Origin of the sequence: Micromonospora sp. U21, from assembly GCF_018070045.1 — a bacterium.
Lineage (GTDB): Bacteria > Actinomycetota > Actinomycetes > Mycobacteriales > Micromonosporaceae > Micromonospora.
Map to the genome: position 1 here is coordinate 1 of NZ_JAGPYK010000033.1, position 57671 is coordinate 57671.

Consider the following 57671-nt stretch of genomic DNA (forward strand, 5'->3'; position numbering starts at 1 on the left):
AGGGAAGGCATGTCCAAGAAAGAGATCATCCGCTGCCTCAAGCGCTACGTCGCCCGCGAGCTCTACCAGCTCATCACAGCAAACGATCTTCAACTCGCGGCTTGACATCTATAGGAGCATCTTTGCCGGGGCCCTGGTCCGCCACCGCGGTCCGAACACGCGACGGGGAAGCGGTCACGGCGCTGGCCCGCGAGGCGGTGGCGCTGCAGCCCACCCCCGGCGCGCCGGCCGGCTGACCATCGCCACCTGGTATCCGAGCCACTTCAGGGCAACCCGTACCCGGCGATAATCCCACTCGGGCGATAAGTAGTTTTAACTTCCAGCGGTGAAGGGGCGATCGCGCTGCAAGCCTTCGCGTTTGCTGGGTTTCACTGCGTAGCGGTTGGCCTCGACGTGGTGCAGAACGAGGATTGCCTGCACGATCGCGGTGGCTCGGCGTGGGCAGCAGCGCAGCTTGGACAGGGTCTTCCAGCCTTTGAGGGTCGCGTTGGCACGTTCACCCCCGGGCGCGTACCCGGGCGTGGCCGCGGTCAGGCGCATCCAGAACCTCACCCGGGAAGCCCGTGAACTGGAATACAGATCACCGCGGTCATCGACGCCCACGCCCCGCACCTGCTGCAACGCAAAGGCGTCGGTCCCGACAGCGCCGCCGCCCTGCTCATCACCGCCGGCGACAACCGCGACCGGATGAACAACGAAGCATCCCTTCGCTGCCCTCTGCGGCGTCAGCCCCATCGAGGCGTCCTCGGGCAAAACCCGCCGACGTCGCCTCAACCGCGGCGGCGACCGCCGCGTCAACGCCGCCCTCTACCGCATCGCCCTGACCCGATCACGCTGCGACCGACGCACCCGCGACTAACCTCGACCGACGCACTGTCCAAGGCCTCACCCGCCGCGAAACCATCCGCTGCGTCAAACGCTACGTCGCCCGCGAAATCTACAACCTGATCCGACAGCTCAACCCCACCACCGAGTTTCCCCGAACAACTTGACAAACATAGGGGCATCGGCGCCCCAGCAACTACCCGAAGTAGATAGAGAACGATGACCGCTACGCCGGTAGCGGCCATCGTTCTACACCAGTTACCTAGTCCCGGTCCCGGCCGGGCTTCCACTCGGTGGCAGCGATCCCGTTGAGGTCCCAGACGACGTTGCCTTCCCGCAGGGTCAGCTCAGCGGTCAGCTTCTCTTTTCCGTCCAGCCGGAAGCCGAAGGAGTCGACGAATCCGAACCGTCCCCGGTCAAGGCTGAACACCGCGACGTCGGCAGGCGCCCCGACCGACAGATGCCCCAGGTCGGGGCGCTGGATCACCTGTGCCGGCGTCAACGTGCTCGCCTTCACCACGTCTTCCAGCGACATGCCGAGGGTCACCATCTTGGACATCACGTTCGCCATGTCCTTCATGCCGCTGTTCATCGACGTGATGTGCAGGTCCGTGGAAATCGTGTCCGGCGGCAAGTCTTCCTTCATGCCCTGAACCGCCACGTCCCACGAGAAGCTTCCGCCGCCGTGGCCGACGTCGTAGACGATTCCCCGCTCCCTACCCGCATGCAGGGCAGGATTGAGGCGACCGTCGTCGCCAAGCTCCCGACGGAGGCCGGAATACACGTGCGTGTAGACGTCACCCGGCCTAAGCTCCTGGGTCAGCAGCTGCTCGATGGTGCGCTGTTCCGAGTCCAATCCAAAATCGACCATGACCGGAACATCGGCGATCTCGCCGGCCTGGACCGAGCGGCGCACCGGATCCCACTCCGGACCGGAGTAGTGCGCCGTCTTGATGCCCACGATGTGGTCCGGGTTTTGCAGTGCTACTTCGGCGGCCGGCCCCGCCTGCATGTTCTCGAGATCCTGCTCCCGCTCTCCCCCGGCCATGCCCTTGCCGACGATGTTGAGGAACGAAAGCACCCGGGTCTTCGATCGATCGATGACGTTCGTCTTGAATTCCTCGAAGTTCTCCCAGCCTGCGGAACCGGTGTCCACTGCGGTGGTGACGCCGGCCCGGAACGTGAAGCCGTCCGGGGCGACGCTGTTCCAGCCGGCGGCGTAATCGTTGGCTGGTCCGACGAACATATGGGCGTGCATGTCGATGATGCCCGGCGTGACGTACTTGCCCCGGGCGTTGACGACCTGCTCGGCGTCTTTCGGGTTGAGGGACTTGGCGACGGCCACGATGCGTCCGTCGCGCACCGCGATGTCCCGGACACCGTCGATGTTGTTCTTGGGGTCGATCACGTGACCGTTGTCGAGGATGAGGTCGTAGCGGGGCTCGGCTGCGGTGCCGGCCGTGCCAGGCTGCTGGATCGGTGTCGCACTCGCCTGGGTGACCTGCCCAGCCCCGACCAACCCCATCGGGAGGATGACCGAGGCGGCCAGAGCGGCCTTCCGACGCCATGAATTCAGTTTCATCAGCTGACTCCTTCTCCGAACGTTGCACCTGCGGCGCGTTCTCGCCGCTGGTGCTGATCGGACGCCCGGTGCGGTTCACCGGGCGTCCGAAATGACCCCATGGGATGTGTCAGATGGCGGCGATGCAGTCGATTTCGACCAGGGAATCGCCTGGGATGCCCGCAGCAGCCGCGATGGTGGTCCGCACCCCGGGCCTCTTTCCGAAGCGACCGAGGTAGACGGCGTTCATGCCGTCGTAGTCGTCCAGACTGTTCAGGTACACGTTGACCTTGAGCACCTTTTCCATCGACGACCCGACCGCTTCGAGGTTGCGCTCGAGCTCGTTGAGCACGTGCTCGGTGTGCGAGGTGATGTCACCGTCAAAGTGGGCGCCGATACCGGAGAGGAACACCAGGTTCCCGAAGGTGACGACCGGGCTGAAGAGCGGGTTCTTCGGAGGTTCCCCGCCTGGCCAGTGGGCCTCCTTGACTGGCGGCTTGCACTTGCACTTGTTGCGGTGGTCGTCCTCCTGTCGGTCCAGGGCGACGGCGCCCGGTACAACGGCAGCCACGGCGGCCACCGCGGGAGCTCGGCGGATGAACTCCCGCCTAGTCGACTCGCTCATGTTCCTCCCTCTTGCTGATTTTGTGCGGTGCTATTTGGTGTATGGCGTGACGGACTGACTGGCCCGCGCCGCTCGGCAACGCCGTCACCCACGTCGTTTGGCGGACCACTTGGCGGCCAGGTACTCCCCCATGTCGAGCGCGCCGGCCATCGCCTGGCCGCCGGCCGTGCCGGTGAAGGTGAAGCTGAGGGCGTCGCCGTTCGACTCCGGGTAGTTGCTGCGGAACCGGACCTGGCGGTCGCTGATCGTCCCGGAGAGTGTTCGCGAGACGAACTCGCCCTGGTGTGTACCGGTGACCTCGTTGCCCTGCTGAGTCAGCTCGAAGACGTGGGTGGACGAGCTGGCCAGGTACTCGATCTGGACCTCCCACCGACCGGTGAGGTCGACCGCCGGCGGCAGCGTCGGCGTCTCCGGCTGGGGTGGCGGGTTCTTCAGCAGCTTGTAGAGCTCGTTCGCCACCGTCCGCTCATCGCCGGGCATCATCATGTACGGGGTGATCGAAACCCCGGTCAGTCCGTCACTGCTGGTCGAGCTGCAGGCGATCCGGGGTTCGCCGGCGTCGAGCGCGCTGACGGCGGTACTGCCGGACAGGCGGAGCTCCTTCTCGTTCCAGAGCACCCGAAGCGACGGTGTCCGATTGGACAGGCCCGTTGGCTGCACGAGCCTCGTCGTGACGCCCCGGACCTTTTCCACCCGGCTGGCGATGTGCTCGAGCCATGACGTCCATTGCGCCCACTCGGCGTCGTGGTCACGCCGTACCCACATCTCCACGGCCATCAGCATGCCGACGGCCTCCTCCTTGCCGACCTTGAAGCCGCGGGCGAAGCCGTGGTGCGGGGCGCTGTGCACCCAGGCCGCGCGCACCAGGTCCTCGCGGCCGAGCACCAGCCCGGCCGATTGCGGGCCCCGGATGGCCTTGCCACCGCTGTACGCGACGAGCGTCGCGCCGTTGCGCAGGTGGACGTTGGGGATGGTGAGGATCTCGGCGGCGGCGTCCACCAGGAGCGGCACCCCGCGCGGCGCGGTGATATCCGCGATCGCCCGGGTGTGGAGTTCGCTGTCGTCCACCCGTGGTCCGGCCATCACGTAGACCATTGCGGTCTGCGGCCCGATTGCCGCCTCGAGCTCGGCGCGGGTGTTCACCTCGACCACGCGTACGCCGACGGCGCTGACCGCGGCCTCGTAGACGTTGCGGGAGTGCCGAGGGATGATCACCTCGGTCTTCTGGAAACCCGCCAGGTCGGGAATGCGAACGTGCAGGTCGGGGTTGCCGCCGGCGACGCAGGCGGCGGTCGCATGGGTCAACCCCGCCGAACAGCCGGAGCTGACCAGGCCGAACTCCGCGCCGGTCAGCTCCGCCAGCCGGGCGCCGACCGCGTCCGCCAGCTCGTCCAGGTGTACGTAGTGCCGCGCGGCCGCGTCGATCGCGTCCCGCACCTCCGGCAGCATCAGGGATCCGCTGATGATGGTGAACGTGCCGCGAGCGTTGATCATCGGCCGCACGCCGATCGACTCGTAGATTCGCTTACCAATGCGGAGTCCGTCGCCACCTGCCGGCGCGCTCGCCATTGTGGGGGCCGCCATTGCCACTTCCTGCAGAAGTGGACTCAGGGCGAGTACGCCGCCCACGACGCCTCCGCGTTTCAGCAACTCACGTCGGTTCAGTGTGCCTACCTTTTTCACAGCTCCTCCAGTCCATCGCGCGGACGCGGATGCTTGTGCCGGCTCCTACGGGGCTCAGAAATTGTGCGGCGCCTCCACGGCGCGCCCGCAGCGGACAATCGAGACGGCGGTTGGCGACCACCGTACGATGGCTTTGGCGAGGCGTTAAGCGCATCTCCCTGATGCGAGTATCAGCAAATCTGATCCACACGCTGAGTTGCGTTGATCAATGGCTCGTATTGTTTCCGAAGGGTGATCGGCATCGACCCTGCCCGCCCCCGCACGGCCCCTGCAACGGCCGGGAACTGCGGAAACACCCCCGTAGGGGTCCGCGCACCCAGCGCGTGAGGGTCCACCGGACGGCCGCGACCTCGTCGGGCAGGCGTTCATCAGTTGCCTGGATGGGTTCATTCCATTTTCGTTATTCATTGCGGACGACACCTCACCTACTGTCGTCCGCGCCCCGCTCGGCGCACCGGTCGCCATGAAGGGAGCGGATGGGTACGACGGATGGGCGGCACCCTCGGCGCTCACGCTTCGCATGGTCACGCCATCGCGCCCGGCCATATCCACGGCGACATTCCCGTTTGTCCACGGCGGCTGGCGGTGTCACTCAGGACGTGAGCGAAGGCAACGGGACGGGCACGCCGATCACCCGTACCGACCGGGGAAGCCGTCGGTGGGCCCGCCCTCACCGCTGGACGAGACGACGGTGAAGGCGGGCCGCCGCGGGCACCTGGCGCTTCACGCGACGCCCGGCAGGCGTACGGACTGGGTGTGCCGGAAGGTGTTGGTCGGATCCCAGCGCCGCTTCACCTGCTGGAGCCTGGGGTAGTTCTCCTTGTAGTAGAGGTCGTGCCACGGCACGCCCGATCTGTTCCACTGTGGATCATTGAGATCGGCATCCGGGTAGTTGACATAGCACCCGTCGGTCACCCCGTTGAAGACGGGAACGCCGCCAGTGCCGCGGTAGACGTCGCGGTAGAACTCGCGCAGCCAAGCGACTTTACCGGCCTCCTCGGCCGGATCGCTCCAATAGTTCTGATACTGCAGCTTCAGGATCGAGTTGCGGTGCGCCACCGCGGTCGCGCCCGCCTGCACCGCGTTGATCTGACAGCCGTACGAGCTGACCTGGAGCAGATCGCTGCTGTTCTCGGTGTTGGTCAGGTGTCGGTAGATGGTGGCGATCTGGTCGTCCGGAAAACCGGTGAGCATGTACGTCGACTTGTAGTCTGAGCGTCGCGTCCAGCTGCCCCCACCGCCGGAAGATCTGATCGACTGGTACCACTGCACCGCCTGCGGAACGAAGAACTCTGGCCTGGCCTCCTGCTCGCCGGCCCGAACCCGCATCGGTCGCGGCGCGCTCAACCCCGCGCTGACCGCACTGATGAACGCCTCCAGCCGCTGCGCCGCGCCCAGCGTGCTGGCCTCCATCTGAGTAGACATCGAGATCTCGCCGCTCGCCGCCGTGTTCAGCGCCAACGAGCTGTGCAGTCCCGCATAGGGCGAGCCCGGGGAACTGTTGGCCTCGTGCCAGGTCCCGAAGTTCTTCAGCAGCGTACGGAACCTGCTCTCCGTCATGTCGGCCCATTCCCAGGAGAGGGAGTGCGAGTACACCTGTCCTGGTGGCTTCGGCAACTGCTCGCTCGGCGGCCGGTTCTCAGTGCCCGGGGTGCGGAGGAAATAGCGGGTGACGATACCGAAGTTCCCCCCGCCGGCACCGGTATGCGCCCACCACAGGTCGCGGTTGGGATCACCCTGGTCCCAGGTGGCGATCACCGAACGGGCCCGGCCGCGCTGGTCCACCACCACGACTTCGACCCCGTACACATGGTCGACGGTCAGCCCGTGCAGCCGGGAGAGCAGCCCGAAACCGCCGCCGCAGATGTGGCCGCCGGCGCCCACCGAACCACAGGACCCGCCCGGTATCGTCACACCCTGGGACCGATACAGCTCCAGGTAGACCTCGTAGAGCGTCGCGCCGGCCTCGACGACAAATGCGCGTCGCGCGTCGTCGTAGTACACGGCACGCATGACCGACAGGTCGATGACGACTTCCACGTCCGCGTTGTAGACGAAGTCCTCGTAACAGTGCCCGCCGCTGCGTACCGACAGGCGCTTGCGGGCTCGTACCGCGTCCTGGACCGCGTCGACCACCTGCTGAGTGTTCTGCACCACCCGGATGTACTCCGGGCTGCCGGTCCACCGCCGATTGCTCCCGTAGACCATGTCTGCATATCGGGCGTCGCTCGGAGTCACCGTGACCGCTTCTCCCGAGCTGGTGAGCTGCGGTGCGCCCACCGGCAGGCCGGCTGCGGCGGGGCGAGCTGGCGCGCCGGCGCTCAGGCCGATCCCGGCCGCGCCGCCCAGCGCCGCCGCGCCACCCAGAAGCACTTTCCGACGGGACACGTCACTCATCCACAACTCCCATCCATAGGAGGTAATCGGGCCGCACCACAGCCGACGGACGACAGCGCCGGCCTGGGCTCCTGATCCGTCATTCATCAATCTGGCCGGAATTTCGGTCGGCCTGATGTCGATGCCCCGGCCAGCTATTTCCGAACGCTGCAGTTCGAATGCTGCCGGACGTCCGCGCTTGGCTCATTTCCTGGCGCAGCCAGATTCTTGAACCGGCCCGGGTCCCGACTCTATTACGTCCCACCCAACGGGTAAATAGTCAATTATTGATGTCTACATCAGGCACTCTGATAATGTCCGGCACACCAGGCGTGGCGACCGCAGAGCGCAAGCGGCAGCGGCCGACGCGCGCCGGCAGCGTCAGAAGGCAGCAGCGCCACGCCACGACCTAGACGGGTCTCGAACTGCTGACCGTCCGCGAGCATATGAACCACAGTGGCTGCGGACTCCACCGCCGAACGTGCCAGGCTCGGGTGCGCGTACACCGGTACCCAGGCCCGCGCATCGGCGAGTAGTACGGGCAGCGTGTGCAGATGGTCGCCATGTGCACCGTCAGATGCTCCATGCGCTGCCTGCAGTCCTGGGCACCGCGGTCGCGGCAGTCCTGACCGGTGCCCGCTCCGCGGCGGCGGTCGCGCAATGGGCCGCTGACGCGCCGCAACAGGTCCTCGCTGAACTGCGCGTGTTCCGGGATCCGTTCACCGGGGTGTATCGGGCCCCGGACGAGTCCACGTTCCGGCGGGTGCTGGCCGGTGTCGACGCCGAGGCCCTGGACGACCCGGTCGGCCGGTGGGTTCTCGCGTGCCGACCGGCGGCGGAAACCGGGCGACGGGTGTACAGCGTGGACGGCAAACCTTGCGCGGCAGCGGCCCGGCCGGCGCCCAGGTGCATCTGCTCGCCGTGCTCGGCCAGCACACCGGGACGGTCCTGGGTCAGGTCGACGTCGACGTCGACGGCAAGGCCAACGAGCTGACCCGCTTCCAGGCCCGCGCCTGATCGTGCGGAACCGCGACATCGAGATGGATGCGGCAGGGCGATCGCGGCCGCGTAATCGAGGGCGAAGCCCTGACCGGCGCAGAGGTGGATGAGGAACCCGACGACCGGGCCGGTCGGAATCCTCGGTGACGAACGTCCCGAGTACCAGGGGAAGGGTCGAGACGAGTGAGGCTGGCCGGTTGCGCGGTGATCAACGTTGCCGTGAGCGCCGCGCTGGCGACCAGCCCGACCTCAGCTGGAAGACGTCAAGGCCCTACGGCTCGGATCCGGGCGCGCGCCGCGCATCAGCAAGGACCACAATGGCCGCGCTGCTTCACCGTAGGCCACCCGCCCAGGGGAACTTGGCTGCTTGTTGAGGTGCGAACCAGGGTTAGGTGCGTCCACACACGAAGAAACTACTTTCGTCCGCATCGGACGAAAGTTCAGTTGATCCAAACGAAAGTTATAGACATGTGGTCATGTCTTTTGTAGCGTCGGCCAGGTCGATGGTGTTTCGTCGCGGTTAACCGCCACGTTGGCGGCCCTGGCTACCGGCCGACATCTGACCGCATTTGTCCCCCTACCTCTGTCCTCCGCTCCTTCCCGACCACGCAGCCGCGAGGCCGTCGACAACCTGCTCGACACCGCGGTGGCGGCGTGCCTCGCGACGAGCGACTCAGCCATGCCCGCACAGGTCCATCAAGGAGTTGTTGGCTTCCTCGACCTGCCCCGACCAGTCCCGAGCAAGGAGAGGCAGATGAAGAGACGACCCGCGCTCGCAGTAGCCGTTCTGACGACCATCGCGCTCATCGCCACCCCCACCGTCGCGACGGCCGCGCCGACCAGCCCGCCGCCCGAGAGCGACTTCCAGAAGGTGACCCTCAACGACAGCCCGGGCGAGCCGATGGACCTCGCGGTGCTGCCCGACCGCCGGGTGCTGCACGTGACCCGCGCCGGTGAGGTCCGGCTGCACGACCCGGACACCGGCCGCAACACGATCGCCGCGACCCTGGACGTGTACCGGCACGACGAGGAGGGCCTGCAGAACGTCGCGATCGACCCGAACTTCGGCAAGGCCGGCAACAACTGGGTCTACCTGTACTACTCCCCGCCAATGAACACCCCGGTCGACGACCCGTCGACGCCGACCGTCAACGAGGGCGACGCACCGGCCTGGGGCACCGCCGCGGACTTCGCGAAGTTCAAGGGCGCCCTCCGGCTATCCCGGTTCCGGCTGGTCAAGGACAAGCTGGACCTCACCACCGAGCAGCAGATCCTCGACGTACCGGTCGACCGGGGCATCTGCTGCCACGTCGGCGGCGACATCGGCTTCGACGCCGAGGGCAATCTGTACCTGTCCACCGGCGACGACACCAACCCCTTCGAGTCCGGTGGCTACGCGCCACTGGACGAGCGCCTGGGCCGAAACCCGGCGTACGACGCGCAGCGCACCTCGGCCAACACCAACGACCTGCGCGGCAAGATCCTGCGCATCAAGGTCGGCGCCAACGGCGGATACAGCGTCCCGGACGGGAACCTGTTCCCGCAGGGCACGACCGGCACCCGTCCGGAGATCTACCTGATGGGCCTGCGCAACCCGTTCCGGATCGAGCTGAACCGCGAGACCGGCGACCTGTACGTCGCCGACTACTCGCCGGACGCGCGCCAGGCGGACCCGCTGCGCGGGCCGGCCGGGCACGGCAAGTGGCTCGCCGCCCGCGAGGCCGGCAACTACGGGTGGCCCTACTGCGCCACCGCGGCGCTGCCGTACACCGACTACGACTTCGCGACGGGCGTGTCCGGGGCGCCGTTCAACTGCTCCGCGCCGGTCAACGAGTCGCCGCACAACACCGGCCTGCGGGAACTGCCGCCGGTGGCGCAGCCGCAGGTGTGGTACACCTACGGCCAGTCGGCGCGGTTCCCCGAGCTGGGCACCGGCGGCATCGGCCCGATGGCCGGGCCGGCGTACCAGTTCAGCCCGCCAGGGACGCAGGGACATGCGCCGGTGGCGTGGCCGGCCTACTACGACGGCGTCCCGCTCCTGGCCGAGTGGACCCGTGACTACGTGAAGGGCCTGCGGCTGGACGCCGGCGGCGACCTGACCGGAATCGAGCCGGTGCTGCCGTCGTTCACGTTCGACAACCCGATGGACCTGGAGTTCGGTCCGGACGGGGCGCTCTACGTGCTGGAGTACGGCGACGGCTACTTCAGTGAGAACCAGGACGCGCAGCTGGCCCGGATCGACTTCACGGGCTGGACCGGCAACCACACTCCGGCGCCGCAGGTCTCGGCCACGCCCACCGCCGGGCTCGCGCCGCTGACCGTCACGTTCTCCAGCGACGGCACCACGGACTACGACGGCGACCGGCTGAAGTATGCGTGGGACTTCGACAACGACGGCAAGGTCGACTCGCGCGCGGCGGACCCGACGTTCACGTACCGGGACAACGGGCTCTACAACGCCACCCTGCGGGTGACCGACCCGGGTGGGCTCTCGGCCGCCGCTTCGGTGCGGGTGGTGGTCGGTAACGCCCCACCGGTGGTGGCGCTCGTCAAGCCGGTCGCGGGCCAGCCCTTCGCCTTCGGCGACACCGTGCAGTTCGAGGTACGGGTGACCGACGACCAGCCGGTGGACTGCTCCCGGGTCAGCGTCACGTACATCCTCGGCCACGACACCCACGGGCACCCGCAGACCACCGCTAACGGCTGCACCGGCTCGATCCAGACGACGGTGCCGTCCGGTCACGACCCGGCGACCGACCACCTGACCGGGGTGTTCGTCGCGTCCTACACCGACCCCGGCGGCGACAGCCTGCCGTCCCTGACCGGCACCGACGAGGTCGTCCTCGTCCCCAGCGCATAACGTTCGAGAAGGAGAGAGCATGTGTTACGGACATGACGGGATGGCCGCGCTGCGGCGCTCCGTCGACCGGCGCAGCCTGCTGCGCGGCACGCTGGCCGCCGTCGGCGTCGGGCTCGCCTCGTCCGGCCTCGGCGCGACGGCCGCGTCGGCCACCGCCCACCGGACCGGACGGCACCACGTACCCCCGGGTCTGATCAGCATCCAGCTGTGGACCGTGCGCGACGCCCTGTGGGGTGCGCCCGGCTACGACGCCACCCTCACCCACCTGGCCCGGATCGGATATCCGCGCGTGGAGCTGGCGCTCGGCTACTTCGGTCGGACCGCCGCCCAGCTGCGCCAGTTCCTGGACGGCATCGGCATCAGGGCCAGCTCCAGCCACGACGGGATCAGCGGTACTGCCGCCGAACTGGAGCAGAAGGTCCAGAACGCGGTCACCCTGGGTCAGCAGTTCATGGTGGTGCCTTACCTGTACTCCGAGAGCACGGACGACTGGAAACGCTGGGCGGAGCAAATGAACGTCGAGGCCGCCGCGGCGCGGGCAGCCGGCCTGCGCTACGGCTACCACAACCACGCCCACGAGTTCACCATCGACCTCGGCGGCGGCAAGCGGCCGTGGGACGTGCTGACCGCCGAACTCGACCCGACACTCGTGCATCTGGAGGTCGACCTCTACTGGGCGGTCACCGGCGGCATCAACTCCGGTGACGGCGTCGCGGACCCCGAGGGCTTCACCCTCGACGTCATCCGCTCCGCGCCGCAGCGCGTCCTGCAGTATCACGTCAAGGACCGGGACGAGATCACCGGCGACATGGCCGACCTGGGTACTACCGGGACCGTCGACTTCGCCCGGATCTTCCGCGAGCACTCGGTTCTGGAATACATCGTCGAGAACGACACGCCCGACGTGACACCGCAGCAGACGGCCGAGATCGGCTACCGCTACCTGCGCAAGCTGCGGTTCTGAGGGACGGCTGAGGGGAGTGTTGACGGGCATCAGGGCCGGCGGCCGGAAATGTCGGCTCTGGTGCCCGACCAGCATTTAGTGTCGATATCAAGCTAGCCGCGATAACCACTCCCTCTTCGCGAGGAGAGTGGTTATCGGCATGCCATGAAACGGCAGCAGGAAATGCGCCGACGCCGAGTGCGGGCGCCGCCAGAATATTGACCTATCAAAATTGGTCTCGTAGGGTTCAGGGCACGTGGAAAGCGCTTTCTTACCACCGACCCTCGCCAAGGAGCGCGTGTATGAGACGCCAACGCACGCTACTGTTCGCCCTGCTCGTGGCCGTCACACTTCTGTTGCCGAGCACCGCAGCGACCGCCGCCGAATCCGCGACCGCCGCCAATTTCCGGGTGCTGGTCTTCTCCAAGGTCACGAACTTCTACCATGACTCCATCCCGGCCGGCGTCGCCGCCATCCGGCAGCTCGGCGACCAACAGGGATTCGCCGTCGAGGCGACCACCGACGCGGGCGCGTTCACCGACGCCAACCTCGCCCGCTTCGACGCTCTCGTGTTCAACAACACCAACTCCACCCCGGCGTCCGGCGACCTCCTCGACGCCGACCAGCGGGCCGCGCTGCAGAGGTTCATCCGTAACGGCGGTGGCTGGGTCGGCCTGCACGCCGCGTCGGCGAGCGAGCGGAACTGGACCTGGTACGAGGGACTGGTCGGGACCATCTTCGATCAGCACCCGGACTTCTCCGCCACGGGCGGCACCTTCCCGGGCCGGATCAAGGTCCTCGACCACGCCCACCCGTCCACCAAGGACCTGCCGGAGCTCTGGGAGCGCAGCGAGGAGTGGTACAACTGGCGGACCAACCCCACCGGCAAGGTCCACACGCTCGCCCAGATCAAGGTGCGCGACGGCATTCCCGGGCTCGACGAGGGCACCGACCATGCCTACTCGTGGTGCCAGAACTACGACGGCGGGCGCTCCTGGTTCACCGCCGGCGGGCACAGCTCCTCGTCGTTCCAGGAGCCGGCCTTCCTCGCGCACCTGCTGGGCGGCATCAAGTGGGCCGCCGGCGCTGCCCCCGGTGACTGCGGCGCCACCAGGACCACCAACTTCGAGCGGATCCCCCTGGTCAACCAGGACCTCTCCGACCCGTTCGAACTGGCGGTGGCGCCGGACCGCCGGGTCTTCTACATCGAGCGCACCGGCGCGCTGAAGGTCGTCAACCAGGACACCCTCGCGGTCACCACGCTGCTGGACTTCGCCTACACGCCGGCGCAGACCAGTCAGTCCGACGGGCTGCTCGGCATGACTCTGGACCGACACTTCGCCGACAACAACTGGCTCTATCTGCTCTGGTCCGACCGGGTGGAGAAGCAGCTGAACCTGTCCCGCTTCATCGTCGACGGCGACAGCGTCAGCCTCGCCTCGGAGAAGCGCCTGCTCACGATCCCGACCTGGCGCGGTGAGGCTCGCGCCAACTCGCACATGGGCGGCTCGGTGACGATGGACCAGCAGGGCAACCTGTACGCCGCGATCGGTGACAACACCGACCCCTTCGAGTCCAGCGGCTTCACCCCGATCGACGAGCGGACCGGCCGTCGCGCGTACGACGCCCAGGGCACTGCCGGCAACACCAACGACCTGCGCGGCAAGATCCTGCGGATCAAGCCCCTGCCCAACGGCAAGTACGCCATTCCCGACGGCAACCTGTTCGCCCCGGGCACGGCCCGCACCAAGCCCGAGATCTATGCGATGGGTATGCGGAACCCGTTCCGCATCACCGTCGACTCCAAGACGAACGCGCTGCTCGTCGCCGACTACGGCCCCGACGCCCGGTCCGCCAACCCGGCCCGCGGGCCGGAGGGCACGGTCGAGTTCAACCGGATCACCAGCGCCGGCAACTACGGCTGGCCCTACTGCATCGGCAACAACATCCCGTTCAACGACTACGACTTCGCCACCGCCACCTCGGGGCCGAAGTTCGACTGCGCCGCGCCGGTCAACGACTCTCCCAACAACACCGGCCTGACCAACCTCCCGGCAACCCGGCCGGCCCTGGTCTCGTACGCCTACTCGGCCTCCGCGCAGTTCCCGGAGCTGGGCACGGGCGGCGGCGGCCCCATGAGCGGGCCCGTCTACGACTACGACCCGTCCAACAAGCGGCTGACCAAGTTCCCCCAGTACTACGAGGGCAAGTGGATCGTCTACGAGCTGACCCGCAGGTGGTTCAAGACGCTGTCGATCCACCACACCGCCCAGACCTTCAGCGATCCCCGCTTCGGCCACACCAACGCCGGTGACCTGCAGTCCATCAACGGGATCCTCGGCAACATGTCGTGGATCCAGCCGTTCGAGGCAGAGTTCGGGCCGGACGGCTCCCTCTACGTCATCGACTTTGGCGAGGGCAGCGGCAGCGGTCGGGGCGGCAGCAACGAGGGCGCCGGCATCTACCGCATCGACTACGTCGCCAACAGCCGGCCGCCGGTGGCCAAGCTGGCCGTCGACAAGGACAGCGGCCCAGCGCCACTGACCGTCGCCTTCTCCAGCGCCGGCTCCAGCGGGCCGGACGGCACCGCGATCCAGTACGCCTGGGACTTCGACGGCAACGGCAGCGTCGACTCCACCGCCGCCAACCCCAGCCACACCTACAGCACACCCGGGCGCTTCACCGCCCGGCTCACCGTCACCGCCACCAACGGGCAGACCGCCGTCGCCGTACAGGAGATCACGGCCGGCAACACGCGCCCGACGGTGACCCTCAGCGTCCCCGACGGGGCCTTCTTCGATTTCGGTGACCGCATCCCGTACACGGTGACGGTCACCGACCCGGAGGAGAGCACCATCGACTGCTCCAAGGTGGTCGTGCAGACCCAACTCGGCCATGACTCACACGCCCACCCGCTGGACAACTACGTCGGGTGCGCCGGGGTCGCAGTGACCGAGAGCAACGGCGGCGACGGGCACGGCCCGGGACAGAACCTCTACACGCTGCTCTCCGCCCAGTACACCGACGGCGGGGCGAACGGGGCACCGAATCTGGTCGGCTCGACCCGGGCCGAGCTGCAGACCAAGAGCAAGGAGGCCGAGCACTTCGACGGCCAGAGCGGCATCCAGGTCCTCGACCGCGCGACAGCGAGCGCCGGCAAGCGCATCGGCGACATCGACAACGGCGAGTGGATCAACTTCGGCCCGGTCAACCTCCGCAACATCGACTCGGTCACCTTTGGAGTCGCCTCGGGCAGCAGCGGCGGCGACATCGAGATCAGGGCCGACTCCCCCACCGGCCAGCTCCTCGGCCAGGCCACCATCGGCGGCACCGGCGGCTGGGACAACGTCGTCTCGCCCACCGTCGAGCTGACCGATCCGGGCCGCACGACCACCCTCTACCTCGTCTTCGTCAACCCGAACCAGACGGGTGGCACCCCCGACCTGATGGCGCTGGACTGGCTGCGCTTCAACGGCGCCGGGGTACGCGAACAGACCGACGCCACCGTTTCGGCCTCGGCCACGCCCACCACCGGCACCGCGCCGCTGGCGGTCGCCTTCGCCGGGACAGCCTCGCCGGCGGCTGGGCGCACCATCACGGATCACGCGTGGGACTTCGGCGACAACTCAGCCGTCGTGCACGGGGCGTCGGCCAGTCACACGTACGCCCGCCGAGGCACGTACACGGCACGGCTGACCGTCACCGACAGCGTCGGGGCGACGACGTCCTCGATCGTGGTCGTGACGGTGAGCTGAGCGTCACGGGTGGCGGGGCGGAACGCCGCCCCGCCACCATCGACCCGGCGCGGCCCCGACAGCCTCCAGCAACCGCCATCCGTGGCGCTGCCCTCGGTGGCCTGACCACCTGCCCCTCCGACTTCCGGGAGACACACGATGAACTCCAGCTCCTCCCGCCCGTCCCACCATCGACCGCGAGCCCGTCACCTCGCCGTGTTGCTCGCAGCGACACTCCTGCCGCTCACCGCGGCGCCGGCGTCGGCCGCCGAACCCGACACGTCCGCCGCGGAACAGGTCGCCGCCGACCTCTGCCCGTGGGGCTACACCACCTCGTCCACGGTCTTCTTCGGCAGTGCCGGTGCCGACTCAGGCGTACCCAACCGCGACCTCGGCAACGGGTGCACCATCCTGGACGCCGTCTGGGCGAAGGCCCCGTTCACCGACCACGGCAGCTTCGTGAGCACCGTCAGCGGCTTGACCAACACTCTCCGGCGGGACGACGTCATCACACCGCGGGAGAGCGCGAGCATCGTACGAGCGGCGGCCGGCTCCGAGATCGGCACACCGCAGCCGGCATCGGGGACCCGCGCGCTACCCGACGACCGCATCGGCCTCGTCCTCTACACGGTCCGGGCCACCATGTCGGGCGCACCCGAAGCCACCCTCGGCGCGCTCGCCGCCTGCGGCTACCGCAACGCGGAACCCTCGGGCGCGGTCAACAACTTCTACGGCAAAACGGCCACCGCGCTCGCGCCCCTGGTGGCCGACGCCGGGCTGTCCGTTCCCTCCATCGGGATCGGCCTCGGCGACCTCCAGAACAACCTCGACGGCGTCATCGCCAACGCCAAGGCGTTCGGCGCGAAGTACGTCCGCATCTCCGGATCGGGCTCCTGGACCCTCGCCGACTACTCCAGGGTGGCCATGACCCTCAACACCGTCGGCGCCACGCTCAAGCAGGCCGGCATCACCGTCGCATATCACAACCACGGCTTCGAGCTCACCGCCCAGAACGGCGTACGCGGCTACGACGTGCTGGTCCGCGAGACCGACCCGAACCTGGTGGCGATGGAGCTCGACCTCTACTGGGCGGCCAGCGTCGGCGTCGATCCGGTGGAGCTGATCAAGCAGTACCCGGGCCGGTTCTCGCTGTTCCACGTCAAGGACATGGCCGCCGACGGCTCCTTCGCCGACGTGGGCGAGGGCACCATCGACTTCGCCCGCATCTTCGCCTACAGCCAGATGAGCGGAGTCGGCCTCTACCTGACCGAGAACGACAGCCCCCGCCCGGACGGCGTCTCGTCAGCCTGCGACAGCTACGCAAACCTCCGCGCCCTGCGCTACTGACAACTCCCACAGATTCGCCCGCTCCGGCCGACGCGGCGTGTCGGCCGGAGCGGGCGATCTCCTGCCTAGCGCCGCCGACCCTGTTTGACGCGCTTACCCGACCCCTCGCTTGTAAAGGTGCTTCCGTCGAGAGTCGTAGTGTCCGCTGACGTCCAGGGGTTCGGGTCGAAGTCGACATCCCTTCGCACTCATCCAGCTTCGGCCACCACCGTTGATGTCAACGACTGATGTCAGCGGCAACTTCCGGCTCCCTGCCCGCTGCTGGTAGAACCGCCGGATGGATCAACCAACCGACCCGCTGGCCGGGCTTGACGACGTCCCGTGGGAGTCGCTGCATCATGCGTATGGGCCGGCCGTCGACGTACCGGACCAGTTGCGAGCGTTGCGCTCGGTGGACGTGTCGGTCCGACGTCGTGCGTTGTCCGAGCTGTTCGGCAACGTCTACCACCAGGGCGCGCGGTGGGGGGCGAGCTGCCATGTGGTGCCGTTCCTGGTAGCGCTCGCCGTCGACCCGGACACCCCGGACCGGGCAGCGGTGGTCGACCTTTTCCGTTCTGTGGTGCTCGGCGACCGGCGCGACGACGAGCTGCCGTTTGATCCGCGGCGGACCTTTGCCGCCGCCGAGGGGATCACCGACGAACAGGCAGCGCTGGTGGAGCGGCATCTGGAGGCCGAAGACCTGTTCGAGCACGAGGAGGCCGCAGGGCTGGCCGACAAGGTGGCGGTCCGTTGGGACGCCGACGCCTTCCATGCCGGAGCCCGGCACACCGACCGGTACGTCGGCTGGCTGACCGATCCGGACCAGCAGCTGGCCGGATACGCCGCCGAACTACTCGCCTGGTTCGCATCCGACGAGGCCGCGCTGGCCGGGCTCATCGCGGTCCCGGGTGATGACGTCTGCGCCGCCACCCGCGCCAGCGCCAACTTGACGCTCGGCCACTGTCCGGTCGGTTCGGAGCGGATCGACGCACGCCTCAGCGAGCTATTGTCCGCGAATACTGCGGTCGTCCGGGTCACAGCGGCGGTGGCGTTGGCGTACCGGCGCGGCGACCAGCTACCCGACCTGGCCCTCGACGTCCTCGCCGACGCTCGCAGCTCGGACTTCGATGCCGACGTACCCGGCTGGGACCGGTCGGTGCGCGGGTTCGTGGCCCTCGGGTTGCACCGGCTCGGTCTCGGCTGACTTGCCGCTATGGCACACGGTTTAGGAAGGAGGTAGCGGCTGGTCACCACTAGCTAGGCCTGGCCTGGGCTTCTATGCGGCTCGCTCGTACTCGGTGATCAGCCCGCCGAGGACGGACCGGCGTTTGATCCGCTCGTGGGTCAGGTCAACGACGGGACGGTCGGATCGCGGGGACTGCAACTGCAGGGCTCGGTGTGGCCGCCGCCCGTTGTAGTGACGGGCGTATTCACCAAGATGTCGTTCGCTGAAGATAAGCATGCGGTCGGTGACCTCGCTGCGACGAGCAGAGTCGGCTCGAACTGGTACGAGGTCACCATCGCATTGAGCTGCTGTACGAGGTCCGGCTGGAGGCAGCCGCCACGTACGGTCGGACTGTCGAGGACGTGGGTGACGACGCCACGGACTCAGACGATGATCGACCAGGTTCCGTCCGGGTTGACGGTGGTCGAGCCACCGCCAATGGCCTGCCCCTGCCGTCACCAGGTACAGGCAGCAGCGCCGCCGGCGACGCCGAGCCTGCGTCCGGCGCTGATTCCGTGCGCGGTGACCGGACACCGGTCCAGCGCGGTGGTCGAGGCGGACGACCACGCCTTGGGCGGCCCGCGCGGCTGGGTCATCGTCAGTGCCAGAACGCGCAGGAGCAGGCACCCAACTCGGCAGCGGTCCCTCGACTTCTGCGCGGGACCGTTGCCGAGTGTGATCCCGACCCTTCATCTGCGCGGGACCTTCGTATCGGTTGCAACCAACAGGTCTGACACGCCAGGCGTTTTTCGTCAAAGCGCCGTATCGGTTACGTCAAATCTGACCGTCAACTGGCGCGTTGCCCGTGCGCTCAGTGCGCGTTGGCCTTTACCACGGGCGGGGACTTCAGGGCCGGGACGATGAGCAGCGCCAGAACAGCCGAAGCCGCAGCCGTCACCGCGGCGAAGGTGAAGCCATGAGTGAACCCGGTGCCGCTGCTGCCGGCGATACTCGCCGCGGCGATGCTGGATACCAGCGAGACTCCAAGGGCGGCGCCGAACTCGTGGAAGGTGCTGAGGAGTCCAGAGGCGACCCCGGCCTCGTCGTGGGCGACATGTGCCAGGGCAGTAGCGGAGGAGGCGACGAAGGCGACGCCAATGCCCGCGGCGCCGATGCTGATCCCCGTCACCACCGCGGCAGAGTCGTCCCAGATTGCGGCGACCGCGGTGCCGAGCGCCGCGACCGCAAGGCCTATCCCTGCTACCGCCCGGGCGCCGAGGCGGCCGACGACGTGGCCAGCGACCTGGGCTCCGACTATCGTTGCCACGGCGACGGGCAGGAACAGCAGCCCGGTGCGCAGCGGCCCGTAACCCATGTGGTGCTGAAGGAAGAACGACCCGAGGAAGAACACTGCGATCATCAACGCCGTCGCTACCAGGATGAGGAAGGTGCCTGCGGCCACCGGCCGGCGGGTCAGGATGCGCAGGTTCATCAGTGGCGATCGCACGGTGCGTTGCAGGATCGCGAACACGGCGTACAAGGCGACGGCGCCGGCCAGAGTCCCGAGGGTCGAGGCAGTTGACCAGCCCCGGTCCCCCGCGTTGATCAGCGCGTAGATCGCCGTGCCGGTGGCGGCCGTGACAAGAATGGCGCCCGGAACATCGAGACGTGCACGGCTCCCCTGCGGCAGGTCCTTCGGCAGCATCCGGGTTAGTGCCACCAGCACGATTAGGCCGATGGGCACGTTGATGTAGAACACCCACTGCCAGCCAGGGCCAGCGGTCAGGACACCACCGAGCAGGACACCGATTGCTGAGCCTCCACCGCCGAGCGCGGACCAGATGCCGAGTGCCTTGTTGCGCTCCTGGCCGTGGAACGTTCTCGCCACCACCGACAGCGCTGCGGGCGACAGCATCGCGGCGCCGACGCCTTGCGCGATCCGCCCACCGATCAGCATCGCGGGACCAGCGGCCAGGCCGGTGACCAGGGACGCAATAGTGAACAGAAGCAAGCCGAGCAGCACCACGCGGCGGGAGCCGAACAGATCCGCCGCCCGCCCGCCGAGCAGCATCAGGCCGCCGAACATCAGGGTGTAGGCACTGACCACCCAGGTCAGTGTGTCGCGCTCCAGGGCGAGGTCCGCGCCGATGTGCGGCAGCGCGATCGCCACCACGGTGACATCCAGGATGAGCATGAACTGCGCGATGCCCAGCATTGCCAGCATCCGCCAGCGGGTTGGATTGGCGGCGGTGGTTTCCGGTTGGTCGACGGCCTGTGCGGACACGGCGCCCCCTCCATCTCGAACAGGACTGTTTGACTTCCGTCGGGTACAGTAACTCGTACAGCACTGTTCGACAAGGGAGTTCGTGTGACGGGAGCGAAGCAGGCGAAGGGTCCGGCCAGGCGAGCCGATGCGCAGCGCAGTATCGCGGCGATTCTCGAGGCCGCGGTGAGCGCTTTGAGCCGCAACCCGGAGGCCAGCGTCAGCGAGATCGCAAAGGCGGCCGGCGTCGGCCGAGTCACGCTCTACGGCCACTTCCCGAACCGGGTCGACCTGGTGGAGGCGGCGCTCGCCAGCGCCATCGAGAAGGGCCACGCGGCGCTCGATTCAGTTGACCTGACCGGCGATCCACGGCAGGCGCTCGCCCGGCTGATTGACTCCAGCTGGCTGTTGGTCAACCGGTCCCGCTCCCTGTTGCTCGCGGCTCAGGGAGTTCTTCCACCAGGACGGATCCGTATCCTTCATGCCGGCCCTGTAGAGCGCGTCGAAGGCCTTGTGGAGCGTGGCCGGGACGAGGGTGTGTTCAGGAGCGATCTCTCCACTCCCTGGTTGGTCGGAGTTTTGCATAGCGTGATGCACAACGCCGCCGACGAGATCAACGCCGGCCGTCTGGACTCCGAGAAGGCGGGCGCGTTCATCACCGCGACCGTGCTGGCGGCCTTCACCCCGCCGGGAAGTCGTGTTCCCGGTTGAGTCGGCAGCTCGGCTAGCGGTGTGGTCGCGCCGGCTTCAGGTCGATGGATCCCGGTCGGTGTGCCGCTTCGCGCTTGCAGCCCCTGACACCGCCGGGCGTCCACGGAAACCAACCGCCACATCTATCGACTCTGATGCTTTGCGCGCCCTCCGGCGCGTCGAGCTAAGGGCGCGGACCGGCGATCGTGACGGCGATCGTCGCCGACGGTGCGACCGGGTCCGCCGAGACCGGCGGACCCGGTCAACGGTCTGCGAGGGCGCGGCGGATTGGACGCGTACGTTGGTGCGGTGGCTACCATCGCGAGAGTGCCGATCACGGCCCGTACGGTGCGGCTGCTCATGCCGGTGGCCGCGCTGCTGTTCCTGGGCCTCGCACTGCTGATCCGCGTCGTCGACGACGGGGCACTGCGGCAGTATTCCGGCACCGCGCTGTACGCGTCGATGGTCTGGGCCGCGGTGCTGTTCCTGCGGCCGCGGACGGCGCCGGTGCCGGCCGGGATGGTCGCCACCGTCTTTAGCTCGGTGGTGGAGTGCGCGCAGCTGACCGGGGTGCCGGCCGAACTGTCGGCGCAGAGCCTCGCGGCGAGACTGGCGCTCGGTGTGCAGTTCGACCCCGTCGACCTGGCCTGGTATCCGGCCGGCGTGGCTCCCCTGGTGGTGCTGCACCACCTGCTGCGCGCCCGAACCCGCCCCGCGTCGCGACTGCCGCGCAACGTCGTACCGCCACCGGCGGCCCTCCCGGTTGACACCCGCCCGTAGCTGCCATCGGAGCTGCCCCGGCACCTCGCGGCCCACTTGTCGCAGGAATGGCGCGTACGCGCTCCATCGCCCGCAGCGCAAGGCGCCTGCAGTTCTCGAACGAGACATCGGACTCGTCCGCATCCTCCGTACCGGTCTCGGGCAGCGGCGGCTCGCGTCCGCCAGCCATCCATGCCTCGCGGTGCGGTGCCGGCAGGGCGGGCCCGACGGTGTCCGGCCAGCCCCACGAGTGACTACTGCGCGATCAGCCTGCGTCCGGTGTCGACGTCAACGCAGGTGGAACGCCCGTACCCGGTCGAGCTCGGCCTGGGTGACCGGCAGGACCGTCCCGTGCCGCGGGCGGGAGGGCAGTGCCCGCGGCGGCCCACGGAAGGCACTGAGTCAGCGGCGGGGAGCCTTGATCACCAACCAATGTGAGCGCTAACTCTAAGGTCGGCAGTGCCGTCGGGAAAGCAAAACTCTCGATTGACACGTGCGGGAAACATCCCTATGTTAGCGCTCAACCGGCCTGGCTGGTCGGCCGTCAGCCGTCCGCTCCGAAGCCAGACGCACGACGTGGTGACCAGGCGTGCGCCATCCGACGGGATGCGCAAGGCGACCGGAGCACACAGTGCACTTCCCGCTCATGGAGGCGACGTGGCCACCGAGTTCGGCGTCTCGGAGTTGTGGGATCCGGTGGTGCGCCGTGACCCGCACAGGTTCTACGACCGGGTGCGAGCCACTGGCAGGCCGGTTCTTCAGATCGATCCCGCAGGCAACCGGTTCTGGATGATCGCCGGACATGCCGATGTGCTGGAAGGGCTGCGTCACCCGGCGATCGGACACGAGGTTCACCGGCGTTGCCCCGGCGGTAGGCAACCCGCCCGGCACGAACTGTCGGAGGTAGCGAGGATCGAGGCCCGCCAGCTCATCAGCCTTGATCCGCCCGACCACACCCGCCTGCGAGGGCTGGTCAGCGGCGGCTTCACGGCACGGGCAGTGGCCCGGTTGGAGCCGTGGATCAGCCAACTCGCCGACCGGCTGGTCGCGCGGGCGCGCCAGCAGGGACGGATCGACGGGATCGCCGACCTTGCCGACCCGGTGCCGGTCAACGTCATCGCCGAGTTGGTCGGCATTCCGGAACCGGACCGGCCACAGTTCCGCGCCTGGTCAGCGGCGATCGTGTCGGCCAGCATCGACAGCTCGGCTGCCACGCTGGCATTCGCGGCATACCTCGACGAGCTGGCGGCCCGGCGGCGGGCCGTCCCCGCCGATGACCTGATATCGCAACTGGTGGCCCACGAGGAACAGGGCGACCGACTCGACCGGGACGAACTGGTGGCGCTGGTGCAGCTGCTGCTCATCGCCGGCCAGGAGACAACCGTCGACCTGATCAGCAACGGCATTCGACTCCTGCTCACCCATCCCGACCAATGGCAGGCGCTGCGGGACGATCCGCTGCTGGCGGCAGCGGTGGTCGAGGAGACACTCCGGTTCCGGGGCCCGGTCGAGATCGTGCCACCGCGATTTGCCCTCGAGGACGTCGAGATAGCTGGTGGGCGGATCCCTGCGTTCGACCGCGTGGGAATGTCGTTGTGGGGAGCCAACCGTGACCCCACAGTGTTCGACCGGCCGCACGTGTTCGACATCCACCGCACCGACGTTCGCAAGCACATCGCCTTCGGGCACGGGATCCACTTCTGCCTCGGCGCCCACCTGGCCCGGCTGGAGAGCCGGATCATGTTCGAACGAATCGCGCAACAGCTTCCTAACCTGCGTCTCGCGGTCGATCCCGCTGTTCTTGACGGCTTTCGTCTACATCACGACGGACTGCCGCTGGAGGTTTGAAGCGTGATGCTCGGTCAGGCCGTCCCGCGCACACCAGCGAATACCACCGCACAACGGGAGCTGCTGACCACGTTCATCGCGGCCGCCCGCTCGGGCGACATGACCGCGCTGGAGCGGCTCTTCGCGGCGAACGTGACCAGCCTGTTCGACGGAAACGGCGCGTCGGGCGTCGCCCGCCGGCCGCTGGCCGCTGGCGGGAGTGATGCGCATGGCGAAGTTCCTGAACGCGATCACCTGGTGCTGGGACGGCCTCGACGTGGGGTGGGCGAACACGAACGGCCAGACCTCCGCCGTGCTGCGGCGCGACGGCACCTTGGCCGCCGTGCTCATGGTCAGCGCCTCGACCGAGGGCGTGGATCCCGTGCTGTGGATAATGAACCCCGAGAAGACCGCGGCGGTGTCCGGAGTGGCCTGATCCGCCGACGTCACAAACCAGCGCGCTACCTGGTCATATAGCTGTCGGCCGCGAGAGAAACAGAGGACACCGTGCGAACGATTCTGGTGGCCGGCGGCGGCTACGCCGGCTTCTACACGGCCTGGAAGCTGGGAAAGAAGCTTCGGCGGGACGAGGCACGTGTCGTCGTGGTCGATCCGCGCCCGTACATGACGTATCAGCCGTTTCTCCCCGAGGTGCTGGCCGGATCGGTCGAGGCGCGACACGCCGCGGTGTCGCTGCGCCGGCACCTACGCCGGGCCACGCTCATTTCGGGTACGGTCGTCGCGGTCGATCATGCACACCGGACGGCTACTGTGCGGCCGGCCGAGGGTCCGGAATTCGCGCTCGGCTACGACATCATCGTCGTCACGGCCGGCGCGGTGACCCGCAAGCTGGCCATTCCCGGCGTGGCGGAGCAGGCGATCGGTATGAAGCACGTCGAGGAGGCGGTGGCGATCCGGGATCGGCTGCTGACCGCGTTCGACCGGGCCTCGACGCTCGAGCCGGGGCCGCTGCGCCGGCGGCTGCTCACCGTGACGTTCGTGGGCGGTGGTTTCTCCGGCGTCGAGGGCTTCGGTGAGCTGCTGTCCCTGGCGACATCGCTGATGCGGGCGTACCCCGAGCTGAACCCTGCCGAGCTGCAGTTCCACCTGGTGGAGGCCCGGGACCGGATCCTTCCCGAGGTCTCCGACGGACCCGGGCAATGGGTAGTGCGGTCGCTGGAGAAGCGCGGCGCACGCATACACCTCAATGCCCAATTGATCTCCGCGCGCGACGGTCACGTGGTGCTGTCGACCGGAGAGGAGTTCGACTCCGATCTGATCGTGTGGACCGTCGGCAACGCCGCCAATCCGATGGTGCGCAGCCACACCGATCTGCCCATCGACGGGCGCGGGATGCTGATCGTACGAGCCGACCTGCGGGTCGGCACCGAGAGCGAACCGGTGCCGGACGCCTGGGGTGCCGGCGACGACGCGGCGATTCCGGACCTTGCCGTGAGCCGGCCCGGCGCCGTGACGGTACCGAACGCCCAGCACGCCGTGCGGCAGGGAAAGCTTCTGGCGAGGAACATCGTGGCCACCCTCCGCGGGCGGAAGGCGAAGCAGTACGTGCACCACAGCCTCGGCACCGTCGCCACGCTGGGCCTCGGTCGGGGCATCTTCCAGTACCGGGGCATCGTTATCAAGGGGCTGCCGGCCTGGCTGATGCACCGGGGGTACCACGTCCTCGCCGTACCGAGCTGGGAACGGAAGACCCGGGTGCTGGCGGTCTGGCTGACCGCCGCGGTGTTCGGCCGCGACATCGTCTCGCTGGCCTCGGTGCAGGATCCCCGCCGCGCGTTCGTCACCGGCGACGACCCGGTGGAGCCACCCGCGCAGCCGCCTATCCGGTCCCAGCATGTTCAATCGGCATGACGATGTCGTGCGCAGGTTCGCCGAGGCCTGCCGGCTAGGAGACATCGCCGCGCTCCGGGCGGCCCTGGACGCTGACGCGATCGCGGTGTGCGACGGCGGCGGGCTGCTGCCCGCCGCGATGAGTCCCATTCGCGGCGCGGAAGACGTTGCCCAGATGGCCGCGGTCCTGCTGGCCGGGCAACCGGACGCCGAACTGACCATCGAGGCGACGTCGCGATGATCGGCGACGTCGTACCCGCCGTCGGCCATCGGTGACGGGTAGAGCCGGGTCAGCCAGACGGCGTCCACGCCGAGGGAGACCAGGTGGGCAGGTGGGCGGTCACTCCGGGCAAGTCACCGGTCCCGTCCCCGTCCGAGTCGGCGAAGCTGCGGACGTACACCTGCTGGCAGACCCGCCGCGCCACCACGGCTCCCCCGGCGCGGACCGCGTCACCGGCGGACCAGGGTGAAGCCGCCGGGCAGCACGGTGACCCGCAGCGTGGTGGCGGTGCCGGTGCGTTGCGAGCGGAGCACACCCGCCGCGTCGTACACCTCGACGGTGGCCGGTCCGGCGCCGCCGGGGGTGACCTCCGCCGTCCGGGCGGTCCGGGCGGCGCTGCGCAGCAGCGTCGTGCTCCGCCCGTCGCCGGCCAGGGTGAGCCGGGAGACCAGCGGCTCCAGCACGACCGCGTCGACGGTCGCAGGCTCCCCGGCCGTCGCCTCGGCGGTCAGTTCGGTGGCGTGGGCGGCGAGTTCGCGGGGCAGGGTGACCGGGAGCAGCGCGCCCGGCGCCGGGGAGTTGCCCTGGGTGCCGACCCGGGCGTGGTCGACCTCGCCGAGCGGCCCGGCGTCGCTGCGCCAGACGGTCCGGGCGGGTACGCCGGGGCGCAGGTTCACCACGGGCAGCACCAGCCGGGGTTGGTCGGCTGGCGGGAACTGCCAGCGCAGCCCGGCCCCGGCGGGCAGGTCGACGTACGCCCCGCTGATCAGCGATTCGCCGGTCCACGCGGACGGTGGGGTGACCACGGTCGCGCCGCCCAGGCGGGAGGCATTCTCGGCTTCGAGGGTCACCGCGCCGACCCGTTCGACGATCTCGGTCCGGCGGGCGAGTGCGGCCAGTTCAGGCCGAGCGTCCAGGGCGAGCATGCTGAGCAGCGCGTGGATGGTGGACTCGGCACCGGAGTTCCGGTTGACGTGTCCGTCTCCGTTGATGCCGTCGATGGCCCGGCCGGTGTTCGGGTCGTAGCCGGGCGTCCCGGCCGGGTTCGCGCCGAAGTACCAGGCGGCGGTGACGGCGGCGAGTTGCGCGAATCCGGAGCGTCCGCTGGCGTCGGCGACGGCGAGCAGCGACTGCACCCGGGAGTCGACGCCGTAGGCGATCTGGGTCCGGTCGGTGCGGGTGGGCAGCCGGCCGTTGTCCGGGCCGCCGGAGGTGAGCAGCCAGGGGGTGAAGACGGCCGAGTCGGTGACGGCCGGGCCGAGCAGGGTCCGGTCGCCGAGTGCCTGCGCGGCCCGGGCGAGCGCGGCCGGCATCTGGGCGCCCCAGCCGTGCCAGACCGAGCGGGAGAGCGCCCAGGGGCGTACCGCGCCGAACGGCCATTCCCGCACGTCGCCGTCGGCGAGGGCGGTGATGCCCCGGGCGAGTTGGCGCAGCGCCCGGCGGGCGGTGGTGCCGCCGCCGGCTTCGACGTAGGTGCCGAGACCGAGGACCGCTTCGGCGGTGGCGTCCGCGCCGTCCACGATCAGCCAGGCCGGGGTACGCTCCCCGTCGATGATCTGCCACTGGTTGTAGCGGACGAGCACCTGGCGTTGCACGGCGGCGATCGCCAGGTCGAGGCGGTTCTGTAGGAAGTCGGCGAAGTCCGGGTCGGTGTCGCGGAACGCGGCGTACCCTTCGCCGAGCGCCCAGATGGTCCGGGCCAGCCAGTACGACGCGTCGCTGTCGGACGGGTCCGGCAGTTCCTTCGGCTCGGCGCTCGGGTTGAGCGTGCCGTCTGGCTGCATCCAGAGCACGACGTTGCCGGCGTGCGGACCGTCGGCGGTCTGCAGGTAGGTCAGGCCGCGCAGGAGTTGATACGCCGCGTCCCGGCTGGTGGTGGCCCCGGTCTGCCGCCAGTGCCGCAGGTAGACCACCGCGGCCCGGGAGATGTCGTCGGCGTTGTAGGCGCCCTGCCCCCAGGTGTCGGTTTCCGGGTTGTATGCGCCGCCGCCGACCCGGCGGAATTCGCCGTCCGGCCTGGGTTCGGCGTAGGTCCAGAGCACCTCAATCGCGGGGGTGTCGGCGAGCCGGTAGGTGGAGTGCCCGTGCTGGTCTGGCGGCGTGACGTCCTGCCGGAGGAAGTCCAGGTGGGCGAGGTTGGTCAGCGGGCCATCCTGCCCGGCGGTGCTCGGCGGGGCGACGGCGGGGGCGGCGGCTCCGGCCGGGGTGGGGGTCAGCAGCGGGGTGGTGAGGGCGAGGCCGCCCAGCAGCAGTGATCGGCGTTTCACGGGGGTCTCCTTGGTCAGGACTGGTGAACGGACGCAGCGCACCAGGTCGTGCATGGCGGCGCGCACGCTCTCGGCGTAGACGTAGGGTTTGGCGGCCTCGCCGCCGAGGTCGACGGTGATCCGGCAGCGATGCGGCAGCCGGCGCTCGTGGCCCCGATCCCGGGCGTGTGCCGGGCCGGCGTGCCGGTGCGCAGCCACCTTGACGGCGGCTCGGTCACCCAACCTGTGGCCGTCGACGGCGAGCAGTTCCCCGGCCCGGGCCGGCAGGCTCTCGACTAGCGCGGCTCCGGCGTCGTCGGTCCAGAGGTCTACGGTGGCGTGCACCGGGATCCAGCCGGTCACCTGGGCCTCTGCGGTGCCGAAGTCGATCCGCATCAGTTGCCGGTCACAGCGGTGGGCGTGGCTGAAGCCATGCGCGAATGTCGTCACCGCGCCGTCCGCGTACCGGGTGGTGGCGACCGCCAGGTCGACCAGGTCGCTGCCGGGCGGTGGCCGAGCATGCCCTGCACCGACTCGGGGGTCGAGCCGACCAGGGCGTCGGCCGCGTCGAAGAAGTGCACGCCGTGCTCGACGAAGATCCCGCCGCTGGCCCGTTCGTCCCAGAACCAGTGCTCCGGGCCGAGGTCCTCGTCGCTTGCGTCGTTCTCGAAGGCGAGCCGCCGGACCGGGCCGAGCAGCGGGTCGGGCGGCGGGCCGGACGGGGAACCGGACGCCGTGCGAACCTTGGGTCACGCAGCCGGGCCAGCGCCCGTAGCACGGGGTTGTAGCGCAGCATGTGGTCGACCACCAGGACACGACCGGTGGCGGCGACCGCGTCCCGAACGGCGATGGCGTCGTCCTCGCCGGTGGCCAGGGGTTTCTCGGAGAAGACATGCCGGCCGGCGCGCAGCGCCGCGAGGGTGGTCTCCGCGTGGCTGGCCGGCGGCGTGGCGACCACCACGACGTCCACGTCGTCGGCGCCGACAAGCGCCTGCCAGTCCGGCACCGCCCGGGCGGCCAGCGTCCTGGCCAGTTGCCCGGCCCGGTCGGTGTCCGGGTCGGCGACCATGGTCACCGCCACGTCAGGCAGGTCACGCAGGACGCCGGTGAGGAAGGTGGCGAAGCCGCCGGCCCCGACGACGTTGAGGCGCAGCGCGGCTGGGCCGGTCACCCGGCCCGCCCCGTCTCGGCAGCTGCCTTGGTCGTGGGCACCGGCCCGGTCACGATGGCCGGCCGAACCCGGCCGCGCCGCTCACCGGACAGGGTCCAGCCGGGCGACGCCGATCTTGGCGTCGGCCATCCCGTAGAAGACGTACCGGACCCCGTCGACCTCCTCGATCGCGGTCGGGAAGACCACGTTCGGCACGGTGCCGGAGCGCTCGTCCTCGGTTTCGGGCATCAGGATCGGTTCGGCGGTGCGGGCCAGCACCCGGCCCGGGTTGGAAGGGTCGAGCAGTATCGCCCCGGCCGCGTACTCGACCTTCTGAGTGCTGGGGTCGAAGGTGTCGGGGATGTCGCCGGTCACCCCGTGGTGGATGAGCAGCCAGCCCTCCTCCACCCGGACCGGTGGCGGGCCGGCGCCGATCTTCAACTCCTCGTAGGGGAACTTGGACAGGGCGACGCAGCGGTGGTCGCGGAGCCGGACCAGGGCGGTGATGTCGGAGTGCACCTCTTCCGCCGGGACGTAGGAGATCCAGATGCCGGGCCGCTCGTCGGTGATCCCGGCCGGCAGGTGCACCCCCTCACCGGGACGGAACCAGCCCAGGTCCCACATCGGCCGGTGCAGCATCGCGTAGCAGGGAAGGCCGTTCGGACCGGGCACCGGCTCGGGGAAGAAGACCGCGTCCTTGTTCGGGAAGAGGTTCAGGTCGGTGTTCAGGTCCGGCTGGTACGCGAACTGCACTGGACCGAGCCGGCGCCAGGTGCGCAGGTCGGTGGAGACGGCCAGGGCAAGGCGCGGGCCGAGCGGCCCGTAGGCGACGTACGTCATCAGGTGGGTGCGGAGGCTCGGCACCCAGGTGGTGCGCGGATCCTCTACCCCGGCGTTGTTCAGCCCGCGCTCCCACCCCTCGTCGGGGGCGAGGACAACGCCGCGCCGGATCACCCCGGCCGGTACCCCGTCGTGGAACTCGACCTCGGCGAGCCCGACCCGGGAGACGTTCCCCTCGGCGACCAGCCGGGGCAGCAGGTGCAGCTTCCCGTCCGGGGTACGTCCGCTGGCCGGGTTGAGCACCCCCTCGACCTCCAGCGGCTCCCCCGCTTCTGGCGCCATGACTACGCCGAGTCGGGTGAGGGTGTACGGGACGATGGTGGAGACAGTCAACGGTTCAACCCTTTACGCCAGATCCGATGTTGGTGGAGGTGAAGTGCTTCTGGAAGGCGATGAAGAGCGCCACGGCCGGGGCGGCGAGGACACAGGCGCCGGCGAGGATCGCGCCGTACGGGTTGGCGGCGCGCGCGGCGACGTTGCTCAGGTAGTTGGCGAGCGAGACAGCCAGCGGCTGCATGTCGGTCTGTTTGGTGATCAGGAACGGCCAGAGGAACTCGTTCCACGGGCCGATGAAGGTCAGCAGCACCACGGTGAGCAGTGCAGGACGGACCAGGGGCAGCGCGACCGACCAGAGGATGCGCAGTTCGCTCGCGCCGTCCACGCGGGCGGCGGCGAAGAGGTCGGCCGGCAGTTGCAGGAAGAACTGCCGGAAGACGAAGACCGCCGTGGTGTTGATCGCGAACGGCAGGATCATGCCGAGGTAGGAGTCGGCCAGCCCGTAGCCGCGCACGATCAGGACGTAGAGCGGGATCAGCAGGAGTTGGAACGGCACCACCTGGACCAGTAGCACCAGGCCGAAGAGCGCGCCCCGGCCCCGGAAGCTGAGCTGCGCCAGCGCGTAGCCGGCGAGTACGCCGAAGACGACCGTGCCGAGGATCGCCCCGCCGGTGAAGATCCCGGAGTTGAGCAGGGATCGGAGCAGGTTGATCTCGGTGTTGATCTCCCGGTAGTTGTCCAGGGTGAGGCCGCCGGTAGGGAAAGCCCCGGCCGGGGAGGTGTCCGGTTCGGCCTGCAACGATCCGATGAACATGTAGTAGAACGGGAAGAGGAAGGCGAGCGCGAAGGCGACCAGGGCGGTAGTGCGCAGCATCCGCCGGAGGGTGCCGGGGCGACGGCGTGCCGCGGGCGCGCACGCGACTCCGGGTGTGGGTGTGGGTGTGCCGAGGGTGCTGGTCGACATGTCAGGGCCTCTCCAGCAGTCGACGGTTGATCATCGATACGGTGACGACGCCAACGACGAGCAGCACACCGATCGCCGCCGCAACGTCCGGGGCGCCCTGCTCGATGCCGCGCTGGTACATCAGCAGTACCGGGGAGGTGGAGGCGCCGTTCGGGCCGCCGCCTCCGGTGAGCAGGTAGGGCTCGGTGAAGAGGTTCGCGCCGGTGATGGTCGCCAGGATCACCACCAGGGTGGTGGCGGGGCGAACCGCCGGTACCGTCACCGAGCGGAATCGCTGCCAGGCAGTCGCCCCGTCCACCGCCGCCGACTCGTACAGCTCCTTGGGGACGGTCTGCAACGCGGCGAGGTAGAGCAGGATGAAGAAGCCGAGCTGCTTCCAGGCCACGAAGACCGCGATGAGCGGCATCGCGAGCGTCTCGTTGACCAGCCAGGACGGGTCCGGGGCGAGCGGGCCGAGGACCCTGTTGACCAGGCCGTCCGAGCTGAACAGGAAGAGCCAGACTCCGACCACGGCGACGCTGGCGGTGACGTACGGCACGTAGTAGGCGACCCGCAGGAAGGTGCGTCCCCGGATGGACCGGTTGAGCGCCACGGCGAGCGTGAGCGCCAGCACGGCGGTGAGCGGCACGTTGATCAGCAGGAAGACCAGAATGTTGCCGAACGCCTGCCGGACCCCCGGGTCGCCGATCACCGCCCGGTAGTTCTCCAGCCCAACGAAGGGACGGTCGACCTGGGCTCCCGGCGCGGCGAAGAAATAGTCGTGGAAGCTGATCCAAACGGCGAACCCGAGCGGGTACGCGAAAACCAGCACGATGAACGCGGCGTAGGGCGCGATCAGGGCCAGCCCGACCGGGTGACGGCCGAGCAGAGCCGTCACCGGTCGGCGGCCGGGGTGCTGGTGTGTACCCCGGGTGAGGCGGACGCTCATCGCTGGCCGGCTAGCCCGTCGACCTTCTGCGCGGCGTCGCCGAACGCGTCGGCCACCGGCCGCTTGCCGAAGATCACCGACTCGGAGTACGCATCCCGGAACGTCTGCCAGATGGTGATGGAGTTCGGCACGTTCGGTACCTCGACGGTGCGCCCGGCCTGGTCGGCGAAGTCGCGGTAGGCGGGCTTCTGGGTGAAGAAGTCCGCGTAGGTGGCGGTCAGGTCGGTCCGCAGCGGCATCTGGCCGGTCGCCTTCAGCAGCGCGCCGTCCTGCTCCTGGCTGGTAGCGAACTTCAGCACCTCCCAGGCGGTGCCCCGCCTCTGGCAGGAGGAGTACATGGCGGCGTTTTTGGCGTCGCTGAAGGTCTTCGTCTCGGCGGCGGGCTTGCCGGCGGAGGTCGGGACCGGCTTCAGACCCCACTTGATCGTGTCGCTGTAGACGGCGATCGCCCACGGGCCGACGATCGCCATGGCGGCCTTGCCCTCACCAAAGGAGTCACCGTTGTACTGCTCCTTCGGGGCCAGTCCTTCGGCGTAGAGGGTCTTCCAGAACTCGGCGACCCGCTGCCCCTCGGCCGAGTTGAGTTGCGCCTTGCCGTCCTCGACGAGCTGCTTCCCGCCGGTCTCGGCGATGAAGAGCGGGTAGAAGTCGAACCAGGACTGGAAGAACTGGCTGGTCGGCGAGGGGTAGATGGCTGCCTGCGCCGCACCGGAAGACTTGATCTTCCGACTGGTATCAAGGAACTCCGCGTACGTGCCGAGCGGCGGGTTCTCCGAATCGACACCGGCCTTCTGCATGATCGCCTTGTTGTAGACGATCATGACCGGGTTGGCCTTCCACGGCATCTGGTAGTACTTGCCGTCCGGCGACTTGTATTGCTCGGCGGCCGAACCGGTCCGCTGGTCGATGTAGCCCTTGGCGCCCTCGAAGTCGTCCAGCGCGACCAGCCCGCCCTGCTTCTGGAACTGCGGCACGGCGGCCGGCGCGGTGTTGAAGATCAGGCAGGGGGCGTTCCCGGCGGTGATCGCGGCGCCGATGACCTCCTCGGAGGACTTGCCGGCCGGGATCTCCTGGGCGGTGACCTTCTGGTCGGCGTGCTGGCTGTTCCACGCCTCGACCATCGCCGTGCCCCAGGCCAGCTCCTCCTTGTTGTTGGAGAGCCAGATGGTGATCGGCCCCTTGGCCGAGGAGTCGGCTTCGGCGTCGGAGCCGCCGTCACTGCAGGCTGAGGTGAGGCCGAGGGAGAGAACGAGCAACGCGGCGGGGACGGTCCGTTTCATGATGGGTCTCCGATCTCGGCTGCCGTGACGATCGACCGGCCGGGCCGGCGCGACGGCCGGCCGGCAGGTCGCGGCGATTGGTGTGGTGTGGGCGGTGGGGCGGTGGAGGCGCGGACGACGAGCTGCGCGGGGGCCATCTCGACGTCCGCGCCGCCGTCGCCTTCGATGAGGTCGAGCAGGGCACGGGCGGCAGCGCCGCCCCACCCGGACGGATCGGTCCGGACGCTGGTCAGCGCCGGGCTGATGTGGGCGGCCAGTTCGGTGTCGTCAAAGCCGGTGAGCGAGAGCCGGCCCGGGACGTCGAGGCCACGTTCCCGGGCCACGGCCATGCCGGCCATCGCCATCAGGTCGTTGGCGTAGATGATCGCGGTCGGCACGTCGGCCAGGTCGAGCAGTTGGTGGGTGGCCTGGGCCCCGCCGGCCGCCGAGAAGTCGGCGGGCACGCAGGGCCCGGGCGGCAACCCGGCGGCCCGCAGCGCGTTCTCCCAGGCGTCCCGCCGGGCCCTCCCGTGCAGGAAGTGGTCCGGGCCGGCGACGTGCGCGACGTGCCGGTGCCCCAGCTCCACCAGATGGCGTACAGCGGCGGTGATCCCCGGTCGGTCGTCGACGAGCACCGCCGGGAACGGGCTGGCCACGTCGGGACGGCCGAGGGTGACGGCGGGCAGCCGCAGCTCCTCCAGCAGGGCGATCCGGGGATCGGCGATCCGCAGGTCGAGGAGGAAGACCCCGTCCACCCGCCCGTCGGCGGCCAGCCGCCGGTAGCCGTCCTCCTCCGCTCGCCGGCTGGTGACGACCTGTAGGACCAGCGCCTGGTTCCGCTCGGCGAGGACCCGTTCCACGCCGGCGATGAAGGCAGGGAAGAACGGGTCGGCGCCGAGCAGCTCCGGCGGGCGGGCAAGGACCAGGCCGACGGCGAACGCCCGGGAGGTGGAGAGGGCCCGGCCACGGTGGCTCGGCGTCCAGCCCATCGCCTTCGCCGCCGCCAGGATCCGCTGGCGGGTCCCCTCGGCCACTCCGGGCCGGCCGTTGAGGGCGAAGGAGACCGCTCCCTTGGAGACCCCGGCGGCACGAGCGACGTCGGTGATCGTCGGCCGACCTTGTCTGACCACCTCGACCACCTTCCCGTACCAGTTAGGTCGTGGAGCGGACCACCGGTCGCTAAACCGGTTTGGAGAATGCTAGACCGGTTTAGTGAACGGGATCAATGGCTTGCTCCGATCACAATTGGTGACCATTGATGGCGCCGACCGCGGGTGGTGGGCGTGCCGCATCACGTTCGGCATGATCAAGACGAGCTTGCCTGGCCGGTCGGAACGGGTGCGCCGGGGTGGTTACCCGTCGCAGGCCGCAGCGCGCCGGGCCCGCGAAGAGTGGCTGGCGTCGACCCGAGCGGACCGCACCGTCCGGTCAGGACACTGGAGCGGCGCTGCGTTACCCACCTGCGCCCCACCAAGGAAGCTGCACTACCCGCGGGACGTCGAACGCGTCTTCACCCCCGCCTCGGCTCGCTGTTTCCTGGCCGACCTCGACGCGCGCCCGCTACGGGCTCGCGCGCCAAGTCGCGTCGCGGGCCGCTTCGCGAAGCGGACTGAAGAGAAGCAGGAGCCTGATCGAGAGGCAGGGCCAAGATCGATACCTGGCCGCTCAACAGCAAGGCACCCCGCGCGTGGCCGGAGCACAAACGCCTCGCCATCCCGGACGGCCGCTAGCCGGCAAGACCGGAACCCCCGCTGTCCGCCGGCAGGTCCATGGTCCAAGCTGCAGCTGCCATGGTTACCGCCTCAACCACCGGCCGCCGGCGCGTAAGCCGAACTCGGTCCCGCACAGAATTAGAGACCCTGACATCCGCCGAGTGGCCTCGACGTTCTCGACGACCCACGGCAGACCGGATCCAGCAAGGCCGCGGAGCGTCGCTTCGAGCATCCAGCCCGAGCCGTCCCTTCCGATCCGCCAGGCGAGAGCGCTGTGATCATGACAAGGCGGTGAGGCATGGACGGCGTCGAACCCGCCGAGCGCGAAGTTGAGCGCATCCCCTGAACGAATGTGAAGGGGTGGCGAGCTTGCGGACGGATGTCGACGCCAACTACGTCGAACCCCGCCATGTGATAGCCCATCGATGCTCGGCCAGCCCTGGTCGCGCAGCTGATGGCATCGCTCAAGGCCCAAGGCGACGCGGACGACGGCCACTCCGCGCTGCTCAAGCTGCTGGAGCGGCTGTACGGTCGATACAGCTGACAATCTTTGGTGGCACGGCTGGTCTTCCGACTCCGGCGAGATCCCCGCCGACGGCGAACGGCTGGTCTCCATCGCCACCGACCGCGGCGCCCGATTCACCTACGTCTACGACGTCGCCGACGAGTGGACGCACCGCGTCACCGTCGACGACATCCGGCCCGGTGGCGCCGACAACGTGTTCATCATCCTCGACGGCGGTGGGGCCTGCCCGCCCGAGGAGGTCGGCGGCGCTGCCTGGTATCAACACCTGCTCGCCGCTCTGGCCGACCCGGCCAGCCCAGACCGCGACGACGCTGTTGAGACGCTCGGCGCGGGCTTCGATCCCGCCCGTTACCACCGCGCAACCGCCGGATAGGTCAGCCGTGACCACCAGTCGACACCGCGCGGCACTCGGCGAATTCCTGGACGCGCTGGTAACCCGGCCGCGGACCCTGGGCGTGGAGGGGATCGTGGTGGCACTCGTCGCGCACGCCCAGCGGCTACCCGCCAGCAGTCGCCGGGAACTCGCCCGGATCGGCGCGGAACTCACCGAGCGCCACGCACGCTGACAGCCCACCTTCGACACCGTCAGCTAGCCGGACGACGTTGCCTGACGGCAAGTTTAAGTTTTCCTTATCGAGTTGTCGATCAACGAGGGAAGCTCGGTACCGTGCCCGAATGCGACACATCAAGACCGTAATCGCCGCGCTCATCGTGGGTCCGCTGGCCTGGGTCCTGCTCGCCGCTGGACAAGGTCGGTCCATGAGGGTGTTCGCGGATGCGCAGGACAATGGTGATGCGCTCGACCCTAACGCTCTGCTGAAGCCGTTGCTGGTACTGGCGGCTGCTGGCCTTCTCCTCGGGCTCATCGCCACCGTCCGGATCTCCCCGATCGGCTCGGTGCTGACGGGACTTGCGTACATGGTCAGCTACGCAGGCCTGTTGTTCAGCCCGGCACGGCTGCTGGACCTACTCGGTCATAAGCTGAGCGTGGCGGGTTACCAGATTGACTTGCTCACCCCCGTACGGACCGGGACGACGCTGCTGCTGGGCTCGCTGCTCCTGGTCGGGGTCGCCAGTGTCCAGCGGTGGCGGCGCTGGCCGCAGTCGGACGCCGATGCGGCGACGATCGTTGTCCCGGACACGATCATTCCGCCGGTATCGGAACGGGACCGCCCGCTCGGCGCGGACGGGCTCGGCTCGACGAAGCAGGGTGAGGATCCGACGAAGCCGGGTACGTCCGACGAACCGGAGCCGGCGATGGCCGGCGGTCCACGCTGGACCGATTCGCCGCGCAGCCATTCCACGAACGAGCCCTGGCAGTCGGACGCGACGCGCTGGCAGTCCCCGCCGCGGGGGACGGGCTACCCGAGCTAACCGGGAAGCCGCGTCAACGGTTCAGGCAAGTCGGCGCAGGGCAACACCGAGCGTGGCGATGCCCTCCCTGCTGACCCTGGTACGTCGCGACCTTCGGACGGCGCCGTTCCACCGATCACCCGGGGCGTGGCGAGCGAACCGGGCGGCGTCGGCCAACAGCGGGGTGAACCGTTGCACCCACCGGAACACGGTGACGTGGTCAATCTCGACACCGCGCTCAGCCAGGACCTCCTCCACGTCCCGGTAGAAGAGGTTGTAGCGCAGGTACCAGCGGACCGCGACGACGATCACCTCTGCGGGGAACCGGAACCCGGTGAACGCCGACTTCGGCGGCGACCAGGGACGATGACGACTCGACCGCAGCACCCGTCAAGCCTGCCTCGATCCCTCGACACGGGCAACGCAACAGACCCCATCCCGTCGATCACGGGTCCCATCGGGGGCACAACTCAGGCGGCGTTGCTCGGTGCAGCAGTCCAGGCAGCGGCGCGAGGAAAATGAGTTCCTCCAGGCACATCGGGCACTGCCGCAGGTGGGTTTCGAGTTCCTGCCGTTCGAGCGGGCCGAGGGCGCCGATAAGCAGCGAGGCGACCGAGGTCGTGAACGGGCACGGCGGCTCAGCCGTCATGGTGGGCTCCGCGTTGCCGATCGAGCCAGCCCGGCCAGAGCCGCTGGGCGACCTGTAGCGGCAGGCCGCCACCGAGGTGCATGGCTCGGGCCACGCCACGGTAGCCGGGCGGGAGGCCGGCAGCGATGACGATGTGTCCGATGAGGACCGGCGTGATGAGGTACGTGGCAAAGCGGTGCACCCGCTGCAGCCAGACGAACCAGGGGCCACCGGTGACCAGAACCAACCCGAGGCCGCTGCCGATCAGGGCCACGAACAGCCCGACCATCAGCAGGTTCGCGACCCGTTGTCCCGGGTCGAAGTGGCCCTCGTGCCGGGCGAACCGGCCGGTCATGAGTGCGCCCGGCCAGCGGGCGAACCACCTCAGATCGCCGTGGTCGTAGCGCAGCGACTCCCGGAGGAAGGCGCGGGTTGCCCGTACCCCGAGCGTCACCGCGCTGGCGGCCAGTGCCGTCAGCGCCCAGCCGGCATCCAAGTGCAGGCTGGTGTCGGCGACCCCGGTCAGCCGGGCGGCAACGCTGGGTTGCCCCTCCCGCCCGGCGACCAGCCACCAGCCAGTACCCAGCAGGACCAGCACGGTGAGATAGGTGAGTGCGTGGAACGACCGCGTGGCGCGGGAGTAACGCCGAACGGTGCCTGGAGCCCGGGCCATGGCGTCAGTAGCTGTACGGGTCGGTGCCGGAGTACGTGGGCGACCCACCATCGCCGCCCGCGCTGGGCGAGGGCGCCGGCCCGCCGCCACCCCCGACGGTGATCGGCGTGGTGGCCTCGGCCCCGGCCGGGGAGTGGTTGGCGTTGCGCAGCGACACGTGCATCGTGTGCTGGCCCGAGGGCGCGTCGCTGATCCGGGTGGTGCTCGACTCGACGATGAGGTAGTCGGATTCGTTGTCGTCGAACCAGATGTGGACGTGGTGCTGGCCAGACTCGCTCGGGCCGAGCGGCACGCTGCTGTCGACCTTGACGGTGAACGGGGTGGACACGGTAGCGCCGCTGACGGGCTCGACGACGAGGACCGACAACTCGCCGCTGTCGCCCCCGGTCGCGCCGTTCGGTCCGGTGCAGGCGGCCAGTGTGGCCAGCATCGCCACGCCTATCGCAATCTTGAGTCTCATACCAGTACTACCTGCGTCGGCCTGGGGAGGGATTTCTCGCCCAGGAGAGATCCCGCAACGACGTGTCGTGCGTAGTACTGAATGTGGGTGTCAGTGACGAGGCTCTGGTCGCTGGGATGGCGGCCGGGGACCCGCAGTCCACGGCGAGCTTCGTGCGCCGCTTCCAGGCCCGGGTATACGGCCTGGCGGTGAGTATCGTCGGGGTCACGGCCACGGCCGAGGACGTCGCCCAGGAGGCGTTCGTGCGGGCGTGGCGGTACGCCGGCGGCTACGATCCCCGCCGTGGCGCCGTGCTGCCGTGGCTGCTGTCCATCACCCGCAACGCGGCAATCGACGCGATACGGCTGCGCCGCGATCGCCCCTACGAGCCGGAGGTGATGGTGGCGCTGCTCACCGCCGCCGAAACCGCCACCACCGCACCGACCGACGAGGTCGCCGACGCCGACCGCATCCGCGTCGCCCTGCTCGAGCTGCCGCCCGAACAGGCCACGGCCGTCGTCCTGGCGATCTTCCACGGACTCACCGCCAAGGAGATCGCCGGGCGGCAGGGCCTACCGCTGGGCACCGTCAAGACCAGGATCAGGCTGGGCCTGTCCCGGCTGCGCGATCATTTCGAGGTACGTGATGAGTGAGCTGCCACAGTGCCCCGACGTGCGCGGCGTGCTCCCGGAGCTCGCCACCGGTGCGGCCGCCGGGGATGATCGGGCCTGGGCCCTGGCCCACGTGGCGCGCTGCCAGGACTGCCGCCGAGAACTTCACCACCTGACCACGACCGCCGATGCCGTCCTGCTGCTCGCGCCCTCCGTCGATCCCCCGCCGCAGTTCGAGAGCAGCGTCCTCGCCCGGCTGGACGCGGCTCCCGCGCCGCCACCCCGCCGGCGTTTCGTGGCCCGGCGGCGGGTCGTGGCGGCCCTGGCGATCGCGGTATCCCTGCTGGTCGGCGGCGGCGGCGGGGCGCTGTTCGTCCAGTCACGTACCGCAGAGGACCGGCGCCTAGCCGGCCAGTACCGGCAGACCCTCGCTGTCGCCAACGGTCGCTACCTCAAGGCAACCACCCTGACCACTGCCGACGCACGACCAGCGGGCACCGTCTTCCTCTACCAGGGGAATCCGTCCTGGGTGCTGGTCACCATCACCGCCGCGCCCGCCGACGGCCCCTACGCAGCCTTCGCCGTCAACCGTGCCGGCGCCATGCACCCGATCGGCACCTGCCAGGTCACCAACCGCACCGGAACTTACGGATACCAACTCCGACTGGCGGTCGCCGAGGTCAGCCAGATCCGCCTCCAGTCGGCCGACGCCGTGCTGACCGGGGCGCTGTCGCGTTAAGGGATCGTCAAGATCACTTGTCGCAAGACTTTCTGCAAGATCGAGCTTGGGGCCCACAACTCGGTCCACAGGATCGGGACAGAAGGTGTCCTATTGGCAGCCCTATCCAGCAACCGATGGCCGCCGATGATCGCCTCGGTCGCCCGCGCGCACCCGGAACTTCTGATCAGCAGGCTCCGGGCCGGCGGTGATCCGGCGCTGCAGCCGGGCGAAGCTGGTCCGCCCCCGCTCCCACACGATTAGCTTCCCGTCGGGGATCACCCTCTGCGGGAGGGTCTGGCGGATCGCCCGGGTGATGTCCGGGAGGTACGGGGTCAGTTTCTTGCCGGCGCGCGACTTGTGAACTGGCGCGAGGGGTCGGAGGTGCGCTGGTCGGTCCGCACCCGGTTCGGGCGCAAGGGGCCAGGATTGTTATCTAAAGATCATCGGGTACAGATCCGGCCCAACCGAGCGCGAGAACGGGTGCGAAGGCAATCGAGATCTGAGCGCGATCGGGGGGTGGTGCGCGTGCCCCATCCTGCCGTTGTCGATCAGTCGAGGAGGCGGCCATGGACTGGATCCGAACGAATTTGAGTCCCCTGGCGTTCGCTGCTGTCGCTCTCCTGTTCGCCCTGCCGTTCGCGGAGCTGAAGGGTGAGGCCAAGGAGTGGCGTGTGGCGGTGACCTGGACTGGTTGGGGATTGACCGTCGGTGGCGGGGGTCAGGTTCACCTGGAGACGCTGCTCTGGGATGGCAATCTTGGTCAGTACGTCATGCAGGAGGTGCCGAACGAGGCGCCGCAGATCGGTCCCGAAGAGCCCATCTACCTGCCGGGGCAACCGCTCTTCATGGTCGCCGCGCTGGGTGTCGTGGCCCGAGTTCGCCGCCGTCCGATACTTCCCGCTCAACGGCACCGACCACCGCACCCACGCCGAGCAGGACACCGCCATCGGCGCGTACATCCGTTGGCGCAACTACCGCGCCCAACCGAAATCCGGATTCGCCATCAACTCCAAGATCCGCCACCCGGACTACCCGTTCAAGGCTGCATGATGAGGCGCTAGCCGGACTGCCGCGCCAAGTTGTCGGCGGTGCGCTGTCGCTCTCCGGTGGGCTGTCCGGGGACCCGGGCGAACCGCGTCCAGGCGGAGATCACCTGTACGGCGGCGTGCCACGGAACCGGGTCGGCGACCTCGGAGGGCTCGGCGGGCCAGGTCACCGTCACGCCCCAGTGCCGCAGCCGCTCCAGGCTCTCCAGGAAGCCGGGCGAGCGCCGGATCCGGGGCCGGCACGGCGACGACCGGCAGGCCGACGGCGATCGCCTCGTTGAGCAGCCGCAGGCCCAGGTTGTCGTTGAGGCCGTACGCCCACTTGTTCACCAGGTCGAAGCTGGCAGGCACGACGGCGAAGGCGTCGGCCGGCGGCAGGGGATGGAGCGTCTCCGGCTGGTCGTCCTCGCGTACCGGATGGTGGGTGAGATCGGCGAGCCCGTCCCGGTCGATCGAGTCGACCGCGTCCGGGGTGGCGATGAGGTGGACCCCCGACCTCAACTCCTGGCAGGCCGTGATGAACGGTCCGAGCTCGACAGCGCGCTCGGCGTGGCAAACGACGAGGTGCAGGACAGGCGATCGTAACTTCCCGGGCATGGCGCTCCTATCGGCCTGAGAGGTCCCCGGCGCCAGTCGTGGCGAGAGCCGGCTGCGCGCCGGGACGTCGATCGCCCGCGTCACCGGCGATCTCGCCGATCGAGTGGCTCCGGATGTCCGTGTGGATCCCGAAGCCGAGAGTATCGAGCCGGCTGCGAACGCGAGCCGTTATCCAGTGAACTGGCTGGATGGGTGTGGCGCCGGCTCCATCCGAGGAGCTGACCGAGCGGTCGGCCGGGCGTCCTTAAGTGGAGGATTCGGCGGCGCGCCGCCGGGAATCAGGTCGCGGACCAGGACGTGCAGGCGGTTGAGGACGCGAATGCGTTCACCGGCCAGGTCGTCACGGCGTCCGGCCAGGAGCCGCAGGTGTGTGGTGTGGTCCTCGGCGACCACCGCGCGCAACCGCTTGTGGCGCATCGCGGCGTGCGCGACGCTGGCGGCGTCGGCGGGACCGCTCTTGCAGGCACCGCCGATGTCCAGCAGCCGGGCGCGAGCGGCGAGCGTGGCCGGCACGTCGACGACGTCTTCGCCGCCACCGACGAGCAGCTGGGCGATGCCGCGGCCAAGACCGGCGGCGCCTTCCACGGCAGACCGCCGCTGCGGCCAGCGGGCGGCCCACCCCATCAACGTCTTGTAGGTGCCGGCGTTGACCGCCACGCGTCTTACCGTCAACTGCCGGCCGGTGGCATCAGTGGGAGGAGGGCAGGGTCGCGCATCCCAGCCGGAGCACAGCGACCCGGGCAACCATGCTGACCCGCTGCTGGCCGGCAAGCAGGTGGGCGAGCCACCCCTCGGCTGGTGGTGTACGCGCCGGGAATCGGCCGCGGCGCCGAGGCCAATCGCCAAGGGCCGTCGCGACCGGCCGCGCAGCACATGCAGCTGTTTGTATGACTTCTCCAGGCCCTGGACCTGGATTACCGGCCCGGGAACCCGCCCGGTCGTCTGGTGAGGATCTTTGGACATGGCGCAAGCATGCAGGGTTGACGTTGCGTCAAGGTCGAGCCCGGCAGCCAGGCCAGGTCCTCCGCACGAATCTTGGACGGCGTCATGGTCGACCCACCACCCGCTCATCCGCTACTTACTGATCTGGCTTCACGACCTCCGCCACGGCGCGGCATTCCTCGCCTACGAAACCGGCGCCGGCCTCAAGACCGTGCAAGACCTCCTCGCCAGGCCGGCATCGTCACCACCGCCGACACCTACACCGCGTCGATGCACTGTGATTCTTGGCTCGGACGAAAGGCGTTCCGCGCCGCTCTCACCGCACCGATCAGCGGCTGAACCTGCGGCCGTCCGGCCGCCACTGCGCGTGGGCGGCCGGACGCCGACACCGTCGCGTCGCCCTGACCGCGTTGCCCGTACAGGCCGTGGCGTTCGCCCTGACGTCGATCAGACAACCGAGCGCAACCGCGCAACGCCGGCTGCCGCTGGCTCCGGCTGGAGTCCCCCGTCCGGGTACGGGAACCTCGTGTTTGTCACGCCGCCGACGCCGCAGCGGAGAGCTTGACGGTGGTGCTGTCCCTGCTGGTGCGGCAGGTCGTGCCCGTCGCCACCGATTCCGACATACGACCCGGGCAGTCGCGTACTGGTTGGTATGCCTGTGGGGTGGCGGAGCTATCGGACGACGAACAGCCCAGCCTGAGCCAGGGGCCGGCGAAGAGTGGCGAGCCGGCGTCCCGGACCGCGTCCGCAGGTCGTCGGACGGCCGGGCTCGGGCTGACGCTGGGCGCCCTGGGCGTGGTGTACGGCGATATCGGGACCAGCCCGCTGTACGCATTGAAGACGGTGTTCACCCTCGACCGTGGTCTCGTACCCACCGCGCCGGACGTGTTCGGCGTGATCTCGCTGGTGTTCTGGTCGATCATCCTGGTCGTGTCGGTCAAGTACGTGATCTTCATCCTGCGGGCCGACAACGAGGGCGAGGGCGGGGTGATGGCCTTGGCCGCGCTTGCCGGCAGAGTGCTGGTCAAGGGCAGCGAGAGGCGCGCCGCTACGGTGCTCGCGCTGGGGGCTCTGGGTGCTGCGCTGTTCTACGGCGACAGTGTGATCACTCCGGCGATCTCGGTGCTGTCGGCGGTGGAAGGGCTCGAGGTGATCTCCCCGGCGTGGGCGGTGGTGGTGCTCCCGGTGTCCGCGGTGATCCTCACCCTGCTGTTCGCCATCCAGCGTTGGGGCGCCGGACGGGTCGGGGCGGTGTTCGGGCCGATCATGCTGCTCTGGTTCGCGAGTCTGGCCGTCGCCGGCGCGGCTGAGGTGATCCGTAATCCGGGTGTGCTGGCCGGGCTTTCCCCCAGCTACGCGGTCCTGTTCTTCGTGGACCACCCCGTCGTCGCCTTCATCGCCATGGGCGCCGTGGTGCTGGCGATCACCGGCGCCGAAGCGCTCTACGCCGACCTGGGACACTTCGGTCACGCCCCGATCCGCCGGGCCTGGTTCGCGATCGTGTTTCCCGCGTTGACGCTGAACTACCTCGGACAGGGAGCGTTGATCCTCCGCTCACCCGCTAGCCGGGAGAACCCGTTCTTCCTGCTGCTACCGGACTGGGCGCAGCTGCCTATGGTCGTCGTGGCCACCGTGGCCACCGTCATCGCGTCCCAGTCGGTGATCTCCGGGGCGTTCTCGGTGTCCCGGCAGGCCATGCGGCTGGGCTTCCTGCCGCGCCTGCGCATCCGGCAAACCTCCCCTCACCAGTACGGGCAAATCTACGCGCCCGGGGTGAACTGGGCCCTGTTCGCGGCAGTCGTGCTGGTGGTGTTCGCGTTCGGCTCATCCACGAACCTCGCCGCCGCGTACGGGGTAGCGGTCACCGGCACGTTCCTGATCACCACGACCCTGTTCCTCGTCGTCGCCCGGGTCCAGTGGCACTGGAGCGCGCGGCGGCTGGTGCTGTTCGGGGTCGTCTTCGGCAGCCTCGAGCTGACCTTTTTCACCGCGAACCTCGCCAAGGTCACCCACGGCGGTTGGCTGACGCTGCTCATCGCGATCGTCCTGTTCACGCTCCTGCTGACCTGGCGGCGCGGAGCCAAACTGGTCACCGCCCGGCGCATCGAGCGCGAAGGCCCCCTGCGCGACTTCATCGACGGCCTACACGCCGCCAACACTCCACGGGTGCCGGGCACCGCCGTGTTCCCCCACCCGAACAAGGAAACCACACCCCTGGCACTGCGGGCGAACGTCGCGCACAACCACGTACGCCACGAGAAGATCGTCATCGTCACCGGTAACACCGCGAACGTCCCCCACATCCCGTGGGATCAGCGCCTCACCATCGACGATCTCGGCGACCCAGACGACGCCATCATCCACATCACCGCCGTCTTCGGCTTCCAGGACCCCACCGACTTCCCCGAGGTCCTGCGCCGCAGCGCCACCCACCCCCTCGCCGAAGGAATCGACTGCGACCAGGTCTCCTACTTCGTCTCGCGGATCACACTGCGCTGCACCCGTAGCCCGGGAATGGCCATCTGGCGTAAACGACTATTCATCGCACTCGCCCACAACGCCGCCAGCCACGCCGAGTTCCTGCACCTGCCCGAGGAACTCACCATCGTCCTCAACGCCGAAGTCCCCGTCTAGACTCCGCCTCGGCACGGGCCCTCCGCATGACACTCAACCAACAGGTCATTCGGTAGATCGTGTTCTCGACGTGGTGTAACACGAGGATGGCCTGCACGATCGCGGTGGCGCGGTGTGGGCAGCAGCGCAGCTTGGTCAGGATTTTCCAGGTTTTGAGGGTGGCGTTGGCGCGCTCGCCGATGGAGCGGATCCGGGCGTGGGCGCGGTTGACCTTCTTCTGCCAGCGGGAGAGTTTCGGCCGGTAGCGGTGGCGCTTGAACGGGGTTCGGATCGTGCCTCGGGCGCCTTGGTATGCCTTGTCAGCGAACGTCATCACGTTTGCGCTGGTCAGCGCGTTGATGATGGTGTGGGTGCGGGCCGCGGTCAGGTCGTGGACGGAGCCGGGCAGCGCTGCCGAGGCCCAGACCAGCCGGCCTGCCGGGTCAGCGATGACCTGCACGTTCACGCCATGGCGGTGGTGTTTGCCGCAGTAGTAGGGCTTCTGGTCGGCGACCCGGTCGATCGGGATGAGGGTGCCGTCGAGGATGGCATAGGTCGGCAGGCGGATTTTGTTCATCGCGGTGTCGAGGTCGTCTGCGGTGGCGGCGAGCAGGTCGATGGCTTCGCGGATGTATCGCCAGGCGGTGGTCACGCCTTTCTCGAATCCGCAGGCCAGGTGGGTCAGGGTGTCGCCGTTGCGCAGATGCGTCAGGGCGAGTAGGGCTTGCCGGCCGGGATCGAGTCGTCGCCATCGGGATCGCCGCTGGGTGCGGTAGGCCCGGATGAGGTCGGCCAGGTGGTTCAGGCTGCGGGTGGACAGTGGAATCGCGGCAGGGTATGACAGCACAGCGAGGCTACCGGTTGGGGCATCGGACGCTTCTATAGATGTGCCGGTTCCGGGAGGGATTGGTACCGGTAGGGTCCGGCGCCGGTGATCGACGAGTGACTCAACCAAGATCTGGCCGCCAGTGGTGTGCCGTTCATCGGACTTGTCCTCGTGGGTCGCCGGCCCGGCCCGGCCCACCTTGCTGGCCTGATCAGAAGCCTGTCCGCGTTGTCGCGTGACTCATCACAGATGTGCCGCCGGGTGACCGCCTCCCGGGCCGACGCCGTCCGAATGTCGTCCCATGCAGAGGAGATCTTGTGTCGTCCGTCCTGGCAGAACGACTCGCAGATCGCGTTGACGCGATCGTCGGCGTGGATACCCACACCGACACTCACACCGCGGCGGTGGTCTCGCCGGTCGGATCGGTTCTGTCCGAGCTCACCGTCACGGCCACAGCCGACGGCGTCGCCGACCTGCTGGCCTGGGCCCGTGAGCACACCGACGGACTCGGCTCCGGCCAGCGCGCCTGGGCTCTCGACAGCGCACGCTCGCACGGAGTCGGACTGCTGCGCGCGCTACGCACCGCCGGCGAGACCGTCTTCGAGGCGCCCAAACCCACGGCGACGGTTCGGCGGCGCGGCGGCAAGTCCGACTCCCTGGACGCGGTCCACGCCGCCCGAGCCGTCCTGGCCGCCGACCACACCGCTACGCCCCGCGCCGACGGCGACCGCGAGGCCCTGCGAATCCTGCACGCCTGCCGCCGCCACTACACCGACACCCGCACCGCCACGGTCAACCTGTTCAAGTCGCTGATCCTCACCGCCGACGACGAGTTGCGCGAGCAGTTCCGCAGCCGCAACACCGACCAGCAGGTCCGCCACGCTGCCTGCCTCACCGCCGCCGACGACACGGACGTACTCGCACGCCTGCGTCGTGAACAGCTGATCGCCCTGGCCACACAAATCCGCGACCTCGATCGGCTGCTGGCCGCGAACCTGCGCCAGATCCGCGACCTGGTCACCGCCATGTGTCCGGCACTGCTCGACCAGCCCGGCATCGGTCCCGTCACGGCCGCCGTCGCTCTGATCTCCTGGTCGCACCACGGCCGCGTTCGCAGCGAAGCCGCATTCGCTGCCCTCGCCGGGGTCAGCCCCGTCCCCGCCAGCTCAGGCCGCACCGTCCGCCACCGCCTGAACCGCGGCGGTGACCGGACACTCAACTCCGCCATCCACACCATCGCCAAGTCCCGCCAGCGCTACCACCAGCCGACCAAGGACTACATCACTCGCCGCACAGCCGAAGGTCGCACACCGCGCGAGATCATCCGCGTCCTCAAACGCTACATAGCACGCCAAATCTGGCGAACCATCCAAGCCACCCCTTGACAACAACCCTCACAGATCTTGGTCGACTGCTGTCTTACCGGGAGCCTCGCCTCGTGTCCACATCGAACCTCGTCCTACTCGTGACCTGCACCGCCACGATGAAAATGGCTCATTGTCTCAAACTCGATCGGGGTGAGTCGGTCGAGGCGTCGTTGGCGCCGGCGGCGGTGGTAGGTGCCTTCGATCCGGGTCACGATGGCCAGGCGTAGCTCGTGGCGGGTGTGCCAGCGTTGCCGGTCCAGGACGTTGCGTTGCAGCAGTGCGAAGAATGACTCCATCGCGGCGTTGCCCCCGCGGGCGCCGACCCGGCCCATCGAGCCAACCAGTCCGTTGCGGTGCAGCGCTTTGACGTAAGCCATCGCGCCGTCTCGGCGCCGCAGATCTTCCCGTCACAAGGTTCCAGACGGGCGGTAGGGCCACTGGCAGCCTCGCCAATCCGAGCAGCTGCTCCTCGGCCGGTTCGATCGGCGGGGACACGCGCTACACGGGAAGGACGCACCCGTTGGCGATGGTCCAACGCCGGGAGCTCGCGCCGCTGCTGTCCCCGCCCTGGTTGCCGAGCCGGGGCGTCGTCGCGCACCCCTGGCCGCAGCGGCTGCCGGCGAGTTGGAGCGGGCAGCTGGACCGACCCGAGCCGCTGCGCTACGTGCAGGTAGAGCCGGCGGTGGTGGGTGAGATCGAAGTGGACACCGCTTTCGAGCATCGGCGTTGGCGCCACCGGGTGTGGTACGTGCGACCGCGGCTGGACCTGTCGGTGTACGACGTGCCGCTGCTGTTCGGCGAGGACGCCGACCTGCTCTGGGATACTGCGGCCGGGGCGTGAGCAAGGCGGGTGACTCAACGGCTAACGGCGGCAATCTGATCTAGGTGTTTCCCCAGCTAACCGGCGTCTGCGTCAGGACAGCCGGATGAGTGCACTGTGCAACTACTGTGCGACTGTTGGCGCTATTGCGCTCAGTACACGGCAGCGCGACACCAAGCCTGGGAGACCTTCACACCAATGACGACCCCCTACGACCCTGCCCAAAATCAGCCGCCAGCCAACCAGCAGCCGATGCCGCCGACCGCGCAGTTCCCGCAGGTACCCGCCGGGCAGTACCCTCCGCCCGCCGGCCAGTTCCCTGCGCAGCCCGGCCAGACCTCGCCGCCGCCCGGCGGCTGGCACAACGTCGCGCCGGCGCCCGCCGCCCGCAAGCGCCCCGCCTGGCTGGTCCCGACCCTCATCGGCGTCGGCGCCATGGTGGCGCTGTGCTGTGGCATCGGCTCCGTCTCCGCCATGTTCGGCGACTCGAAGCCGGCGAGCGTGTCGGCGAGCGAGCCTCCGGCGGTGGCCAAGCCTGCGGACGCGACGACCACGGCGCCCGCCACGACCACCCCCGCCACGACCGCTGCCGCTCCAGCGCCGGCGAAGACCACCGCAGCCCCGGCGCCGGCGAAGCCGAAGACATTCGGCATCGGCGACAAGGTGCGCGGCGGTGACTTCGAGTTCACCGTCAAGAGCGTGAAGTGTGGGATCTCCCAGGTCGGCACCCAGTTCCTGAACACGAAGGCGCAGGGCGCCTTCTGCAAGGTCAGCGTGACCGTCAAGAACGTCACCAAGAGCGCGCACACTTTCCACGCCGACGGGACTCTCACCGCACAGGACGCCAGCGGCCGGAAGTACGAGGCCGACGGGGAGGCCGGGATCTACGGCAACAGCGACGGGCAGGGCTTTCTCGACGAGATCAACCCGGGCAACTCGGTGACCGCAAACGTCTACTTCGACGTGCCGAAGGGCACCAAGCTGAAGACGATCACGTTCGACGCCGGCCTGTTCACCCTCGCCGAGGACGCCGTCGTCACCCTCTGACCGGCCGCCCGGCCGAAATGCGTGACCTGGCTAGCAAGGTCGAGGTCACGGACGCCGGGCTAGCAACAGACGACAGCCCCGGAGAACCTCCGGGGCTGTCGCTGACATTGGCGTACTGACCCCGCCTACGAGAGCGGCCTGCGGAAGGTACGCGCGTTGAATGATCACCGAATGAGGCGAACCCTCATCATCGCGGCCACCGTGATCGGATTGGGTCGCTGACCTGCGATTGCCCTAAGCGTTCCCGCCGACTGAACCGTTTTCCAAATGACATCGACGTACCCGACCGGGGCAAGCTACGCCCGGACGGTCGGTGCGGAACCCTTCATGGGCATGATCCGGGAGGCGGTGCGGTCGGGACAGTTCCGGCCGCTCCCGGTGCGGGAGCGGCTGAGCCCGAAGCCGGGCAGTCTCAAGAAGCGCCGGTTGGGGATCCCGACCGTCGCGGACCGGGTCGTGCAGGCGTCGCTGAAGCTGGTGCTGGAGCCGATCTTCGAGGCGGACTTCCGTCCGTGCTCGTTCGGTTTCCGGCCACGCCGACGCGCTCAGGACGCGATCGCCGACATTCATCTTCTGACATCCAAGTCATATGAATGGATCTTGGAGGCGGACATCGAGGCGTGCTTCGACTCGATCGACCACGCGGCGCTGATGGCGCGGGTGCGTCGCCGGGTCGGGGACAAGCGCGTCCTGAGCCTGGTGAAAGCGTTCCTCAAGGCCGGCGTCCTCACCGAGGCCGGGTCCCGCGAGGAAACGCAGACCGGCACTCCGCAAGGGGGCATCCTGTCTCCGCTGTTGGCCAACATTGCCCTGTCCGTGCTGGACGACTTCGCCCAGCACGCGTGGCAGACGGTGATGTCGACGGGAGTTCTGCGAGCGAAACGCCGCCGGCGCGGCCAGCCGAACTGGCGGCTCGTGCGCTACGCAGACGACTTCGTCATCCTCGTGCACGGTGACCGGCGTGACGCCGAACAGCTACGCGACGAGGTGGCCGTGGTCCTCGCCGGAATGGGCCTGCGCCTGTCTCCGCCGAAGACCATGGTGGTCCACATCGACGAGGGCTTCGACTTCCTCGGGTTCCGCATCCAGCGGCACCGGAAACGAGGCACGGGTAGGCGATGCGTGTACACGTACCCGTCCAGAAAGCGGTCACCGCGATCAAGGACAAGGTCCGCGCGCTCACCCACAGCTCAGCACAAGCCGACCTGACCGCCCTGCTGGAACGCGTCAACGGCGTACTACGCGGGTGGAGCAACTACTTCAAGCACGGCGTGTCGAAGCGGACCTTGAGCTACCTCGGTGCCTTCAACTGCCGCCGAACAGCGATCTGGATCCGCAAACGACACCCGGGCCTGACGTGGAAGCACCTCCGACGGCGCTTCATGGCCGGCGGATGGACGATCACCGACGGACAGCTCACCCTGTTCAACCCGGCCTCGGTCACCGTCTTTCGGTACCGACGCCGCAGCGTGATCCCCAACCCCTGGACGCCTGCGACGCGTCGTCTGACCCAGCCGACGTGAGTCCGTGGAGAGCCGGATGCAGCGAGAGTTGCACGTCCGGTTCGGAGTGCGGGCCGAAGAATCGGACCAGACGAAAGTCCGGCACCGCGCTTCGGCCCGACCCCACTGGGGGCGCTTGGGCCGCCGGGATGTGTGGCTGACCCGTGAGGTCCGGTGGCAGGTCGTCGCCCGCGCCGGCGACAGCGAGAACGGCCGGGTGCTGCGCTGGGAGTTCGACACCGAGGCGGACGCCCTGGCGATAGTCAAGCGCCTCCTGGCCGCCGACGCGGGCGGCCAGTGGCGCAAGCAGGCCGGCGACAGCGCACCATCTTCACCACAGCAGGCGTAGTCCGGCCGGCGGGGCGTCCCGCGGAGGACGCCCCGCCGGTCGAGGGGCTGTCAGGAGCTGCAGGTGTTGAGCATGCTCTGCAGGGCTGACTTTTCCGAGGACTGCAGCTTGAGGCTCCAGTTGTACTTCACGGTGATCCACATCTTGCTGTAGGTGCACCGGTACGACGACAGGGACGGCTGCCAGGTCGACGGGTCCTGGTCGCCCTTTGACTGGTTGACGTTGTCCGTCACCGCGATCAACTGGGGGCGGGTGAGGTCGTTGGCGAAGCTCTGCCGGCGGCTGGTCGTCCAGGAGTTGGCGCCGGAGCGCCACGCCTCCGCGAGAGGGACGACGTGGTCGATGTCGACGTCGGAGGCCGCCGTCCAGGTCGCCCCGTCGTACGGGCTGTACCAGCGGCCCGAGGTCGCCGCGCAGGAGCTATTGACGACGACCGAGGTGCCGTCACGCTTAAGGACCTGCTCGCGGGTGTTGCAGCTACCGCTGATCGTGATCCAGTGCGGGAACAGGTCACGCGAGTAACCGCTCGTCGAACCCTGCGTCGCCACGGTCAGGGCGTTGAGCTGCGACTGCGCCGTCGCCTTCGACGGAATCCCGGGAGGCGTGGCCGACGCCGGCTGCGCACTGACGCCGACCAGTCCGGCGCCCGCGAGCGCGGCGAGGACGACTGCGGCGGCGTAGCGCGTGACGCCTGGGAAACGGGCTGAGACTTGGGTTACCCGCATGGGGGCCTCCTCGGCACTGGGTGGACGGCAACCGTCTCTGACGATCATGGCCATCGAAGGGCGTGTTTGTGAAGGGGTGAGGAAGCATCCACGAAGCTTCGAAGCGTTTCGCTGGCGTGCGGGCACGAGCTGGGCGCATCCGGAGGACCTCGTCCTGCTTCTCGTTCTGCTACCGCCATCGAGCGTTCGGCATCTTCCAGCGCCATCCCTGCGCGTCCCTCAACCATGGGAGAGGAGGTGAGCGAAATTCGGGTTCGATGTCGTGGTTAGGTCCTGCGGTGACCCCAGCCCGCCGGCGTGCCGGCGCCACCACCGAAGGGCTGCGTCCGCCGCTCACGCCGATGCTGGCGAAGGCCGTCGACGCTGTCCCTGAGGCATCGGACCTGGCCTACGAGCCGAAGTAGGACGGCTGGCGGGCACTGGCCTTCCGCCGGCCCTACGGCGTATACCTGCAGTCCCGAGCCGGCCGGGACGTCACCACCTACTTTCCCGACATCACCCGAGCCCTCGCCGAAACCGTCGAGCCGGGTGCCGTCCTCGACGGCGAGCTGGTGGTGTGGGAAGGCGAGCGAACCAACTTCGCCCACCTGCAGCGACGAGTCACCGCCGGCGGCCAGCTCCCCGACATCGCCCAACGCCACCCCGCGCACTACGTCGTCTTCGACCTGCTCAGCGCCCCACCCAGGCGACCACTACTGAACCGGCCCCTGCACGAGCGACGCGCCCTGCTCACACAGCCTTTCGTCGACGCACCCGCCCAACTCACCCTGTCCCCACAGACCACCGACCCCGACCAGGCCGCCGAATGGTTGACCACCTGGACCGCTGCAGGCATTGAGGGCGTCTTGTAGTTAGGGTTTGCGGTTGACCGTTTGACCGCTGGCTTTGCTACTGACTTCCGGGGTCAGCGTGATCTTGCCGATCTCGATGTTGTATTGGATCGACGCCGCCGTCGGTTCCGACGGCTTGCCGTGTCGGTCAACGGGACTTCCGTTCACTCACAGTGACGAGTCGCCCGTAGCTGAACGTGCGTTGTCAGCGGCAGATGAGGATGTTGGCAAGCACGATAGACGCAAACCGGTTGCCGGGTTCAGATCCACGTCCAAGGACGGAAGACTTTCCACACTCGTCCGCGCCAACGTACACGTCGAGGATGGAGGAAGGTCTCAATGTCCTCCAGCGCAGTAGTGGCGCCAATGCGGCGTAGCAGCGGAACCACCCGGTCCTCGTCTAGTCGGCGATAGACCCTCGCCACGTGTCCCAGACAAGTCGCGGCGAGTAACCTCACCTGGCGATCCTCGTGATCAAGTAACCCAAGATAGAGCTCCTGCAGCTCCTTCCAGTTCCCATCGCCATACAGAGCGGAGCCGACCATGGCGTCCAGAGCGCTGGAAAGCTCGCCGCGGTCGAGCGCCGCGCGCACCTCGGCCGGCGTTGCCGGCGGCGGGTTGTGGAAGACGTGATGCTCATGGCCCATGGGCCACATCTTTACTCACCGGTGAGCCGGAGCGATCAACCGCTAGGCGCCAGGCGGGCCACCAAGCGTACTCATCTCGGCCAGATGTGCGCGTCGGCTCAACCATCGCCGTCGCCATCAGGGTCCACGGGGAGTTACTGAGCGACCCTGCGCTGATTGCTCCATCAGCAGTTCGCCGCCAGCGACACCCATGGGGTCGGCCAAGGGGATCGCGATCCGCGAAGGCTGTGAGGCGTGGCGCGGTGAGCAGTGCGGGGACTGCGTCGTACTTGCAGGCAGCGGCGAGGCCGACGGCAGCTGCGGGTGCGAGGCGGGCCGCACTGACGGTGTCGCGAAGGGCGACGGTGACGCGATGCCGCATGACTGACGGCTCTATCTTGTCGGAAGGGGTGCGCGGTCAGGACCTACTGGAACATCCTGTGGCTCATCGATTTATGTGCCCCTGATGTCAATCGTTGACACAGTAGTCGGGTGGGTGGCGGCGATGGGGAAGTGGCGTCGCGCGGCGCATTCCCGTCGGCTGGGCGGATCAAGGCCGCGACGCATGGCGGGGTGACGCGGCCGGAGCTCTTTCTGGATCTGGTATTCGTCTACGCCTTCATCAACGTCACCCAACTCATGTCGGAACGCCCAGCTCTGGACGCGCTGCTTCAGGGAGGGTTGGTGGTGCTGCTGCTCTGGCGCAGTTGGATCGGCTACGCCTGGGTGGGAAACCTGGTGAGGCTTGACCGGGGCAGCCTGCCGGTCACCATATTCGCGGCGGCCACCGCGATTTTGCTCACCGCCGTCGCCATCCCGGAGGTCTTCGTTGACCAGCCGGGTGGGCTATCCGGACCCCTCGTTTTCGTCGTCGGCTTCTTGGCGGCTCGCGTCGGGTCCTTATTGATCATCTCTCGCGAGCAACGAGGCTCGGCAAAGTCGTCCGCTCCAGCCAGGCGCGCGTGGCTCCCGCTGGCCGGCAGCGGCCCACTGCTGCTGTGCGCGGTCCTGCTGCCGCACCACCTACCACCGGGCCGGAACGCGGAAGCTCTTCAACTTCTGCTCTTCGCGGTCGCGATCGTCATCGACTACGCGGGCCTGCGCGCGCCAGGTACCGGTAGTTGGCAGCTGACATCGGTGCGACACTGGGCCGAGCGACACAACCTGATCATGCTCATCGCCTTAGGCGAGACGATCATCTCGATCGGCACGAGTCGCGGCCTCACCGGCAACCATCCGATCACCTGGTCCGTGCTCGGCGGGTCGGTGCTCGGTCTTGTCGTCGTGGCGTTCCTGTGGTGGGCGTACTTCGACATCGCCGCACCCAGCGGTGAGCAGGCATTGCAGTCCACCTCACATCACGCGCGGTCCCGCCTCGCCCGCGACGCCTATTCACTTTTGCACCTGCCGATGATCGGTGGGCTCATCCTGGTCGCGTTCGGGCTCAAGAAGGCGCTGAGCGGAGGCCCGGTCGGCCACCTCGAACGGTGGGATGTGCCCGACCTGGCATCTCTTTACGGTGGTGTGGTCCTGTACCTACTAGGGCTGGTGGCGTTCGAATGGCGCATCGTCCGACGGGTCGGCCGCGGTCCAGTACTCGGCCTTGTCCTCGTCGCACTGCTGGTTGCGCCTGCCCGTCACCTGACAGCTCCGGGATCCCTCGCGCTCCTCGCCGGCGCCCTGGTCTGCGTGGTGCTCGCCCATGTGACGCTGCTGCGACGGCGCCACCGCCAACTGCACCGCGCTATCGCGGTAACGGTCGGTCAGGAGGTCGATGCCACCCCGGAGGAACTGTTCCTGGATCTGGTCTTCGTGTATGCGTTCATCCAAGTCACCGTACTGATGACCCGGCACCCTTCGATGAGCGGAGTGCTCCAGGGACTAGCTGTCCTGGCGCTGCTGTGGTGGTCCTGGGTCAACTACACCTGGTTCACCACGACGATCCGCAGCGCGGGAAACCTGCTGCGGCTGGTCATCCTCGCCGCGGTGGCCCTGATCCTGATGCTGGGCGTCGCCACGCCACAGGCGTTCAGCTATGTATCCGCAGGGCTGCCCGGGCCGCTGATCGTCGTCACCTCGTATGCGGCGGTGCGCCTCCTGCATCTGGTGTCGTCCTGGCTGGCGGTCCGGCGCGACGCCACCCTTCGCGCCCCCGTGGTCAGGGCGGCCGGACCGACCGGGGTGGGAATAGTCCTGCTGCTCTGCGCGGTGGTGCCCGCCCAAGCCACTGGTGATCCGCTCACCCCGTTCACCACATTGTGCTGGGCCGCCGCCATTCTCATTGACGTGGGCGGCGGGTACCTCATCGGATCCCGAAACTGGTGGTTGCATTCCGTCAGTCGATGGATGGGTCGCTACAACCTGATAATCCTCATCGCGCTCGGCCAAGCGGTCATCTCCACCGGAATGGCCATCGGCGATCCGCCCATCTCGATTGCCAGCCTCGGCGCCGTCGCACTCAGTGCCGGACTGCTCTTCACGTTGTGGTGGACCTACGTCGGCACCGACGTCGTCATCGGCCACCGATTCGCCGAACTCGCCACCAGCCGCCAACGCGGCGCCCTGGCCCGAGATGCCTACGCGTACCTTCACCTGTTCCTCGTCGCCGGCCTCGTGCTGGTCGCCTTCGGGCTGCGCACGACCTTGCCGCATCCGACGCAGCATTTAGGTGCCGCGGTGATGATGGGGCAGGCCACACTGGTGTGCGGAATCATTGTCTACCTACTCGCCGATCACCTCATATGGCGGCGCGCCCGCCGCCCAGTGGGTCGCTGGCGGGCAGTGAGTCTGGTGGTCGCCGCGCTGTCGCCGGTGACGATACTAATGCCAATATTGTGGGCGTTGGTCGCGCTCACATTGGCGCTGCTCGCCGCTCACGTGCTCGGGCGTTCGGCCACCCCGCCACTGGACACGGTACTCAGCGACAGGCCATGACGTGGCATGCGAGACAGGCTGTCCCTGTTGCCCTGGTCGTCCCTTCGCGCACGGTGCGAACACGGCTGGCGGTACGCGCACACCATCGCGCCGACCCTCCCCAGCGGACGAGCCGGCGCGGTGGTGTGAAGGTCAGCGGACGCGCCGACGGCCGTAGGCGCCAGCGGCGATCGCGACGCCGATGGCGGCGAAGGTGACCTGGAGGTTCAGCTCGGTCCAGTCGATACCGCAGGTGTCGTCGACGCCGAGGACTCCGGCGACGAGGGTGCCCAGGATCGCGGTGACCACGCCGATGAGCAAGGTCAGCCAGATCGGGATGTTCTGCATGCCCGGTACGACCAGCCGGCCAGCGCGCCGATGAAAGGAGCGGTGATGATGGCCCTGAAGAAGCCCGTGACTTCACAAGGGCCATCCCTCCAGAGGGGTCGTCGTCGGCCCGATCATTGCCCAGCCAATGTTGGGTAAAACCATCGGAGGTCTGCAGCGCCCTCCGACAGAAGCGACGGGCGGCGCCGGGCGACCGTCGGGGCGTTCAAGCAGACGCGAGTCGTCAGGTTTTGAGGAGTGCGCTTCGTGGGATGCGAACGAAGTACAGGGCGGTCTTGGCACCCCACCACGGCACGTATCCGTTACCAGCAGGCTTCCCGTCGGCTGAGGTATGCATCGCACAGGCAGGCGATCGCCACCTCGAGAGCTGGCCGACACACGCCGCAGGCCATCGGCAGAGTGTCCGACTATGCCGCGATGCGCGCGACGCCAACGGGCGCGCCTGCGGCTCAGTCGCGCTTGCTGCGTCCTATCCGACCTTGAGGGCCAGCTTGCCAACATAGTGATCATTGAGGGCGCGATGCGCATCCTTGACTCGCTGCAACGGGAAGGTCCGGGCGACGTGGACCTCGAGGGAGCTGGCCTCGATGATCGCGTTCAGCCGATCGGTGGCGGTGCGGCTTCGATCCCCGTCGTAGTAGGACACCGTCGCGCCCGGCGACGTTACGGGCACGGGCAGGACACCGTTCGGCCAGGCGATCCGTCCCGAGTTCTTGATCGCGCGAAGAGACCGTTCGGCAGTCTCGCCTCCCACGGTGACCAGAGCCGCATCGAGCCCGCCTGGTGCGAACTCGAATGCCGCAGCCAACACATCGTCTTTGCGACCGTCGATGGCGTCGTCGGCGCCGAGGCGCCGGGCCAGGGCGACACCGTCGTCACCAGAGGCCACAGCCAGCACACGGATGCCGCTGTGCCGCGCCAACTGCACGGCCATGTGCCCGATACCCCCGCTGGCCCCGAAGACCATAAGCGTCTCCTCCGGCCGCAGGCCAAGCAGATCGAGGCCGCTCAGTGCGGTCAGGGCGTCCCACGCCATCGCGCCGGCCTGCTCGGCCGGCAGCCGGTCGGGCACGCGCGCCACGAACTC

The 57671-nt window shown here is 68.6% G+C and carries 48 protein-coding genes and 9 pseudogenes (1 of these 57 running past the window's edge); 30 read left to right on the forward strand and 27 right to left on the reverse strand.

Annotated elements, in window-relative coordinates; translation table 11 throughout:
* Positions 1–312: 312 nt before the first annotated feature.
* A pseudogene (locus KBX63_RS29045) lies at positions 313–538 on the reverse strand (hypothetical protein); the annotation flags it as partial.
* A gap of 195 nt (positions 539–733) precedes the next feature.
* Here KBX63_RS29045 and KBX63_RS29050 point away from each other — a divergent pair.
* Positions 734–859, forward strand: coding sequence for a transposase (locus KBX63_RS29050; protein ID WP_210916833.1), 126 nt, complete (start codon positions 734–736; stop codon positions 857–859).
* Between the two features lie 228 nt (positions 860–1087).
* Here KBX63_RS29050 and KBX63_RS29055 read toward each other — a convergent pair whose 3' ends face one another.
* From KBX63_RS29055 to KBX63_RS29070, 4 genes are all read right to left on the reverse strand, one after another.
* On the reverse strand, positions 1088–2407 hold the full coding sequence (locus KBX63_RS29055; RefSeq protein WP_210916754.1) for an amidohydrolase/deacetylase family metallohydrolase: 1320 nt from the start codon (positions 2405–2407) through the stop codon (positions 1088–1090).
* A gap of 109 nt (positions 2408–2516) precedes the next feature.
* The gene (locus tag KBX63_RS29060) at positions 2517–3011 is read right to left on the reverse strand and encodes a RidA family protein (RefSeq protein WP_210916755.1); all 495 of its coding nucleotides are present in this window, start codon (positions 3009–3011) and stop codon (positions 2517–2519) included.
* 84 nt (positions 3012–3095) lie between these two features.
* Entirely contained in the window at positions 3096–4505 is a 1410-nt protein-coding gene (locus tag KBX63_RS29065) for a hypothetical protein (protein ID WP_210916756.1), read from the reverse strand.
* 912 nt (positions 4506–5417) lie between these two features.
* Entirely contained in the window at positions 5418–7091 is a 1674-nt protein-coding gene (locus tag KBX63_RS29070) for an FAD-binding oxidoreductase (RefSeq protein ID WP_210916757.1), read from the reverse strand.
* Between the two features lie 556 nt (positions 7092–7647).
* On the opposite strand from KBX63_RS29070, the pseudogene KBX63_RS35625 reads away from it, so the two are divergent.
* The 7 genes and pseudogenes from KBX63_RS35625 to KBX63_RS29100 form a co-directional block, all read left to right on the forward strand.
* Positions 7648–7827 (forward strand): annotated as a pseudogene (locus tag KBX63_RS35625) (hypothetical protein); the annotation flags it as partial.
* Between the two features lie 119 nt (positions 7828–7946).
* Positions 7947–8087 (forward strand): hypothetical protein, encoded by a 141-nt coding sequence (locus KBX63_RS35630; RefSeq protein WP_247663615.1) that lies wholly within the window; start codon positions 7947–7949, stop codon positions 8085–8087.
* Between the two features lie 736 nt (positions 8088–8823).
* Positions 8824–10929 carry a PQQ-dependent sugar dehydrogenase gene (locus KBX63_RS29080; RefSeq protein WP_210916760.1) on the forward strand — a complete coding sequence of 702 codons (2106 nt, stop codon included), beginning with the start codon at positions 8824–8826 and terminating at the stop codon, positions 10927–10929.
* Between the two features lie 19 nt (positions 10930–10948).
* The gene (locus tag KBX63_RS29085) at positions 10949–11893 is read left to right on the forward strand and encodes a sugar phosphate isomerase/epimerase (protein WP_210916762.1); all 945 of its coding nucleotides are present in this window, start codon (positions 10949–10951) and stop codon (positions 11891–11893) included.
* Between the two features lie 281 nt (positions 11894–12174).
* Positions 12175–15627: a ThuA domain-containing protein gene (locus KBX63_RS29090; RefSeq protein ID WP_247663584.1), complete on the forward strand. Its 3453-nt coding sequence runs from the start codon at positions 12175–12177 to the stop codon at positions 15625–15627.
* A 198-nt stretch (positions 15628–15825) separates the two neighbouring features.
* Positions 15826–16953, forward strand: coding sequence for a sugar phosphate isomerase/epimerase (locus tag KBX63_RS29095; protein ID WP_210916764.1), 1128 nt, complete (start codon positions 15826–15828; stop codon positions 16951–16953).
* Positions 16954–17230: 277 nt separating this feature from the next.
* Positions 17231–18136 (forward strand): hypothetical protein, encoded by a 906-nt coding sequence (locus tag KBX63_RS29100; RefSeq protein ID WP_210916766.1) that lies wholly within the window; start codon positions 17231–17233, stop codon positions 18134–18136.
* A gap of 832 nt (positions 18137–18968) precedes the next feature.
* Here KBX63_RS29100 and KBX63_RS29105 read toward each other — a convergent pair.
* On the reverse strand, positions 18969–20381 hold the full coding sequence (locus KBX63_RS29105; RefSeq protein ID WP_307871876.1) for an MFS transporter: 1413 nt from the start codon (positions 20379–20381) through the stop codon (positions 18969–18971).
* An 84-nt stretch (positions 20382–20465) separates the two neighbouring features.
* Between KBX63_RS29105 and KBX63_RS29110 the strand changes: the two genes are divergently transcribed.
* The 6 genes from KBX63_RS29110 to KBX63_RS29135 all read left to right on the forward strand — a co-directional run bounded on the left by KBX63_RS29110 (position 20466) and on the right by KBX63_RS29135 (position 25728).
* Entirely contained in the window at positions 20466–21071 is a 606-nt protein-coding gene (locus KBX63_RS29110; RefSeq protein ID WP_210916769.1) for a TetR/AcrR family transcriptional regulator, read from the forward strand.
* 306 nt (positions 21072–21377) lie between these two features.
* Positions 21378–21830, forward strand: coding sequence for a DUF2809 domain-containing protein (locus KBX63_RS29115; RefSeq protein WP_307871877.1), 453 nt, complete (start codon positions 21378–21380; stop codon positions 21828–21830).
* 438 nt (positions 21831–22268) lie between these two features.
* Positions 22269–23657, forward strand: a complete 1389-nt coding sequence (locus tag KBX63_RS29120) for a cytochrome P450 (protein ID WP_210916771.1) — start codon at positions 22269–22271, stop codon at positions 23655–23657.
* A gap of 208 nt (positions 23658–23865) precedes the next feature.
* Complete coding sequence (locus KBX63_RS29125; RefSeq protein ID WP_210916772.1) at positions 23866–24072, forward strand: hypothetical protein; 207 nt, start codon at positions 23866–23868, stop codon at positions 24070–24072.
* Between the two features lie 71 nt (positions 24073–24143).
* Positions 24144–25508: an NAD(P)/FAD-dependent oxidoreductase gene (locus KBX63_RS29130; protein ID WP_210916775.1), complete on the forward strand. Its 1365-nt coding sequence runs from the start codon at positions 24144–24146 to the stop codon at positions 25506–25508.
* Complete coding sequence (locus KBX63_RS29135) at positions 25492–25728, forward strand: hypothetical protein (RefSeq protein WP_210916778.1); 237 nt, start codon at positions 25492–25494, stop codon at positions 25726–25728. The genes KBX63_RS29130 and KBX63_RS29135 overlap by 17 nt, the downstream gene beginning before the upstream one ends.
* On the opposite strand, the pseudogene KBX63_RS29140 reads toward KBX63_RS29135, so the two are convergent.
* The 9 genes and pseudogenes from KBX63_RS29140 to KBX63_RS29180 form a co-directional block, all read right to left on the reverse strand.
* Positions 25716–25941, reverse strand: a pseudogene (locus KBX63_RS29140) (alpha-amylase family glycosyl hydrolase); the annotation flags it as partial. The gene KBX63_RS29135 and the pseudogene KBX63_RS29140 overlap by 13 nt on opposite strands.
* Positions 25938–28403: a hypothetical protein gene (locus tag KBX63_RS29145; protein WP_210916784.1), complete on the reverse strand. Its 2466-nt coding sequence runs from the start codon at positions 28401–28403 to the stop codon at positions 25938–25940. The pseudogene KBX63_RS29140 and the gene KBX63_RS29145, both read right to left, overlap by 4 nt.
* Positions 28400–28651 carry a Gfo/Idh/MocA family oxidoreductase gene (locus KBX63_RS36890; RefSeq protein WP_210916843.1) on the reverse strand — a complete coding sequence of 84 codons (252 nt, stop codon included), beginning with the start codon at positions 28649–28651 and terminating at the stop codon, positions 28400–28402. The genes KBX63_RS29145 and KBX63_RS36890 overlap by 4 nt, the downstream gene beginning before the upstream one ends.
* Positions 28652–28761: 110 nt before the next feature.
* A pseudogene (locus KBX63_RS36895) lies at positions 28762–29124 on the reverse strand (Gfo/Idh/MocA family protein); the annotation flags it as partial.
* 81 nt (positions 29125–29205) lie between these two features.
* Complete coding sequence (locus KBX63_RS29160) at positions 29206–30276, reverse strand: hypothetical protein (RefSeq protein WP_210916786.1); 1071 nt, start codon at positions 30274–30276, stop codon at positions 29206–29208.
* 4 nt (positions 30277–30280) lie between these two features.
* Positions 30281–31093 carry a carbohydrate ABC transporter permease gene (locus tag KBX63_RS29165; RefSeq protein ID WP_210916787.1) on the reverse strand — a complete coding sequence of 271 codons (813 nt, stop codon included), beginning with the start codon at positions 31091–31093 and terminating at the stop codon, positions 30281–30283.
* A 91-nt stretch (positions 31094–31184) separates the two neighbouring features.
* Positions 31185–32111, reverse strand: a complete 927-nt coding sequence (locus KBX63_RS29170) for a carbohydrate ABC transporter permease (RefSeq protein ID WP_210916788.1) — start codon at positions 32109–32111, stop codon at positions 31185–31187.
* Positions 32108–33391 (reverse strand): extracellular solute-binding protein, encoded by a 1284-nt coding sequence (locus tag KBX63_RS29175; RefSeq protein WP_210916789.1) that lies wholly within the window; start codon positions 33389–33391, stop codon positions 32108–32110. The genes KBX63_RS29170 and KBX63_RS29175 overlap by 4 nt, the downstream gene beginning before the upstream one ends.
* Positions 33388–34500, reverse strand: coding sequence for a LacI family DNA-binding transcriptional regulator (locus KBX63_RS29180; RefSeq protein WP_210916791.1), 1113 nt, complete (start codon positions 34498–34500; stop codon positions 33388–33390). The genes KBX63_RS29175 and KBX63_RS29180 overlap by 4 nt, the downstream gene beginning before the upstream one ends.
* Before the next feature lie 1166 nt (positions 34501–35666).
* Here KBX63_RS29180 and KBX63_RS29185 point away from each other — a divergent pair.
* The 3 genes from KBX63_RS29185 (at position 35667) to KBX63_RS29195 (ending at position 36982) form a co-directional block, all read left to right on the forward strand.
* Positions 35667–35981 (forward strand): plasmid pRiA4b ORF-3 family protein, encoded by a 315-nt coding sequence (locus KBX63_RS29185; protein ID WP_210916844.1) that lies wholly within the window; start codon positions 35667–35669, stop codon positions 35979–35981.
* A gap of 7 nt (positions 35982–35988) precedes the next feature.
* Positions 35989–36174 carry a hypothetical protein gene (locus KBX63_RS29190; protein WP_210916793.1) on the forward strand — a complete coding sequence of 62 codons (186 nt, stop codon included), beginning with the start codon at positions 35989–35991 and terminating at the stop codon, positions 36172–36174.
* A gap of 109 nt (positions 36175–36283) precedes the next feature.
* Positions 36284–36982 carry a hypothetical protein gene (locus tag KBX63_RS29195; RefSeq protein WP_210916795.1) on the forward strand — a complete coding sequence of 233 codons (699 nt, stop codon included), beginning with the start codon at positions 36284–36286 and terminating at the stop codon, positions 36980–36982.
* A gap of 108 nt (positions 36983–37090) precedes the next feature.
* Here the strand turns inward: KBX63_RS29195 and KBX63_RS36900 are convergent.
* The 4 genes and pseudogenes from KBX63_RS36900 to KBX63_RS29215 all read right to left on the reverse strand — a co-directional run.
* Positions 37091–37345: pseudogene (locus KBX63_RS36900) on the reverse strand (IS6 family transposase); the annotation flags it as partial.
* Between the two features lie 61 nt (positions 37346–37406).
* Positions 37407–37610, reverse strand: coding sequence for a hypothetical protein (locus tag KBX63_RS29205; protein WP_210916796.1), 204 nt, complete (start codon positions 37608–37610; stop codon positions 37407–37409).
* Positions 37600–38262: a cytochrome b/b6 domain-containing protein gene (locus KBX63_RS29210; protein ID WP_210916797.1), complete on the reverse strand. Its 663-nt coding sequence runs from the start codon at positions 38260–38262 to the stop codon at positions 37600–37602. The genes KBX63_RS29205 and KBX63_RS29210 overlap by 11 nt, the downstream gene beginning before the upstream one ends.
* A 4-nt stretch (positions 38263–38266) precedes the next feature.
* Positions 38267–38722, reverse strand: a complete 456-nt coding sequence (locus KBX63_RS29215; protein WP_210916798.1) for a hypothetical protein — start codon at positions 38720–38722, stop codon at positions 38267–38269.
* 116 nt (positions 38723–38838) lie between these two features.
* Here KBX63_RS29215 and KBX63_RS29220 point away from each other — a divergent pair, with 116 nt between their 5' ends.
* The 3 genes from KBX63_RS29220 to KBX63_RS29230 all read left to right on the forward strand — a co-directional run bounded on the left by KBX63_RS29220 (position 38839) and on the right by KBX63_RS29230 (position 41083).
* Positions 38839–39354, forward strand: coding sequence for an RNA polymerase sigma factor (locus KBX63_RS29220; RefSeq protein ID WP_210916799.1), 516 nt, complete (start codon positions 38839–38841; stop codon positions 39352–39354).
* Positions 39347–40051, forward strand: coding sequence for a hypothetical protein (locus KBX63_RS29225; RefSeq protein ID WP_210916801.1), 705 nt, complete (start codon positions 39347–39349; stop codon positions 40049–40051). Before KBX63_RS29220 ends, KBX63_RS29225 begins: the two co-directional genes overlap by 8 nt.
* A gap of 843 nt (positions 40052–40894) precedes the next feature.
* Positions 40895–41083, forward strand: coding sequence for a hypothetical protein (locus tag KBX63_RS29230; protein WP_210916802.1), 189 nt, complete (start codon positions 40895–40897; stop codon positions 41081–41083).
* On the opposite strand, the gene KBX63_RS29235 is transcribed toward KBX63_RS29230, so the two are convergent.
* Together KBX63_RS29235 and KBX63_RS35645 are read right to left on the reverse strand one after the other, a co-directional pair.
* Positions 41062–41676, reverse strand: coding sequence for a flavoprotein (locus KBX63_RS29235; protein WP_210916803.1), 615 nt, complete (start codon positions 41674–41676; stop codon positions 41062–41064). The two genes, KBX63_RS29230 and KBX63_RS29235, sit on opposite strands and share 22 nt — an antisense overlap.
* 168 nt (positions 41677–41844) lie before the next feature.
* Positions 41845–42747: a transposase gene (locus tag KBX63_RS35645; RefSeq protein ID WP_307871879.1), complete on the reverse strand. Its 903-nt coding sequence runs from the start codon at positions 42745–42747 to the stop codon at positions 41845–41847.
* A gap of 534 nt (positions 42748–43281) precedes the next feature.
* Between KBX63_RS35645 and KBX63_RS29245 the strand changes: the two genes are divergently transcribed.
* Complete coding sequence (locus KBX63_RS29245) at positions 43282–45252, forward strand: KUP/HAK/KT family potassium transporter (protein WP_307871880.1); 1971 nt, start codon at positions 43282–43284, stop codon at positions 45250–45252.
* Between the two features lie 58 nt (positions 45253–45310).
* Here the strand turns inward: KBX63_RS29245 and KBX63_RS29250 are convergent.
* Positions 45311–46078, reverse strand: a pseudogene (locus KBX63_RS29250) (transposase family protein); the annotation flags it as partial.
* A gap of 350 nt (positions 46079–46428) precedes the next feature.
* On the opposite strand from KBX63_RS29250, the gene KBX63_RS29255 reads away from it, so the two are divergent.
* Positions 46429–47442: an IS110 family transposase gene (locus KBX63_RS29255; RefSeq protein ID WP_307871881.1), complete on the forward strand. Its 1014-nt coding sequence runs from the start codon at positions 46429–46431 to the stop codon at positions 47440–47442.
* A 74-nt stretch (positions 47443–47516) separates the two neighbouring features.
* Here KBX63_RS29255 and KBX63_RS29260 read toward each other — a convergent pair.
* Positions 47517–47795, reverse strand: a pseudogene (locus tag KBX63_RS29260) (IS3 family transposase); the annotation flags it as partial.
* A gap of 149 nt (positions 47796–47944) precedes the next feature.
* On the opposite strand from KBX63_RS29260, the gene KBX63_RS29265 reads away from it, so the two are divergent.
* From KBX63_RS29265 to KBX63_RS29285, 5 genes are all read left to right on the forward strand, one after another.
* Positions 47945–48265, forward strand: a complete 321-nt coding sequence (locus tag KBX63_RS29265; protein ID WP_210916806.1) for a hypothetical protein — start codon at positions 47945–47947, stop codon at positions 48263–48265.
* Positions 48266–48442: 177 nt separating this feature from the next.
* Positions 48443–49291: a DUF4352 domain-containing protein gene (locus KBX63_RS29270; RefSeq protein WP_210916808.1), complete on the forward strand. Its 849-nt coding sequence runs from the start codon at positions 48443–48445 to the stop codon at positions 49289–49291.
* 267 nt (positions 49292–49558) lie between these two features.
* Positions 49559–50500: a reverse transcriptase domain-containing protein gene (locus KBX63_RS29275; RefSeq protein WP_210916810.1), complete on the forward strand. Its 942-nt coding sequence runs from the start codon at positions 49559–49561 to the stop codon at positions 50498–50500.
* Positions 50410–50814 carry a group II intron maturase-specific domain-containing protein gene (locus KBX63_RS36905; RefSeq protein ID WP_210916811.1) on the forward strand — a complete coding sequence of 135 codons (405 nt, stop codon included), beginning with the start codon at positions 50410–50412 and terminating at the stop codon, positions 50812–50814. Before KBX63_RS29275 ends, KBX63_RS36905 begins: the two co-directional genes overlap by 91 nt.
* Before the next feature lie 16 nt (positions 50815–50830).
* Complete coding sequence (locus KBX63_RS29285; protein WP_247663590.1) at positions 50831–51142, forward strand: hypothetical protein; 312 nt, start codon at positions 50831–50833, stop codon at positions 51140–51142.
* A 50-nt stretch (positions 51143–51192) separates the two neighbouring features.
* Here KBX63_RS29285 and KBX63_RS29290 read toward each other — a convergent pair whose 3' ends face one another.
* Positions 51193–51867 (reverse strand): HNH endonuclease family protein, encoded by a 675-nt coding sequence (locus tag KBX63_RS29290; RefSeq protein ID WP_210916812.1) that lies wholly within the window; start codon positions 51865–51867, stop codon positions 51193–51195.
* 278 nt (positions 51868–52145) lie between these two features.
* On the opposite strand from KBX63_RS29290, the gene KBX63_RS36110 reads away from it, so the two are divergent.
* Together KBX63_RS36110 and KBX63_RS29295 are read left to right on the forward strand one after the other, a co-directional pair.
* Entirely contained in the window at positions 52146–52271 is a 126-nt protein-coding gene (locus KBX63_RS36110) for a hypothetical protein (protein ID WP_256443193.1), read from the forward strand.
* Positions 52272–52283: 12 nt separating this feature from the next.
* Positions 52284–52718 (forward strand): annotated as a pseudogene (locus tag KBX63_RS29295) (ATP-dependent DNA ligase); the annotation flags it as partial.
* A 239-nt stretch (positions 52719–52957) separates the two neighbouring features.
* Here the strand turns inward: KBX63_RS29295 and KBX63_RS29300 are convergent.
* Positions 52958–53344: a hypothetical protein gene (locus KBX63_RS29300; protein ID WP_210916813.1), complete on the reverse strand. Its 387-nt coding sequence runs from the start codon at positions 53342–53344 to the stop codon at positions 52958–52960.
* Positions 53345–53815: 471 nt separating this feature from the next.
* On the opposite strand from KBX63_RS29300, the gene KBX63_RS36550 reads away from it, so the two are divergent.
* Positions 53816–56257 carry a low temperature requirement protein A gene (locus KBX63_RS36550; protein ID WP_210916814.1) on the forward strand — a complete coding sequence of 814 codons (2442 nt, stop codon included), beginning with the start codon at positions 53816–53818 and terminating at the stop codon, positions 56255–56257.
* Positions 56258–56389: 132 nt separating this feature from the next.
* Here the strand turns inward: KBX63_RS36550 and KBX63_RS29310 are convergent.
* Positions 56390–56634: pseudogene (locus KBX63_RS29310) on the reverse strand (GlsB/YeaQ/YmgE family stress response membrane protein).
* Between the two features lie 419 nt (positions 56635–57053).
* Positions 57054–57671: the 3' portion of an NADP-dependent oxidoreductase gene (locus tag KBX63_RS29315; RefSeq protein ID WP_210916815.1), read on the reverse strand. The gene runs 378 nt beyond the window's last position; only the last 618 of its 996 coding nucleotides appear in the window; its start codon lies beyond the right edge, outside the window; it ends in the stop codon at positions 57054–57056.

Bases quoted from the DNA above. Each gene is read 5' to 3' on its own strand.
- KBX63_RS29285 (WP_247663590.1), top strand. From the start codon at position 50,831: ATGCAGCGAGAGTTGCACGTCCGGTTCGGAGTGCGGGCCGAAGAATCG.
- KBX63_RS29090 (WP_247663584.1), top strand. From the start codon at position 12,175: ATGAGACGCCAACGCACGCTACTGTTCGCCCTGCTCGTGGCCGTCACA.
- KBX63_RS29170 (WP_210916788.1), bottom strand. From the start codon at position 32,111: ATGAGCGTCCGCCTCACCCGGGGTACACACCAGCACCCCGGCCGCCGA.
- KBX63_RS29205 (WP_210916796.1), bottom strand. From the start codon at position 37,610: ATGACGGCTGAGCCGCCGTGCCCGTTCACGACCTCGGTCGCCTCGCTG.
- KBX63_RS29135 (WP_210916778.1), top strand. From the start codon at position 25,492: ATGTTCAATCGGCATGACGATGTCGTGCGCAGGTTCGCCGAGGCCTGC.
- KBX63_RS29290 (WP_210916812.1), bottom strand. From the start codon at position 51,867: ATGCGGGTAACCCAAGTCTCAGCCCGTTTCCCAGGCGTCACGCGCTAC.
- KBX63_RS29270 (WP_210916808.1), top strand. From the start codon at position 48,443: ATGACGACCCCCTACGACCCTGCCCAAAATCAGCCGCCAGCCAACCAG.
- KBX63_RS29065 (WP_210916756.1), bottom strand. From the start codon at position 4,505: ATGATCAACGCTCGCGGCACGTTCACCATCATCAGCGGATCCCTGATG.
- KBX63_RS29070 (WP_210916757.1), bottom strand. From the start codon at position 7,091: ATGAGTGACGTGTCCCGTCGGAAAGTGCTTCTGGGTGGCGCGGCGGCG.
- KBX63_RS29300 (WP_210916813.1), bottom strand. From the start codon at position 53,344: ATGGGCCATGAGCATCACGTCTTCCACAACCCGCCGCCGGCAACGCCG.
- KBX63_RS29055 (WP_210916754.1), bottom strand. From the start codon at position 2,407: ATGAAACTGAATTCATGGCGTCGGAAGGCCGCTCTGGCCGCCTCGGTC.
- KBX63_RS36905 (WP_210916811.1), top strand. From the start codon at position 50,410: ATGCGTGTACACGTACCCGTCCAGAAAGCGGTCACCGCGATCAAGGAC.
- KBX63_RS29195 (WP_210916795.1), top strand. From the start codon at position 36,284: ATGCGACACATCAAGACCGTAATCGCCGCGCTCATCGTGGGTCCGCTG.
- KBX63_RS29060 (WP_210916755.1), bottom strand. From the start codon at position 3,011: ATGAGCGAGTCGACTAGGCGGGAGTTCATCCGCCGAGCTCCCGCGGTG.
- KBX63_RS29220 (WP_210916799.1), top strand. From the start codon at position 38,839: ATGGCGGCCGGGGACCCGCAGTCCACGGCGAGCTTCGTGCGCCGCTTC.
- KBX63_RS29085 (WP_210916762.1), top strand. From the start codon at position 10,949: ATGTGTTACGGACATGACGGGATGGCCGCGCTGCGGCGCTCCGTCGAC.
- KBX63_RS29210 (WP_210916797.1), bottom strand. From the start codon at position 38,262: ATGGCCCGGGCTCCAGGCACCGTTCGGCGTTACTCCCGCGCCACGCGG.
- KBX63_RS29100 (WP_210916766.1), top strand. From the start codon at position 17,231: ATGGATCAACCAACCGACCCGCTGGCCGGGCTTGACGACGTCCCGTGG.
- KBX63_RS29175 (WP_210916789.1), bottom strand. From the start codon at position 33,391: ATGAAACGGACCGTCCCCGCCGCGTTGCTCGTTCTCTCCCTCGGCCTC.
- KBX63_RS29125 (WP_210916772.1), top strand. From the start codon at position 23,866: ATGGCGAAGTTCCTGAACGCGATCACCTGGTGCTGGGACGGCCTCGAC.
- KBX63_RS35645 (WP_307871879.1), bottom strand. From the start codon at position 42,747: ATGAGCGGGTGGTGGGTCGACCATGACGCCGTCCAAGATTCGTGCGGA.
- KBX63_RS29165 (WP_210916787.1), bottom strand. From the start codon at position 31,093: ATGCTGCGCACTACCGCCCTGGTCGCCTTCGCGCTCGCCTTCCTCTTC.
- KBX63_RS29225 (WP_210916801.1), top strand. From the start codon at position 39,347: ATGAGTGAGCTGCCACAGTGCCCCGACGTGCGCGGCGTGCTCCCGGAG.
- KBX63_RS29215 (WP_210916798.1), bottom strand. From the start codon at position 38,722: ATGAGACTCAAGATTGCGATAGGCGTGGCGATGCTGGCCACACTGGCC.
- KBX63_RS29080 (WP_210916760.1), top strand. From the start codon at position 8,824: ATGAAGAGACGACCCGCGCTCGCAGTAGCCGTTCTGACGACCATCGCG.
- KBX63_RS29235 (WP_210916803.1), bottom strand. From the start codon at position 41,676: ATGCCCGGGAAGTTACGATCGCCTGTCCTGCACCTCGTCGTTTGCCAC.
- KBX63_RS29275 (WP_210916810.1), top strand. From the start codon at position 49,559: ATGACATCGACGTACCCGACCGGGGCAAGCTACGCCCGGACGGTCGGT.